53 protein-coding genes and 1 riboswitch (2 of these 54 only partly in view) are annotated in these 57671 nt (G+C 58.6%); of the genes, 20 read left to right on the top strand and 33 right to left on the bottom strand.

Annotated elements, in window-relative coordinates:
- A protein-coding gene (locus LT85_RS23945; RefSeq protein WP_038494075.1) for an NAD(P)H-dependent flavin oxidoreductase crosses the window boundary here: on the top strand, positions 1–755 show its 3' portion. Its footprint begins 205 nt before the window's first position; 755 of the gene's 960 nt are visible here — the last part of the coding sequence; its start codon lies beyond the left edge, outside the window; its stop codon occupies positions 753–755.
- A 30-nt stretch (positions 756–785) separates the two neighbouring features.
- Here the strand turns inward: LT85_RS23945 and LT85_RS23940 are convergent, their stop codons facing one another.
- The 5 genes from LT85_RS23940 to LT85_RS23920 form a co-directional block, all read right to left on the bottom strand.
- The gene (locus tag LT85_RS23940; RefSeq protein ID WP_052135432.1) at positions 786–1514 is read right to left on the bottom strand and encodes an alpha/beta fold hydrolase; all 729 of its coding nucleotides are present in this window, start codon (positions 1512–1514) and stop codon (positions 786–788) included.
- The gene (locus tag LT85_RS26830; RefSeq protein WP_052135431.1) at positions 1514–2287 is read right to left on the bottom strand and encodes an META and DUF4377 domain-containing protein; all 774 of its coding nucleotides are present in this window, start codon (positions 2285–2287) and stop codon (positions 1514–1516) included. The genes LT85_RS23940 and LT85_RS26830 overlap by 1 nt, the downstream gene beginning before the upstream one ends.
- 60 nt (positions 2288–2347) lie before the next feature.
- The gene (locus LT85_RS23930) at positions 2348–3499 is read right to left on the bottom strand and encodes an MFS transporter (protein ID WP_052135430.1); all 1152 of its coding nucleotides are present in this window, start codon (positions 3497–3499) and stop codon (positions 2348–2350) included.
- 104 nt (positions 3500–3603) lie between these two features.
- The gene (gene hisC / locus LT85_RS23925) at positions 3604–4692 is read right to left on the bottom strand and encodes a histidinol-phosphate transaminase (RefSeq protein WP_038494072.1); all 1089 of its coding nucleotides are present in this window, start codon (positions 4690–4692) and stop codon (positions 3604–3606) included.
- 117 nt (positions 4693–4809) lie between these two features.
- Entirely contained in the window at positions 4810–5814 is a 1005-nt protein-coding gene (locus tag LT85_RS23920; RefSeq protein ID WP_052135429.1) for a proline dehydrogenase family protein, read from the bottom strand.
- Between the two features lie 213 nt (positions 5815–6027).
- Here LT85_RS23920 and LT85_RS23915 point away from each other — a divergent pair, with 213 nt between their 5' ends.
- The 3 genes from LT85_RS23915 (at position 6028) to LT85_RS23905 (ending at position 8756) form a co-directional block, all read left to right on the top strand.
- Positions 6028–6879, top strand: a complete 852-nt coding sequence (locus LT85_RS23915; RefSeq protein WP_081992666.1) for a mechanosensitive ion channel family protein — start codon at positions 6028–6030, stop codon at positions 6877–6879.
- Between the two features lie 296 nt (positions 6880–7175).
- Positions 7176–8228, top strand: a complete 1053-nt coding sequence (locus tag LT85_RS23910) for a type II asparaginase (RefSeq protein ID WP_216595092.1) — start codon at positions 7176–7178, stop codon at positions 8226–8228.
- A gap of 123 nt (positions 8229–8351) precedes the next feature.
- Entirely contained in the window at positions 8352–8756 is a 405-nt protein-coding gene (locus tag LT85_RS23905) for a GtrA family protein (RefSeq protein WP_156117628.1), read from the top strand.
- 37 nt (positions 8757–8793) lie between these two features.
- Here LT85_RS23905 and LT85_RS23900 read toward each other — a convergent pair whose 3' ends face one another.
- Positions 8794–9759 (bottom strand): glycosyltransferase family 2 protein, encoded by a 966-nt coding sequence (locus LT85_RS23900; protein WP_038494061.1) that lies wholly within the window; start codon positions 9757–9759, stop codon positions 8794–8796.
- A gap of 54 nt (positions 9760–9813) precedes the next feature.
- Positions 9814–12069: a hypothetical protein gene (locus tag LT85_RS23895; protein WP_038494057.1), complete on the bottom strand. Its 2256-nt coding sequence runs from the start codon at positions 12067–12069 to the stop codon at positions 9814–9816.
- A 367-nt stretch (positions 12070–12436) separates the two neighbouring features.
- Between LT85_RS23895 and LT85_RS23890 the strand changes: the two genes are divergently transcribed.
- A complete protein-coding gene (locus LT85_RS23890; protein WP_038494054.1) occupies positions 12437–13015 on the top strand; it encodes a DUF4337 domain-containing protein in 579 nt (192 codons plus the stop codon).
- 10 nt (positions 13016–13025) lie between these two features.
- Positions 13026–13244, top strand: a complete 219-nt coding sequence (locus LT85_RS23885; protein WP_038494051.1) for a DUF6500 family protein — start codon at positions 13026–13028, stop codon at positions 13242–13244.
- 72 nt (positions 13245–13316) lie between these two features.
- Here LT85_RS23885 and ettA read toward each other — a convergent pair whose 3' ends face one another.
- The 7 genes from ettA to LT85_RS23850 all read right to left on the bottom strand — a co-directional run bounded on the left by ettA (position 13317) and on the right by LT85_RS23850 (position 22158).
- Entirely contained in the window at positions 13317–14984 is a 1668-nt protein-coding gene (ettA, locus tag LT85_RS23880) for an energy-dependent translational throttle protein EttA (RefSeq protein WP_038494048.1), read from the bottom strand.
- A gap of 116 nt (positions 14985–15100) precedes the next feature.
- Complete coding sequence (rarD, locus tag LT85_RS23875) at positions 15101–15991, bottom strand: EamA family transporter RarD (protein ID WP_038494045.1); 891 nt, start codon at positions 15989–15991, stop codon at positions 15101–15103.
- 242 nt (positions 15992–16233) lie between these two features.
- The gene (locus LT85_RS23870) at positions 16234–16917 is read right to left on the bottom strand and encodes a diphthine--ammonia ligase (protein ID WP_038494043.1); all 684 of its coding nucleotides are present in this window, start codon (positions 16915–16917) and stop codon (positions 16234–16236) included.
- A complete protein-coding gene (locus LT85_RS23865) occupies positions 16914–18152 on the bottom strand; it encodes a Bcr/CflA family multidrug efflux MFS transporter (protein WP_052135428.1) in 1239 nt (412 codons plus the stop codon). Before LT85_RS23865 ends, LT85_RS23870 begins: the two co-directional genes overlap by 4 nt.
- Positions 18153–18380: 228 nt before the next feature.
- On the bottom strand, positions 18381–19619 hold the full coding sequence (locus tag LT85_RS23860; protein ID WP_038494040.1) for an ArgE/DapE family deacylase: 1239 nt from the start codon (positions 19617–19619) through the stop codon (positions 18381–18383).
- A gap of 96 nt (positions 19620–19715) precedes the next feature.
- Positions 19716–20822 (bottom strand): alanine racemase, encoded by a 1107-nt coding sequence (gene alr, locus LT85_RS23855; protein WP_038494036.1) that lies wholly within the window; start codon positions 20820–20822, stop codon positions 19716–19718.
- A gap of 49 nt (positions 20823–20871) precedes the next feature.
- Positions 20872–22158, bottom strand: coding sequence for a D-amino acid dehydrogenase (locus LT85_RS23850; protein ID WP_038494033.1), 1287 nt, complete (start codon positions 22156–22158; stop codon positions 20872–20874).
- A 328-nt stretch (positions 22159–22486) separates the two neighbouring features.
- Between LT85_RS23850 and LT85_RS23845 the strand changes: the two genes are divergently transcribed.
- Entirely contained in the window at positions 22487–22978 is a 492-nt protein-coding gene (locus tag LT85_RS23845; RefSeq protein ID WP_038494030.1) for an Lrp/AsnC ligand binding domain-containing protein, read from the top strand.
- A gap of 16 nt (positions 22979–22994) precedes the next feature.
- Here LT85_RS23845 and LT85_RS23840 read toward each other — a convergent pair whose 3' ends face one another.
- The 3 genes from LT85_RS23840 to LT85_RS23830 all read right to left on the bottom strand — a co-directional run bounded on the left by LT85_RS23840 (position 22995) and on the right by LT85_RS23830 (position 25037).
- The gene (locus LT85_RS23840) at positions 22995–23636 is read right to left on the bottom strand and encodes an alanyl-tRNA editing protein (RefSeq protein WP_038494028.1); all 642 of its coding nucleotides are present in this window, start codon (positions 23634–23636) and stop codon (positions 22995–22997) included.
- Between the two features lie 136 nt (positions 23637–23772).
- Entirely contained in the window at positions 23773–24618 is an 846-nt protein-coding gene (locus tag LT85_RS23835) for a pirin family protein (RefSeq protein WP_253273616.1), read from the bottom strand.
- Between the two features lie 35 nt (positions 24619–24653).
- On the bottom strand, positions 24654–25037 hold the full coding sequence (locus tag LT85_RS23830) for a DoxX family protein (RefSeq protein ID WP_038494021.1): 384 nt from the start codon (positions 25035–25037) through the stop codon (positions 24654–24656).
- Between the two features lie 209 nt (positions 25038–25246).
- On the opposite strand from LT85_RS23830, the gene LT85_RS23825 reads away from it, so the two are divergent.
- Complete coding sequence (locus tag LT85_RS23825; RefSeq protein ID WP_038494018.1) at positions 25247–26152, top strand: LysR family transcriptional regulator; 906 nt, start codon at positions 25247–25249, stop codon at positions 26150–26152.
- A gap of 232 nt (positions 26153–26384) precedes the next feature.
- Here the strand turns inward: LT85_RS23825 and LT85_RS23820 are convergent, their stop codons facing one another.
- A complete protein-coding gene (locus LT85_RS23820) occupies positions 26385–28244 on the bottom strand; it encodes a M66 family metalloprotease (RefSeq protein ID WP_156117627.1) in 1860 nt (619 codons plus the stop codon).
- A 983-nt stretch (positions 28245–29227) separates the two neighbouring features.
- Positions 29228–29293: riboswitch (Fluoride riboswitch) on the top strand.
- A gap of 98 nt (positions 29294–29391) precedes the next feature.
- On the opposite strand from LT85_RS23820, the gene LT85_RS23815 reads away from it, so the two are divergent.
- Entirely contained in the window at positions 29392–30642 is a 1251-nt protein-coding gene (locus LT85_RS23815; protein ID WP_038494014.1) for a voltage-gated chloride channel family protein, read from the top strand.
- 27 nt (positions 30643–30669) lie between these two features.
- Here LT85_RS23815 and LT85_RS23810 read toward each other — a convergent pair whose 3' ends face one another.
- Together LT85_RS23810 and LT85_RS23805 are read right to left on the bottom strand one after the other, a co-directional pair.
- Positions 30670–31920 (bottom strand): Hsp70 family protein, encoded by a 1251-nt coding sequence (locus LT85_RS23810; RefSeq protein ID WP_038497342.1) that lies wholly within the window; start codon positions 31918–31920, stop codon positions 30670–30672.
- 179 nt (positions 31921–32099) lie between these two features.
- Complete coding sequence (locus LT85_RS23805) at positions 32100–33131, bottom strand: DUF2804 domain-containing protein (protein ID WP_038494011.1); 1032 nt, start codon at positions 33129–33131, stop codon at positions 32100–32102.
- Positions 33132–33584: 453 nt separating this feature from the next.
- Here LT85_RS23805 and LT85_RS23800 point away from each other — a divergent pair, with 453 nt between their 5' ends.
- The 7 genes from LT85_RS23800 to LT85_RS23770 all read left to right on the top strand — a co-directional run bounded on the left by LT85_RS23800 (position 33585) and on the right by LT85_RS23770 (position 42821).
- Positions 33585–35030, top strand: a complete 1446-nt coding sequence (locus LT85_RS23800) for a Wadjet anti-phage system protein JetA family protein (protein WP_038497339.1) — start codon at positions 33585–33587, stop codon at positions 35028–35030.
- On the top strand, positions 35017–35769 hold the full coding sequence (locus tag LT85_RS23795; RefSeq protein ID WP_081992662.1) for a DUF4194 domain-containing protein: 753 nt from the start codon (positions 35017–35019) through the stop codon (positions 35767–35769). The genes LT85_RS23800 and LT85_RS23795 overlap by 14 nt, the downstream gene beginning before the upstream one ends.
- Positions 35766–39392, top strand: coding sequence for an ATP-binding protein (locus LT85_RS23790; protein WP_038494008.1), 3627 nt, complete (start codon positions 35766–35768; stop codon positions 39390–39392). The genes LT85_RS23795 and LT85_RS23790 overlap by 4 nt, the downstream gene beginning before the upstream one ends.
- 248 nt (positions 39393–39640) lie before the next feature.
- Positions 39641–40480, top strand: a complete 840-nt coding sequence (locus LT85_RS23785) for a PhzF family phenazine biosynthesis protein (RefSeq protein WP_038494005.1) — start codon at positions 39641–39643, stop codon at positions 40478–40480.
- A 23-nt stretch (positions 40481–40503) separates the two neighbouring features.
- Positions 40504–41118 (top strand): transglutaminase-like domain-containing protein, encoded by a 615-nt coding sequence (locus LT85_RS23780; protein WP_216595036.1) that lies wholly within the window; start codon positions 40504–40506, stop codon positions 41116–41118.
- A gap of 25 nt (positions 41119–41143) precedes the next feature.
- The gene (locus tag LT85_RS23775; protein WP_052135426.1) at positions 41144–41692 is read left to right on the top strand and encodes a CcdC protein domain-containing protein; all 549 of its coding nucleotides are present in this window, start codon (positions 41144–41146) and stop codon (positions 41690–41692) included.
- 85 nt (positions 41693–41777) lie between these two features.
- Positions 41778–42821 (top strand): 5'-methylthioadenosine/S-adenosylhomocysteine nucleosidase, encoded by a 1044-nt coding sequence (locus LT85_RS23770; RefSeq protein WP_038494002.1) that lies wholly within the window; start codon positions 41778–41780, stop codon positions 42819–42821.
- A gap of 41 nt (positions 42822–42862) precedes the next feature.
- On the opposite strand, the gene LT85_RS23765 is transcribed toward LT85_RS23770, so the two are convergent.
- The 11 genes from LT85_RS23765 to LT85_RS23715 form a co-directional block, all read right to left on the bottom strand.
- Positions 42863–43582 carry a DsbC family protein gene (locus tag LT85_RS23765; RefSeq protein WP_052135425.1) on the bottom strand — a complete coding sequence of 240 codons (720 nt, stop codon included), beginning with the start codon at positions 43580–43582 and terminating at the stop codon, positions 42863–42865.
- A 51-nt stretch (positions 43583–43633) separates the two neighbouring features.
- On the bottom strand, positions 43634–44161 hold the full coding sequence (locus LT85_RS23760) for a nuclear transport factor 2 family protein (RefSeq protein ID WP_038493996.1): 528 nt from the start codon (positions 44159–44161) through the stop codon (positions 43634–43636).
- Positions 44162–44264: 103 nt separating this feature from the next.
- Entirely contained in the window at positions 44265–45194 is a 930-nt protein-coding gene (locus LT85_RS23755) for a hypothetical protein (RefSeq protein WP_038493993.1), read from the bottom strand.
- A gap of 623 nt (positions 45195–45817) precedes the next feature.
- Positions 45818–46963, bottom strand: coding sequence for a D-alanyl-D-alanine carboxypeptidase family protein (locus LT85_RS23750; RefSeq protein WP_038493991.1), 1146 nt, complete (start codon positions 46961–46963; stop codon positions 45818–45820).
- A 211-nt stretch (positions 46964–47174) separates the two neighbouring features.
- Positions 47175–47810: an alpha/beta hydrolase gene (locus tag LT85_RS23745; RefSeq protein WP_038493989.1), complete on the bottom strand. Its 636-nt coding sequence runs from the start codon at positions 47808–47810 to the stop codon at positions 47175–47177.
- A gap of 48 nt (positions 47811–47858) precedes the next feature.
- A complete protein-coding gene (locus tag LT85_RS23740; RefSeq protein ID WP_038493988.1) occupies positions 47859–48179 on the bottom strand; it encodes a (2Fe-2S) ferredoxin domain-containing protein in 321 nt (106 codons plus the stop codon).
- Positions 48180–48305: 126 nt separating this feature from the next.
- Positions 48306–49463 carry a VanZ family protein gene (locus LT85_RS23735; RefSeq protein WP_038497328.1) on the bottom strand — a complete coding sequence of 386 codons (1158 nt, stop codon included), beginning with the start codon at positions 49461–49463 and terminating at the stop codon, positions 48306–48308.
- An 11-nt stretch (positions 49464–49474) separates the two neighbouring features.
- Positions 49475–50074 carry an ABC-type transport auxiliary lipoprotein family protein gene (locus LT85_RS23730; protein WP_038493985.1) on the bottom strand — a complete coding sequence of 200 codons (600 nt, stop codon included), beginning with the start codon at positions 50072–50074 and terminating at the stop codon, positions 49475–49477.
- Between the two features lie 17 nt (positions 50075–50091).
- Positions 50092–51039, bottom strand: a complete 948-nt coding sequence (locus LT85_RS23725) for an MlaD family protein (RefSeq protein ID WP_038493982.1) — start codon at positions 51037–51039, stop codon at positions 50092–50094.
- A 30-nt stretch (positions 51040–51069) separates the two neighbouring features.
- A complete protein-coding gene (locus LT85_RS23720; protein WP_038493978.1) occupies positions 51070–51843 on the bottom strand; it encodes an ABC transporter ATP-binding protein in 774 nt (257 codons plus the stop codon).
- Positions 51843–52967: an MlaE family ABC transporter permease gene (locus LT85_RS23715; RefSeq protein WP_038493974.1), complete on the bottom strand. Its 1125-nt coding sequence runs from the start codon at positions 52965–52967 to the stop codon at positions 51843–51845. Before LT85_RS23715 ends, LT85_RS23720 begins: the two co-directional genes overlap by 1 nt.
- 196 nt (positions 52968–53163) lie before the next feature.
- Between LT85_RS23715 and LT85_RS23710 the strand changes: the two genes are divergently transcribed.
- Genes LT85_RS23710 through LT85_RS23700 form a run of 3 tightly spaced genes read left to right on the top strand, consistent with a single transcriptional unit; the run spans position 53164 to position 55491 of the window.
- A complete protein-coding gene (locus LT85_RS23710; RefSeq protein ID WP_052135591.1) occupies positions 53164–54006 on the top strand; it encodes a biotin--[acetyl-CoA-carboxylase] ligase in 843 nt (280 codons plus the stop codon).
- A 3-nt stretch (positions 54007–54009) separates the two neighbouring features.
- Positions 54010–54780 carry a type III pantothenate kinase gene (locus LT85_RS23705; protein WP_038493971.1) on the top strand — a complete coding sequence of 257 codons (771 nt, stop codon included), beginning with the start codon at positions 54010–54012 and terminating at the stop codon, positions 54778–54780.
- Between the two features lie 3 nt (positions 54781–54783).
- On the top strand, positions 54784–55491 hold the full coding sequence (locus tag LT85_RS23700; RefSeq protein WP_038493969.1) for an SPOR domain-containing protein: 708 nt from the start codon (positions 54784–54786) through the stop codon (positions 55489–55491).
- Between the two features lie 3 nt (positions 55492–55494).
- Here the strand turns inward: LT85_RS23700 and LT85_RS26275 are convergent, their stop codons facing one another.
- Positions 55495–55695: a cysteine-rich CWC family protein gene (locus LT85_RS26275; protein WP_081992656.1), complete on the bottom strand. Its 201-nt coding sequence runs from the start codon at positions 55693–55695 to the stop codon at positions 55495–55497.
- Between the two features lie 334 nt (positions 55696–56029).
- Here LT85_RS26275 and argB point away from each other — a divergent pair, with 334 nt between their 5' ends.
- Positions 56030–56932 carry an acetylglutamate kinase gene (argB, locus tag LT85_RS23690; RefSeq protein WP_038493964.1) on the top strand — a complete coding sequence of 301 codons (903 nt, stop codon included), beginning with the start codon at positions 56030–56032 and terminating at the stop codon, positions 56930–56932.
- A 52-nt stretch (positions 56933–56984) separates the two neighbouring features.
- Here argB and LT85_RS23685 read toward each other — a convergent pair whose 3' ends face one another.
- Positions 56985–57671, bottom strand: the 3' portion of a protein-coding gene (locus LT85_RS23685) for a pseudouridine synthase (protein ID WP_038493961.1). The gene runs 36 nt beyond the window's last position; 687 of the gene's 723 nt are visible here — the last part of the coding sequence; the start codon falls outside the window, past its right edge; the stop codon is at positions 56985–56987.

Raw genomic sequence — 57671 nt, 5'->3', positions numbered from 1 at the left:
ATCCGGACGCCAAGGTCGGACCGATCGCGGTCAACCAGATCGTCCATCAGTCGAACGACCGCCTGGCGCATGACGTCGCCGTCTGCGTCAAACACAAAGTCCCGATCATCATCTCCAGCCTGCGCGCGCCGCCGCCGGAAATGATGGACGCGATCCACGGGTACGGCGGCATCGTGCTGCATGATGTGATCTCGATCCGCCATGCGCAAAAGGCGCTGGAAGCCGGCGTCGACGGTTTGATCCTGGTAGCGGCTGGCGCCGGCGGCCACGCCGGACCGTTGTCGCCGTTTGCGCTGGTGGGTGAGGTGCGCAAGTTCTTCAAGGGCGTGATCGCCTTGTCGGGCGCGATCGCCACCGGCGATGCGATCCTGGCGGCGCAAGCCATGGGCGCGGACTTTGCCTACATCGGTTCACGCTGGCTGGCGACCAAGGAAGCGCATGTTGATGACGCTTATCGTCAGGCAATCGTGGAGTCGACCGCAGCTGACGTGGTGTACACCAACCTGTTCACCGGCGTACACGGCAACTACCTGAAAAAATCCATCGTCAATGCAGGTCTCGATCCGGACAATCTGCCGGAAGCGGATAAATCGAAGATGAATTTCGGTTCCGGCGGCACCGGCGCCAAAGCCTGGCGCGATATCTGGGGCGCGGGCCAGGGCGTCGGCCTGATGGATGACGTGCCCAGTGTGGCGCAGATGGTGGATCGTCTGCAGACCGAATACCAGGCGGCTCGCAAGCGCCTGGCCCTGTAGGAGTCTGACGGCGGAACGGATTACGCTATGTCAGCGCTGATCTGCGCCGGCAATCCAGTCCGCCAATATCTGCATCAGTTCCGCTGGTTTTTCCAGCGGCGTCATGTGCCCGCAGTTTTCGATGGTCACCATATGGGCGGTGGGAATCTGGTCCAGCATCTGCTGAGCTTCGGCGATACTGCTGAGCTGGTCGTTGCTGCTGGCGACGATTAGCGTCGGGCATTGGATCTTTTGCAGTTCGGCGTAACCGTCGCTGCGCAAGGCTGACAGCTGGCGGATGAAAACTTCCTTGCCGTTGCGCAGCGCCATTGCCTGCAAGCGGTCCAGCAGCCTGCGGTCATGGGCCAGGTCCGGATGCAACGAAGAGGCCAGGGCGCGGCTGGTCAAGCCTTTGAACGGCACCTGTTTCGCCAGCTCCAGCTGTACCTTGTTACCGGCGATTTCACGCGGATTCTGCTGGCGCGCCGAGGTATTCAGCAGCGCCAGCGCGATCACCCGCTCAGGCGCCTGCTGCATGATGGCCTGCGCCACATAGCCGCCCATCGAAAAGCCTATCAGGACGAATCGCGGCGGCGCTTGTTGCAGCACCCGCGTCGCCATGGCGCTGATTGAATCGTCCTGGCCAAGATCGCCGAAGTGCAACTGGCCCAGTTGCTGCAGGCCGTCGCGCATGTCGTCCCACAAGGTCTGGTCCAGCATGAAGCCAGGCAGCAGCAACAGCTGCCGCTGGTCGTTGTTGTTGATTGCGGTCGATGCCATTATTTCTTGATGATTTCCTGTTCCACGATCATGTCGAGAGTCCATTTGATCGAGCTGGCGTCGGCCGGCGGATTGACGACAGGCTCTTCCAGAATGCGCAGGCGATAGGCGATGCCGGGCTCAAATTTGAAGCCTTCGATATTGCCGTACCAAAGTTGCCAAGGGTCTTCCTTGCGTTCACGGATCTGCAGGCAGGTGGTGCGCATCACGCCGGCGCTGCAAGGCAATTTTTCGGAAGCGACATAGATGAACTTGATTTTGGCTGCGGCGCTCGGTTTTTCGCGCGCGTAGAAACTGAGCGTCTGGCCATCCAGGGTGTGCATTTCCAGCACCGGGCCGGCGATCTTGTAATTGTTGACTGCTTGCAGCTTGTCGAGGAAATCGGCCTCGAACTGCATCGCTGGCGCAGGACAGGCCATGCGGGTCGCCGCCGCCTGGACGATGCTCAACTGTCCCGGCGCACGCACCGAGTAAGGCGCTGAAAACCGGTTGCAGCCGGCGCGGCCGCTGACGCGTCCCTGGCCGTTCTGCGTATCGAAATTCAAGATCACGGGTTCACCGTTATCGCCGTGTGGCACGGTATGGCCGGTCCAGTTGGTCAGCTCCCAGCGCGATGCAGACAACACCGGGTCACTGTTTGTTACCGGCGTCGCCGGTGTCGATGGTGTCGACGGTGTACCGGCACAGGCGGCCAGAGTAACGCCGACGGCGGCGCTCATCGCCAGGCTGCGCAATACGGAACGCGACAAAGAAGAGGTTAAGGCTAGCGTCATATGGACTCCAGGAATAAGGTGGGCGTACAAACGCAAGGGCCTATTTTAACGTAATGTCATTTATTCAAGCCATTTGGCGCGACTAGCCGCCAGCGCCACCGCTGCGCACAGTACACCGACCATGGACAGCGCTGCTGTCAGCCCGAAGCCATGGGCGATAAAGCCGATGGCGGGCGGTCCGATCAGGCCGCCGGTATATCCCATGGTGGTGACGCCGGCCAACGCCGTTGGACCGTGACGGCCTGCGGCGCTGAAGAGGAAAGGAAACACAGTGGCGACGCCAACGCCGGTCAGTGCGAAACCGGTAATGGCAAGCGGAATCTCGTTGGCCACCAAGGCGATCAGCATGCCGATGCCGGCCGCGACTGCGCCACCGGCAACTATGCGGCGGGCACCGAAGGTTTCCTTCAGTCTGTCGCCGACCAGCCGAGTCAACAGCATCATGCCCGAAAAAAAGGCGAAAGCCAGCGGCGCGGCGCCATCGCTGGCGAGTAGTTGGTCTTTCAGGTAAACCCCGCTCCAGTCGGCCACCGAACCTTCCACGATAGCGCCGCCGAAAGCCACTACGCCAAGAGCAATCAAGGGGCCATGGGGCATCGCAAAATGCTTTTTGCCGGCGATGTATTGCGGCCGGTCGTTAGGCAAGCTGCGATAGCACAGGCGCAGTGGAACCAGAGCGCATACGGCGATCGCACAAAAATGCAGCAAGGGACCCACGCCCAGGCCGGCGATGGCGCTGCCGAGCAAGGCGCCGGACAGCGTGCCGACGCAATACCAGGCATGCAGCTGCGACATGATCGACCGGCCGGCGGCTTTTTCCGCCTCAGCGCCAAGCGTGTTGATCGCGACATTGAAGCAGCTGGAGCAGACGCCGAGACAGAGCATGACGAGCATCAGTACCGGCAGATTGGGCGCCAGCGCCAGGCACGGAATGGTCAGCAGCAAGACGACGCCGACATACCAGCAGGCGCGGCGCGCACCATAGTGACCTACCAGCCAGGCGGCCAGCGGGAATGAACTGACGGCGCCGATGCCGCCGCCCAGTAAGAACAGGCTGAGGCTGGCAGGATCCAGATGCAGATGATCGCGCAGCGCCGGGATGCGCGAAACCCAGCTGGCGAAAATCACACCCACCAGCAGGAACAGTAGCGGCAGCGCCGCCTGGCGCATGCGCGTATGGGCGGCTAGAGGTGGCGCGATTGAGTTGGACATGGAGTGATGAAAAAACACGGCCGATGATCGAAAATAGCAGCGGATCAGCCGTGCAGATGATGAAACCGGTGCGACCGGAGAAATCCGGCCGCACCGGCGCAGGATCAGAAATCGGCAGGCAGTGTTTTCAGATGCAATTGCAAAGCATCCAGCAAGGCCTGGCAAGCGTCATCGGTGCCGACCGTAATGCGCAAGAATTGGGCAATCCGGGCGCTGCTGAAATGGCGCACGATGATGCCGTCGCCGCGCAAGGTGGCCGCCAGCTTGGCGGCGTCGTGGCGCGGATGACGGGCGAAGACGAAGTTGGCGGCCGATGGCAGCACTTCAAAGCCGAGCGCTGCCAGTCCTGCCACCATCTGCTCACGGCTGGCCATCACTGCCAGGCGTGTCCGGTCGAAATGCGTCTGGTCCTTGATCGAAGCAGTGGCGCCGGCAATCGCCATGCGATCCAGCGGATAGGAATTGAAGCTGTTCTTGACGCGCTCAAGCGCCGTGATCAGGTCTGGATGGCCAATCGCAAAGCCGACCCGTAAGCCGGCTAGCGAACGCGACTTCGAGAAGGTCTGCACCACCAGCAGATTGGGATAGCGCGCCACCAGCGGGATCGCGCTGTCGCCGCCGAAATCGACATAAGCTTCATCGACGATCACCACGCAGTCAGGCTGTCCCGCCACCAGTCGTTCGACTTCGGACAGGGGTAACAGGCAGCCGGTAGGCGCATTCGGATTCGGGAAAATGATGCCGCCTGCAGCGGTGTTCAGGTAATCGTCGACGCGTACGGTGAAGTCGGCGGCCAGCGGCACGGTACGGTGCGCTACCTGGTACAAACCGCAATAGGTCGGGTAAAAGCTGTAGCTGATGTCCGGGAACAGGATGGCTTCTTCATGTTGCAGCAAAGCCTGGAATGCATGCGCCAGCACTTCATCGGAGCCGTTGCCGACAAACACATGGGCGGTAGTGATGCCGTGCTTAGCATTTTGTTCAGCCAGGGCGCCTTTCAGCGCAGCGGCTTCCGGGTCGGGGTACAGGCGCAGGCTGTCGTCAGCTTCGGCGGCAATCGCGGCCAGCGCCAGCGGCGACGGTCCGTACGGATTTTCATTGGTGTTGAGCTTGACCAGCTTGCTCAGCTTGGGTTGTTCGCCGGGGGTGTAAGGCGTCAGGCGGCTGACGATGGGACTCCAGAATTTGCTCATGGTGATGGCTGAATGCAGTGGCTAAAGAACGTCGGTGGAAGCTGCGCCATGCGTTCAAGGCATGGCGAATCAGCCATATGGTAGCAAACCCGGCGGCGTCAGGCTGGCTTTGCCGGTTTACAGGTGTTGCGCCTCGCCGGGGCCATTCACGACGTCGATCAGAGCCTGGAACAGCCGTGGCGGATCTTCGGCAATCCGGTGGCAGACGTACATGAACCATTCCCGGCCGTAGACGATGTACTGTCGCGTGGCGAAACCCAGGTCGCGCATCTGCGCCGCCGGCGCTGCACCGAGCCCGAGCAGGGTCTCGAATTCGATATGGTCCGTCGCCAGGCCTTGCTCCCGGATGAAGGCATGCGCCCATTCCAGTTGCTGGCGGTCCTGGGTGCCGATCGAGCAGGCGTGGCCACTTGCCAGCAGCGTTTGTGCGTGCTGGCGGTAGGCGGCGTTCAGGCCTTCGCTCACGCGCGGGTGAGCCAGGGTTTCTGGTTCATCGTAAGCGCCCTTGACCAGGCGGATCTTGCCCGGGCGCTGCAATGCGCTTTGCAGATCGGCGCCGGTGCGCAAGCGGCGCGCTTGCAAGGTGATGCCTACGTGGTCAAACTGGCGGCACAATTCGGTGTGTGTGGCGAGGATGGCGTCGGTACGTTCCGAGCCTTCCATGCTGATGATGACTTCGCGTCCGATGGCGCGCGCAGCCACGGCAATCCTGGCGGCGTTGGCGATGCCCAGTGCGGGATCGACCGCCAGCCCGATATGCGACAGATCAAGCGAAATCGTGCAGTTCAGCGTGTGCGCATGGATGGCGGCGACCAGGTCCAGGAAGTGTGTCGTCTCGATCTCTGCCTTGGCTTCGTCGCGCGTGCTTTCTCCCATATAGTCGGCGGTAGCGGCATGGCCCTGCGCATTCACTTGCTTGATCGTACGAATACATTCCGGCAAAGTGCTGCCGCCTATATAGCGTTCGGCGGCGCGTTTGAAAATGCCGGAAAGGAGCGGATCGTTTTCTATACGTTCCTTGAGATGCTCGTCGCGCGCGATTTTTCGCAAGGCATCTGCGGCCAGCAAAGGCAGGGCTTCAGACGTTGTCTGCGCGCCAAATGAACTTGTCGGTGTCACCATTGTGTATTTTCCTTCGGGAACTATAAGGGATGGTCGAGCCTCATCCTATTGGAATCAATCCGGATGACTGGTTGTCCGAGTATAGAGGAAAGGCCTTCGCGGCGAATTCTGCGCTGGCGGTCCAGGGCGTTATCCGGGAGACAACTGGTACCATAGAGGGTTAAATTTGCGAACCCGGTTCGCGCACATTCATACAAGCAACAGGAGCTGTCCTTGAACATACAAGCCGTCACCCAACTGAGTTCCATGTGGAGCTTTCTTCTTGAATCATCCTTGCATTACGGCTTGAACGCCGTACTCGCTATTTTTACGCTGGCCATCGGTTGGTGGCTATCGTCGCGTTTCGCCAATGCGCTCGACCGTGTCATGATCCGCGCCAGCCTCGACGCCACCTTGCGTCCGGTGCTGCGCAGCGTGCTGCTGTGGGTGGTGCGGCTGGTGACGCTGGTCGCCGTACTGGGACAATTCGGGGTGCAGACCGCCAGTATCGTCGCCATCCTCGGCGCTGCCGGCCTGGCCATCGGCCTGGCCTTGCAGGGCACTTTGCAAAATATCGCAGCTGGCATGATGCTGCTGTTCTTGCGGCCGTTCCAGGTTAGCGAATACATATCCAACGGCAGCATTGAAGGCACGGTCGATGAAATCGGCCTGTTTGCCACCAAGCTGACCAAGGCTGACGGCATCTGCCTGTTCGTGCCGAATAACCAATTGTGGAACAGCGCGTTGACCAACTACAGCCGCAACAATACGCGTCGCATCGACATGCCGATTAGCATCAACTTCAAGGATAATCCAGCGGTCGCGATCGCCGCCTTGGAAAAACTGTTGCTGGCGGACGAACGGATCCTGGCAACGCCGGCGCCGCTGGTGGTAGTGACCGATTACGCCGAGAGCGCTGTGATGCTGAACATGCGCGGCTGGACCACTACCTCCGAATACTGGGCGGTGCGCTGGTCGCTGGCACAAAACGTGCAAGCTGCTTTGACGGCAGTGAATTGTTCGATTCCGTTTCCTACGCGTGAGTTGGTGGTCACGCATGAGGCGCAAACCAGGATTGCCGGTTAAGCGCAGCGAAGCCGGATGCTGGCAAGATGTTCTTTTTGATCATAGAATTGCCGGTCTGCCACGTCTATAACGATTATGCATAAATCTATGCATAGTTGGCATAGGGTGCTTGCTGGCTTTCCGTTAGAGTTTCGCTGCGCGACGGCACATTGCTGTATGTAGGTATGTAGAACTGTCGCGTGACCGTTTTCCGGCCCAGGCCATGGTCAAAAATTATTCACACAATCAGGAGATTTATGTCTACCCGCACACTTTCATTGCGCACACTCAACCGCAATTTCCACTCCTATGCGCTCATGATGTTCGGCGCTTTATTGCTGTCTACCTCAGTGGCGCAAGCGCAGGACGCCCAGGCCAAACTGCCTAACGTCATGATCCTGGCGACAGGCGGCACCATCGCCGGTACCGGCGCTGACAGCACCACGACCGTGGGCTACACCTCGGCGACCGTGGGCGTGGAAAAACTGATCGCTGCGGTTCCTGAGCTGAAAAAAGTCGCAAATGTCAAAGGCGAGCAGGTATTCCAGATCGCCAGCGAAAGCATGACCAACGACCATTGGCTGAAGCTGGCCAAGCGCGTCAACGCCTTGCTGGCGCAGCCGGATGTGGACGGCATCGTCATCACCCACGGCACGGACACCATCGAAGAAACCGCTTACTTCCTCGACCTGACAGTCAAGAGCCGCAAGCCGGTAGTAGTGGTCGGCGCCATGCGTCCATCGACCGCGATCTCGGCCGACGGCCCGATCAACCTGTACAACGCGGTCCTGCTGGCCGGCAGTAAGGACGCTATCGGCAAGGGCGTGCTGGTATCGCTGAACGACCAGATCAACTCGGCGCGTGAAGTGACCAAGACCAATACTTCCACCACCGATACTTTCAAGTCGCCGGAACTGGGTATGCTGGGTTACATCCAGGGTAACAAGGCTTATTTCTATCGCCAGTCGACGCGCAAGAACACGGTCGATACTGAATTCGACGTCAGCAAGCTGGACGTCCTGCCGCAAGTCGACATCATCTACGGCTACGCCAACATGACCCGTGCCGCACTCGACGCTCAAGTTGCTTCGGGCGCCAAGGGCATCATCCAGGCTGGCGTTGGCGACGGCAGCGTTGCTGCGCAAATGAAAACCCCTTTGGTTGAAGCGCGCAAGAAGGGCGTGATCATTGTCCGCGCCAGTCGCGTTGGCCAAGGCATCGTCGCCCGTAACGGCGAAGCCAACGATGACGAACTGGACTTTGTGGTTGCCGATACGCTGAACGCACAAAAGGCCCGCATCCTGCTGATGCTGGCGTTGACCAAGACCAACAACACCAAGGAAATCCAGCGCATGTTCTATACTTACTGATTAGTTCGTCATGCGCTAAGCAGCAAAAGGCCAGCTAGATGTCATAGCTGGCTTTTTTTATTTCCAGGCAAGAGCCAGGCAAACCGCGAAGAAAAGTAGCGCAAAGGAAATCAGAATTGAGGGTTGCAATTGAAATTTCGTAGAGAAATGATTGTCTTCGGTCTCGTCGGGACAGTGGGATTTTTGGTGGATACCGGCGTGCTGTATCTGATAAAGGGAGAATTGGGTCTGTACTGGGCCCGGGTTTTCTCTTTCTTTTGTGCAGCGACGGCGACCTGGTGGCTGAACCGGCAGATTACCTTTCGCCATCGCGAATCCGGCATGTCCATGACCCAGGAGTATGTAAGATATTTTGGCCTTATGCTGGGAGGCGGCGTAGTCAATTATCTCGTGTATGCGATTGCGATAGCGCTGATTCCTGCGACGATTTATAGCCCGATGATCAGTATTGCAATGGGAAGCGTCGCAGGCATGGTCATCAATTATCTCTCCGCCCGATATATTGTTTTCCGCAAGAAGCTGCGATGAGCTTCCTGCTTCGGCGCTTATCAGCATTTATCAGAATTTATCGACGTTCCGACCGGGACAGCCAGCGCAATTCGAATTCGAGACGCTGTTGATGCGCAACAGAATCCAGAATCAGGCCGATGCCCAAGGCCATTACCGATGCAATACACAGGCCGGTCGCGAGGATCGCGAGCGGGACGTGATAAATGTAGCGATACTGAATCCAGTCATCGAAAACCGGTACCCCGGCTGCCAAGCCGCATAAAAGAAGAACGATGCTGAGCACGCTGAAGAACGCCAGTGGACGGTAATAGCGAAAAATCTGGGCGATGGCAAACAGCACACGCGTACCGTCAGACAAAGTGTTGAGTTTGGAAACGCTACCGCTGGGCCGGTCCTTGTAGGCCACCGGGATTTCGACAATGCGCAAGCGCTTGTGCAGCGCATGCAAAGTCATGTCTGTTTCGATCTGGAAGCCCTCTGCCAGCACCGGGTAGGTCTTGACAAAGTCGCGGCTGAATACCCGGTAGCCGCTCATGATATCGACCAGCCTGGCGTGGAAAAGGCGATTCACCATCCATTGCACCAGGCCGTTGCCGAAACCGTGGAATGAACGCTGATTTTCGCGCGCATAGTCGCCGCCCGACTGCCTGTCGCCCACTACCATGTCGGCCCGGCCTTCGATCACGGGCGCCATCAGTTCTCGGGCCTGATCTGCAGGGTAGGTGAGATCGGCGTCGGCGAGCACGTAAATGTCAGCGTCAATGTCGATAAACGCGCGCCTGAGGGCGCTGCCCTTGCCTTGGCGCGCTTCGTCAATCACCTGGCCGGGGCAGGCCAGTTCCTGCAATGTCCGCCCGGCGAATTCGCGCGTGCGGTCTCTGGAATTATTGTTGATAACGTAGATGACGGCTTCGGGCAGCGCCGCGCGGAACGCCCGGATCGTATCCGCAATGGTCAATTCCTCGTTGTAGGCCGGCAGGATAACCGCGACAGACTTGTTCGTTAATGCTGTGTTTGACATACATCTCCACCATCATGTTGTGCCCTCATTCGTCTCTGCGAAATCGGTGCGCGTTTATCTTGGCATCGGCCCTGGCCGACGCTGGCGTCTCTGCGCCAGGAAATACCTGCTCATCAATCCCGCCGCAACCAGCAGCGACAGCACCGACAACCACAGCCCATATTGGAAGGTCGGCGATGAAAATGCAAATTCCACCTTGTGCCTGCCTGCCGGAATCGCCACCGCCTTGCCCAATAGCTGGCTGCTGAATACTGGCGTCTCCCGGCCATCAATGGTTGCGCGCCAGCCGGGATAGTTGGCGTCCGCCAGGAACAGCCAGCCAGGCTCGCTGGCATCCACATCGATAGCATAAAAGGTCGGATGCCTGGCCTGAACCTGGAAACGGATGGCATCCGCTTTATTGCCGGCTGTCGATGCTGGCGGAAGCGCTGCGCCTTTGATCGACTCGATAATCAATTCTGGCTGACGTGGCGTTTTCAGCATCTTGAGCGCCTCGTCATCGGAGTGCACCAGGCGATAGCGGGTAAAGGTCTGGAACAACGGCTGCGCAGCGGTGTTCTCCATGATCCACATATTCAATCGTTCATCGTGGACAGCGACGCGCAAGCCCGGCGCAGTCAGTTGCCGATCTGCGGAAATGAAGCGGATGCCGAGTAGATCGATAGCGCGTTGGCCGATCGCAGTGCGATTGCGGCCGGCCATCTCGTCGTCAAACAAAGGGGCAGCGATAGCTCTGGCGCGCAACGGCAAAGCCAACGCACCGTCTACCGACGAAATATTCCACATAAGATTGCTGAGTGCTGGAATCGAAGACAACGCTCTTTCTGCGCGAGTGTCCAGTCCGTCGGTTTTTGAATCAAAGAAGGCATATGACATCGCAATACTGCCATTCAGAAATTTGGCGTCCTGCAGCGGGTATTGCTGCGACAATGCTTTCAGAGTCGCCGGTTGCCGCAGCAGGGAAACGTCACCGAAATGAAACAAGTGCAGACGCAGAGCAAAGCATTCCAGCGCCAGTAATAAAAACATCAACAATGGTATGCGTACTGCTTTATCGCTGGCTGCCAGTACAGTGCCGCCAATTACTGCCGCTGCTGCTACGGCAAAATGCAGCCAAGGTATCGGCTGCACATGGCTAATGGCGATTATGGCGGCCCAGATCGTCAGGAAGATAGCTGCAACAACCCATAAACGCCGGTTGTATCGTACATCCAATCCACCCTGTTCTACCGGCTTGCCCAAGTCATCGATGACACAAGCTGCCAACACAGCGATTCCGATAACGGCAAGTTCCAGATAGGACTGTGTGGTCCTGAAAAAATGCAAACCCGGTACCAGATGCCAGTCGTAGAGGAGGCGAAATAGAGGCGAAGAAGTACCGGAGCCGAGCTGTAAAAGCACCAGTGCTGCAATCAAATGTCCTTTTGCACGATATGACGACTTTAGCAAAGGAAATAGCGAGGCGATCATGCAGACCATCAAGCTGCCGAGGATGGGGAATTGTTCCATCTGGGCGCGCGCAAACGCGACCTGGTCGCGGGTATATAACAAGCCACGCAATAATGCCATCGGCGCAAAATAAAAAGGCAGGTCGATCCCGCCGCTGCGATGCGATAGAGATGCCAGTTCGAGCAGAGGCAGCAACTGTACGGCGGAGAACCCCAGAAACAATAATATCGAAAGCGCAGCGGTCGCCATCAACTGACGTCGTTGCATTTTCCACAGCATTTTCCCGTCTTCGGAAAACGGCAGGGTACATAAAGAAATCAGCATGTAGAGGACAGCTGCATGAACAAGCTGGGGATAACCTGCGAGAACCATCAAGGTTGTTGCGGCCGCCAGTAAAATGGCTTGCTTGACGGCCGGTTTTTTGAGCCAGACCTCCATCGCACATAACGTCCAAGGCCCCCAAGCCAGGGTGCCAGAAATGGTCAGGTTTTGTTGTTCGTGAATCCATAGCGTCGAAAAAACCACTGCAAGCGCAGCAAAGCCGGCCGACCAGACACCGTTGCCTAACATACGGCAAAGCGCAAAAACGCCGCATCCGCCAATCAGCATGCAAACCAGGTGAAAAATGTTGACGCCGATTATCGGTGGCAGTAGCCAAGCTGACAGAATATTGAGGGGATTGGCAAAACCGCCTTGACCTTCCGCAAACAGAGGGTGACCGCCAAAGACTTTGTTGGTCCATAACGGCGTATCGCCGCCATGCAAAAATTTGGAGTGGAAATCGAACAGCGGCAAACCATGAATGATCGAGTCGCCGTGAATCAGGGTTTTACCGTCAAACAGCGTTGGCCACCAAAACATGAGGACGAGCGATACGAATACGCCAAAGACTAGCAATGTCCTTTTATTGCTTGTCATGTTGCCAGAAGCGCATGATTATCCTTGGGGAAATTCATTTTTTGAGGAATTTCGCAGTATGTGCCAAGTCTCCGTATCTCTCGGCTAAAAATAAATCGACCGCCAATTCTATCCTAAGAGTAATTTAATGAAACGGCAATAATTCGACGGATCTTTCGATTTTCTGCGCCATCGCAGATGATGTTGAACAAGGATTAACGGTGTTGAAGATACACGGCATGTCGATAGTTATCGGATGATGTAGTGCATCTGGCGACAACTGGAAGTTACAATCATCACTTAACCTATTCATTTCCTGCGATTAAAGCCCATGTCCGAAGAATTCGAAGTCCCCAGCCCGCATGAACACCATCTGGAACACGTCACCGAACATGCCCACGGCAGCGGCGACAATTTCGCCGGCAAGATCGCGGTAATGACGGCGATCATGGCTACCGTAGGCGCCATGTTCAGCTACCAGGCCGGTTCCACTGAAAGCGAAGCGGCGATGAACAAGAACAACGCCGCCATCAAGAAGACCGAAGCATCCAATCAGTGGAATTATTACCAGGCCAAATCCAGCCGCCAAAACCTGGCCGAACTGGCGACGCATATTCCGGGTGTCGACGCTGCGCATTACAGCGCGGAGGCGCAGCGCTATAAGGGTGAAAAGGAAATAGTGCAGAAAAAAGCCCAGGAACTCGAAGCCGAGGCTAGCGCCTGGGATGAAAAATCAGAGCAGGTGCTGCATCAGCATCACCGCTGGGCGCAGGCGATGACGGCGATCCAGATCGCCATTTCACTGGCGGCGATTACGCTGCTGACGCGCAAGGAGTGGCTGAAAAAAATGGCCTATGGTGCTGGGGCGATCAGCGTGATGCTGGGAACGCTGGCCTGGCTGCATATTTAGAAGCGCCGTAATGAGAGCAAGTTTAAAAGAAAAGATAATCGAAGTTTGCGACAAGAAAATTAGCGCGAAAGGTCCAGATGTCGGGCTGTCGTTTTATGCATTTTTTGCAAATAAAAATGACAATCCCGCGCTATTGATGGAAGCGGCCGAGTGGTGGATGATGACGCATCGGCTGGACCATTTTGAGAAGGCAGCCAAGATTAAAAAAATGGTCCAGCAAATGGCTTGATGCTTGAGATAATCGGGCACAAAAAAAGACGGGAAGCGTATTACGCTTCCCGTCTTTTTCATTTCAATTCAATCAGCGAGTCACAGGCTTGTAGCGGATCCGCTTGGGCTTGGCGCCTTCTTCACCCAGGCGCTTGCGCTTGTCGGCTTCATACTCCTGGTAGTTACCGTCGAAGAACGACACTTGCGATTCGCCTTCGAACGCCAGGATGTGGGTGGCGATACGGTCCAGGAACCAGCGGTCATGGCTGATCACCATCACGCTGCCGGCGAATTCCAGCAGGGCGTCTTCCAGCGCGCGCAGGGTTTCCACGTCCAGATCGTTGGACGGTTCATCCAGCAGCAGCACGTTGCCGCCCTGTAGCAGGGTCTTGGCCAGATGCAGCCGGCCGCGTTCGCCGCCTGACAGGTTGCCGACGATCTTTTGCTGGTCGCCGCCTTTGAAGTTGAAGCGGCCCAGATAGGCGCGCGACGGCATTTCGAAGCGGCCGACGGTGAGGATGTCGGCGCCGCCGGAAACATCTTCAAACACGGTTTTCTGGTCCGACAAGGAGTCGCGCGACTGGTCGACGATCGAGACGCGGGCGGTGGTGCCGAGCACCACTTCGCCGCTGTCCGGCTGTTCCTTGCCGGTGATCATTTTGAACAAGGTCGATTTACCGGCGCCGTTGGGGCCGATGATGCCGACGATGGCGCCTGCGGGAATGCGGAAGCTCAGGTTGTCGATCAGCATGCGGTCGCCGAATGATTTCGAGACATTCTTGAATTCGATCACTTCGTTACCCAGGCGCTCGGCCACCGGAATGAAAATTTCCTGGGTCTCGTTACGCTTCTGGTATTCGTGTTCGCTCAACTCATTGAATCGCGCCAGACGGGCCTTGCTCTTGGCCTGGCGTCCCTTCGGATTCTGCCGTACCCATTCGAGTTCCTTGGCGATGGTTTTCTGGCGCGACGATTCGGTGGCCTCTTCTTGCTTCAGGCGGTCACCCTTTTGTTCCAGCCATGAGCTGTAGTTGCCCTTCCACGGAATACCGTGGCCGCGGTCCAGTTCCAGGATCCATTCGGCGGCGTTGTCGAGGAAGTAGCGGTCATGGGTGATGCCGACCACAGTGCCGGGGAAGCGCTGCAGGAATTGCTCCAGCCAGTCGACCGATTCGGCGTCCAGATGGTTGGTCGGTTCGTCGAGCAGCAGCATGTCTGGCTTCGACAGCAGCAGGCGGCAGAGCGCTACGCGACGCTTTTCACCGCCGGAGAGGACGCCGATCTTGGCATCCCATGGCGGCAGGCGCAAAGCGTCGGCGGCCATTTCCAGTTGCAGGTCGAGATTGCCGTCGCCGGCGGTGGCCAGGATGTCTTCGAGCCGCGCCTGTTCCGCCGCCAGCGCGTCGAAATCGGCGCCTTCTTCGGCATAGGCGGCGTACACCGCATCCAGTTTGGCTTGCGCTTCAAACGCTTCACCCAGGCCGCCTTCCACTGCCTGGCGTACGGTTTGTTCCGGATCCAGCTGCGGTTCCTGCGGCAGGTAGCCGATGTTCAGGCCCGGCATTGGCACTGCCTCGCCCTGGATATCCTTGTCGATGCCGGCCATGATTTTCAGCAGGGTCGATTTGCCGGAGCCGTTCAGGCCCAGCACGCCAATCTTGGCGCCGGGAAAGAACGACAGCGAGATATCTTTCAGGATTTGACGTTTCGGCGGCACGATCTTGCCGACCTTGTTCATTGTGTAGACGTATTGGGCCATGAGGAGCAGTGATAATAAAAATAATGCGGTGAATAGAGAAGCCCGGGGGAGTTACGGGCTTGAACTGCCAAGAATAACCGATGTGCGCCGGGATGACGAGTTGTTAAGACCCGCCGTCAGGCCGACGCCTCAGGGCGTATTTTAAACGTACGCCACAGTCCCTCGGCGGAATATAGCGCCAGGGCGCACCATATCACGATGAAACCGTTGAGGCGGTCGCCATCGAGCTGTTCGCCATACAGCCAGACGCCCAGCAGCAATTGCAGCGAGGGCGTGATGTATTGCAGCACGCCGACCAGCGACAGAGGGATGCGCCGGGCGCCGGCGGCGAACATCAACAAAGGAATCGAAGTGATCGGCCCGGCTGCCGCCAGCAACCATTTGGTAGAGGTCGAAGCGCTGCTGAAGGTGTTGTGGTCCTGCACCGTGGTGTAGACCAGGAACGCCAGCGCCAGCGGCAGCACCAGTGCGGTTTCCAGCGCCAGGCCCGGCAGGGCGCCGAGGCTGGCGGTCTTGCGCAACAGGCCGTAGCCGCCGAAAGTCAGCGCCAGCGTCAGTGCAATCCATGGCGGATGGCCTGCTTGCCAGGTCAGCCACAGCACGGCGGCGGCGGCGATGGCGATCGCTAGCCATTGCAGGAAACGCGGCCGCTCGTGCAGGAACATGCAGCCTAGCGCCACGCTGACCATCGGATTGATGAAGTAACCGAGGCTGGCCTCGACGATGTGGTTATTGTTGACCGCCCAGATATACATGGTCCAGTTGGCGGTCAGCAGCAAGGCGCTGGCGACGAACCCGCCGATCACACGTGGCTGCTTCAGCATGGGTTTTACCCAGCCCCATTGCTTGCGCACGGTCAGCACGATCATCAGGAACAGGAAGGACCAGAGTATCCGGTGCATGACGATATCGACCGGCGGTATTTCCGCTTCCAAGGCCTTGAAGTAAATCGGGAACAGGCCCCATAGGATGTAGGCGGCGATTGCGTACAGCATTCCTGCTTGCATATTGTTATCTGTTTTAAAGTGAGGGAGCGGCGTCAGCGCCGTATTGTATTTTTAGAGGCTGTTGCAAAATTAAGATGGCTAGGCGCTCCGACGAAGACAGTACGAACAGTACGGCTAGGAGGAGCAACAACGCCAGGTTAATTTTGCAACAGCCTCTTAGTATGTACTGGCGCTGGCAGCGGATGACAAATGGCATTTTACGCAATAACCGGCAGGCACATGCTTGCGGCAAACAAACAGCTTCAGATGGTTGCCAGTTCCTGAAAATAAAACATCGTCGCGCCCAGTTCCGCCGGCGCTTGGTAAGGGCTGACGCGCGTACGCTGAAATGCCACCGGCTTTGCAAATGCGGGGCCGTCATAGACGAAGGTATGGAATTCGCCGTTTTCGCCGCAGGCATCGACGCCAGGCGGCAAATCGACCAGGAACGCTGCATCGAATTCACGTCCGCAGAAATCCTGCGACAGGTAATTGCCGTTCACGCAGACCACCACCGCCTTGAAGCCGAGCGCGAGGAATTCATCGACCAGACGCCGCCGTGGTTCGAGCCACAATGGCAGGCAGGCATCCAATCCGGCTTGCGCGCAGACCTTTTCTTCCCAGTCGCGATGGGCTTGCAAATCGATATCGCCGAACACGGCGTGGCGGATACCGTCGCCGTGAGCGTCTTGCAAGGCTGCGATAAATTTCTCTTCATATTGCTGCCAGCTGGCACTGTAGAACGCCAGCGGCACGCCGAGCGCATCCGCCTGGGCTTGCAACAAGGCGGGCGGCACGCCATGCGAACGGGCGCGCTGGCCGCTTTCATCCAATGCGGTAATCAGGCGGCCGATATGCATTCCGCTTTGTTGTGCGCGCCACAGCGCCAGACAGGAATCCTTGCCGCCGCTCCACGAAACCAGTGCGCTGCCGGCGTGCGTGGTCATGCTTGTGTCGCCACTTGCGCCAGGCGCTGATGTTCCGGTCTTGCCACGAAACGATGCAACAGCAAGCCGCCGATGCCGCAGATCGCCATGACCACCATCAACGGCAGCGCCGTGCCGTCATGCCACAAGCTCATGCTGATGCCGGAGGTGATCCCGAGTGTAAATTGCAAGGTGCCCATCAGCGCTGAAGCGACGCCGGCCTGCTTGCCTTGCTGGGATAAGGCGATGGCCGATGCGTTCGGGCTGATGAAGCCATAGCTGGCCAGGAAACCGAAAAAAGCAATTAGCAGGATCGGCAGGTTGTTGACGCCGAACGCTACCAGTAGCGCCGCTGCCAGGCTCAAGATCGCTGGCATCCAGAGGGCGCGGCCGAGGATGGTGTCGAGCGGATATTTGCTGACCACCCGCGCATTGATTTGCGAGGCCGCAATCAGGCCGAAGGCATTAGCGCCGAAGACGAAGCCGAAATGTTCCGGCTTGATGCCATGCAGCTCGATCAATACAAAAGAAGAGCCGGTGATATACGCAAACATGCCGGCCTGGAGCAAGCCGCCAACCAGGCTGTAGGCAACGAACTGCCGGTCCAGCAATAGCCGGCCGTACTGTTTCAGCGTGCGGCCCAGGTGCAGCGGCTCCGCCTTGTGACGGTCCAGCGTTTCCTGCATGGTGTAATGGATCGCCAGCAGGCAAAACAGGCCGAAGGCGGCCAGGCCGCCGAAAATCACGCGCCAGCCCCATAGCTTGAGCACGGCGCCGCCGATCAGCGGCGCCAGGATAGGCGCCAGGCCCATCACCAGCATCATCAGCGAAAACGCCTTGGCGGCGCCGGTGGTGCCGAGCCGGTCGCGGATCACCGCGCGGGCGATCACCATGCCCGCGCAGCCGCCCAGGCCTTGCAGGAAGCGGAACACGATCAGCGCCGTGACGTCTTGCGACACCATGCAAGCCAGCGAGCCGATCAGATACAGCGTCATGCCGACATACAGCGGCGGCTTGCGGCCGAAGCGGTCGCTCAGCGGTCCGTAGAACATCTGACCGACGGCGAGGCCGACCAGGAAACTGGCCAGGGTCAGTTGCACCAGGTTGCTGCCGACCCCGAACTGCTGCGCGATGGTGGGGAAGCTAGGCAGGTACATGTCGATCGACAGCGAGCCGATGGCGGTCAGCGCGCCAAGTAAAAGAAGCCAGCCGGGGAGCAGTTTCTCCGGGGCTGAAGTTGCAGGTGTGTTTGTCATGAAATGCTTAGGTTGCGCCAGTAGCCGGCGCCGGGTTAATGATCGATGCGGTGTGAAGCAGGTGGAATGCGCCGGCAGGAACTACCGGGATACCGTATGAGACCAGCATGAAATGCAGGGTTCAAGCGAGTGCCAATGTTACACGAACATCGGGATTTCTGCCGGCGGCGTTCTGGTTCGCAGCGCCGCCCGTACTGGTAGCTTATTCTGGCAATTTACTCCGGCAAGCTACTCTGCCAGGAAGTCCAGCAAGGTCATGGCGATCACCTTAGTCGCCTTGCGCAAATCGTCCAGCGCCAGGTTTTCATCGGCTTGCTTGGCGTTGGATTCCATCAAGGTGCGAGGGCCGGCGCCATACAGCACCACCGGAATCCCGTGCTCGCCGTACAGCCGGGCGTCGGTATACAGCGCCGAGCCGTTGGCCGGAATCGCTTCACCCAGCACGGTCAGCGCATTTTGCTGCACGCTGGCCAGCAGTTTTTCATGGCCAGGCAAAGGCCTCAACGCACGCGCCAGCAACAGGCGCTTGATCTCGACACGGATACCGGGCAGGCCTTCGACTGCGGCTTCGATCATGGCGCGTACCTCTGCCTCGACTGTCGTCGGATCTTCTTCCGGGATCATTCGGCGGTCCATCTTCAGCACGACTTTACCGGGCACTACATTGGTGTTGGTGCCGCCGTCGATGCGGCCGACGATCATGGTGGGATGCGTGATGCCGGGAATCGCCGAGCTGATTTTTTTCAAATCCGGCAGTTTGGCGTAGATCGCCTGCAATACCTTGGTTGCAGCCTGCAAGGCGTCATGGCCGGATTCCGGCATCGAGCCGTGCGTGGCCTTGCCGTGTACCGTGACTTCAAATTGCAGGCAAGCGTTATGGGCGGTGACGACGTTGTAGCTAAAGCCCGGGCCGATCACAAGATCTGGTTTGGTCAGGCCGTTTTCCAGCAGCCAGGCCGGGCCCAGCAAGCCACCGAACTCTTCATCGTAGGTGAAGTGCAATTCCAGCGCACCCTTGAGCGGCACGCCGAGCGCTTCCAACGCACGCACTGCAAACATATAGGTGGCGAAATCGCCTTTTGAAACGGTAGTTGCACGGCCGTAGATGCGACCGTTTTCGATTTCGCCGCCATACGGCTGTTTGCTCCAGCCTTCGCCCGGCGGCACTACGTCGCCATGAGCGTTCAGCGCCAGCGTCGGACCGTTGCCGGCATATTTGCGGCGGATGATCAGGTTGGTGATGCTTTCCATGCCGTAGTCGCGGACGGCAGCCGCCGGCACCGGATGTTTCTCGGTGTGCCAGCCCCAGGCCGTGACCAGTTCAGCCACTGCGTCGGCATGCGGCGCGTTGTTGCCGGGCGGCGTGTCGGTGGGAATGCGGACGATCTTTTGCAGGAACCCGACTTCTTCGTCAAAGTGGCTGTCGATCCAGCTGGCGAGCTGTGCTGATAACGCTGTTTTATTCATGGCGGCAGAAAGGAAAGTAGCAGAAGTAATTGATTCTACGACTTTGACGCCGCGCCGGGGAAAGTCCCCCGGCTGTTCATGTAATAACCCGGTGGTTTAAGCGCCGAGATATTCCCGGTGATACCGCCGACCAAGGTCGGTAAGGATTTCATAGCCAATACTGCCTGCCAGTTTGGCCACTTCGTCAACCGGGCGATGCGGGCCGATCAGTTCGACCAGTGCGCCGGCCTGTACGCGTTCTGCAGCGATACCGGTGACGTCGATGGTGATGGAATCCATCGAGACCGTGCCGACCATAGGCGCCGGCCGGCCATCGATGAAGGCGATGCCGCGGTTGCTCATGCTGCGCAGCCAGCCATCGGCGTAGCCGACGCCGACCGTGGCGATTTGCCGTTCTTCGGTGGCGCTATAGCTGATGCCGTAGCCGACATGGTCGCCACGTTGAATCGTTCTGCTCTGGATGATACGGCCATGCAGCGCCACCACCGCTTGCAGCGGATTCTCAGCGCCGGCCACCGGTGCGATGCCGTACAGGGCCGCTCCTGGACGCACCAGGTCGAACTGGAAATCAGAACCAAGGAAGATGCCGGAAGAATTGGCCAGGCTGGCGGCGACCTGCGGAAGGCGCTGGCGCCAGGTCTTGAAACGCGCCAGCTGGCTGGCGTTCATTGGATGGCTCTGGTGTTCGGCGCAGGCCAGGTGGCTCATCAGGAACAGCGGCGGGATGCTTTCCATGAACGCCGGATTGGCCAGCCAGGCTTCGGCTTCGGCAGCCGGCAAGCCCATGCGGGACATGCCGGTATCGACCTGGAAGATAGCCGGCAGCGGTCGTTGCAGGCTTTGCGCCAACGCGTGCCAGGCTTCGATCTGCTGCAGGCTGTTGAGCACCGGCGTCAAGCCGTGCGCGATGAGTTCGCGTTCGGCGCCGGGCGGCGGGCCGTGCAAGACAAAGATGTCGGCGGTGGCCGGCAGATGCGGCCGCAGTGCGATGCCTTCATCCAAATGAGCGACAAAAAAGTGGCGGCAGCCTTCTGCCGCCAGCGCCGGCCCGACTTTGTCAGCGCCGAGCCCGTAGGCATTTGCCTTGACGGCGGCGGCGCAGAGGGCGTTGCCAGCCCGTTGCCGCAAGAAGCGGTAGTTGCTGCGTACGGCGTTGAGGTCGACGCGCAGGATAGCGCCGGCGTGTAATGCTTGTGGATTCATCGTGTGCGGCTCAAAAAGCAGTGCGGTTCACAGGTATTGCACAACCGTATCAGGCATACGCAGGCTGTTCAGCTTGCTCGAAGTTCTTGCTGTAGCGCGCCACCGACAAGTCATCCGAGGCAATCGCCGGCCGTTTCCCGGAAATCAGGTCCGACAGCAATTGCGCCGATCCGCAGGACATGGTCCAGCCGAGCGTGCCGTGACCGGTGTTCAGGAACAGGTTACGGATATGGGTAGCACCGACGATCGGCGTGCCGTCCGGCGTCATCGGCCGCAGTCCGGTCCAGAAACTGGCGGCAGCGGTATTGCCCGCGCCCGGGAACAGGTCGTTGACCACCATCTCCAACGTGGCGCGGCGTTTCGGCCGGAGCGTCTTGTTGAACCCGACGATCTCGGCCATGCCGCCGACCCGGATGCGGTCGTCGAAGCGGGTGATGGCGATCTTGTAGGTTTCGTCGAGGATGGTGGAAACCGGCGCCGCTTCGGCGTCGATAATCGGCACCGTGATCGAATAGCCTTTCAGCGGATAAACCGGAATATCCACCAGCGAACCGAGGAAACCGGTCGAATAGGTCCCCAGCGCCACCACATACCTATCGGCTTGCAGGTGTTCGGGGCCGCACTGGACGCCGGCGATTTCGCCGTTGGCCAGGGTCAGGGCATCGATCTGCAGGTTGTAGCGGAAGCGCACGCCGAGCTCTTCAGCCATCTTGGCCAGCTTGGTGGTGAACATCTGGCAATCGCCGGTTTCATCGTTGGGCAGGCGCAAGGCGCCGCTCAGCTTGTGTTTGACGGCTTCCAGCGCCGGTTCCGCCAGCGCCAGCTGATCCGGCGTCAGCAGTTCGAACGGCACGCCGGTTTCCTGTAGCACCTGGATATCCTTGGCGGCATCGTCCAGCTGCTGCTGGCTGCGAAATACCTGCATGGTGCCGAGCTGGCGGCCTTCGTAGGCAATACCGGTGTCGGCGCGCAGCGTCTTGAAGCAGTCGCGACTGTATTCCGCCAGGCGCACCATGCGTTCCTTGTTGACTGCATAGCGCGCCGAGCTGCAGTTGCGCAGCATCTGCCACATCCAACGCAGCTGGAACAGGGTGCCGTCCGGGGTAATGGAGAGCGGCGCATGTTCTTGCAGCATCCACTTCAAGGCCTTCAGCGGGATGCCGGGCGCGGCCCATGGCGACGCATAACCGGGAGAAATCTGGCCGGCATTGGCGAAACTGGTTTCCTGCGCCGGACCCGGCAAGCGGTCGATCACAGTCACCTCATGGCCGGCGCGCGCCAGGTAATACGCACTGGTGACGCCGACAACGCCGCTGCCAAGGATAAGTACTCGCATCTTGAATCTCCGTAACGCTTGTTGCTACGCCTGTTCATACGCCTGTTTCTATTAGGACTTACGCAAAATTCCGCCAGCGGCGTTATACCTCCTAGCTGTACCTTCGTACTATCTTCGTCGGCATGCCTTGCTGGCGAAATTTTGCGTAAGTCCTGTCTATATTACTGCGCCATGGAAATACGGCGAGTCGGCGATACGGAATGCGTAGTAATGAATTGTTTTTGATTTGCAGTAATAAGCGCTATGCTAGTAGCAATATTCCAGTATTTGTTACTGTATAAATCGATATATTTAGTCATTAACACTAAAAATCTGTCCCTGATCCATCATGAGAATCTACAAGGAATCCAACCGCGCCCTGGACAAGCTGGATCGCCACATTTTGCGTCTGTTGCAACAGGATGGCCGCATGTCCATGAAGGACCTGGGCGAGCAGGTCGGTTTGTCGATCACGCCCTGTATCGAACGGGTCAAGCGGATGGAGCGCGACGGCGTTATCGACGGTTACTACGCACGCGTCAATCCGGCTGCGGTGGGCGCCAAGCTGCTGGTGTTTGTCGAGATTACGCTAAATCAGAAATCGGCGAATGCCTTTGAACAGTTCCGCCGCGAAGTGCTGCGGATTCCGGAAGTGCTGGAATGCCATCTGGTGTCGGGCGATTTCGATTACCTGATCAAGGCCCGCATCCGGGAAATGGCCGAGTACCGCAAGCTGCTGGGCGACATGCTGCTGCAACTGCCGGGCGCGGCCCAGTCCAAGAGCTATGTCGTGATGGAGGAAATCAAGGAGACGCTGGCGTTGTCGATGGAGAGCAAGTAGCGCACTCTGACCCGCCTTATCCGGCCAGGGAGATTTCGATGCGTTCCTTGCCCTTGCCGGTATTTTTACGCTTCAGCTTGAGTACGCCGATTTCCGCGGTCGTGCGGGGATGCGTGCCGCCGCAAGCCATCCTGGCGAATCCCGCTACTTCCCAGTAGCGCCGTTGCGCCGCTTCGTCGGTGAAGGCGGTGACGATCGGCCGGCTGGCGTTTGATAGCGCGGCGGCTTCCCGTTCGATCTCGGGAAATAGCGTCGCAATGCTGCCTTCATGGGCAAAGTCGACGCGCGCCTTGTCCGCCGAAATATGCGCGCCGATGCGCTCGATCCCCGGACGCAGCTTGTACACCAGTTGCAGCACCATTTCGGCGGCGAAATGCAGCCGCATCAGGCGATAGCGGCGTTCCCAGTCAATCACGATTTCCACGTCGGAGCCGGCTTGCAAGCCGTGTCCGGCAGGGAGCGTGTAGACGATGTCCAGGCCTTCTTTTTCCGCCGACAGGACGCTGTGACCCGCTATTGTGCCAGCGTCGCTTTCCTGGCCGCCGGAGAAGGCAAAGAAAATGGTTTCTTCAAGGCGGACGCGTTCATCGTCGACCGCGGCGACCTTGGTCTTGAGCGCGGTGAGATAAGGATCTTGCCAAAAAAGCTTGTCTACCATGGCTGTTCAGCGTGTGGGGAAAGACGATCAGGATAAATCCGTTCGCCAAGTCTGGCTTGGAAATTTTTATCAAATGAATCCTGGAAATAAAAAAGGGCAAGCGCGGTGCTTGCCCTTCCTTTTCCCTTACTCCGGTTTAGATCCGGCCATCCCGGAAATCCTGGATCGCCTGTTCCACTTGCTCGCGGGTGTTCATCACGAACGGTCCCCACTGCGCGATCGGCTCATTCAGCGGCCGTCCTGCAATCAACAGGAAGCGGCTGTTGCCTTGCGCTTTTACGCTGACGCCGTCGGCCTGCTCGCTATTGCTCAGGATCGCCATGCGGCCGGCCGGCGCGTTGCGGCCGTCGGTGCCGATATCCAGCGCACCCTCGAAGACATACAGGAAAGCGTTATGCGTCGCCGGAATCGGTAAGTCCAGCTGCTGTCCCGCTTCCAGCTGGATATCGAGATACAGCGGCTCGGTATGCGGCCTTTGCATGGCGCCTACGGTTCCGAACGCGGTACCGGCGATGACCTTTACCTTGACCCCGGGTTGTGGAGAAACTTGCGGAATCTCCGCGGCTTGCAGGTCGCGGTAGCTTGGCGCAACCATCTTGTCGCCAGAGGCCAGGTTGAGCCACAGCTGGAAGCCGCTCATCAGGCCGTCTTCCTGTTCCGGCAATTCGGAATGCACCAGGCCGCTGCCCGCTGTCATCCACTGTACGCCGCCGGCTTGTAGCAATCCTTCATTGCCGGCGTTGTCGCGATGGCGCATGCGTCCGGCCAGCATGTAGGTGACGGTTTCGAAGCCGCGATGCGGATGGTCGGGGAAGCCGGCCATATAGTCTTCCGGCTTGTCCGAATGGAAGTTGTCCAGCATCAGGAACGGATCCAGCCGGCGTTGCAGGTCGTTGGTCAGGACCCGCACCAGACTGACGCCCGCACCATCCTGGGTAGCGACGCCGGTGACCAGGCGTTCGAGTTGGCGATTGAAATTCATGGCTTGCTCCATTCCTTGATGGGTTTGTCTGATGCTTACTTTTTCGCGCTGTTATCGGTGGCTGCCAGCATCAGCAGGGCGCCAATAATCGAAATGTTTTTCAGGAAGTTATTCAGCTGGTTTTGGAAATTGGCTGGATCGGCTTCCCAGAAACGATGTGCGGTGAGCGTCGCGGCTACCGTGAACAGCGCCACGACGATGGCGATCGGACGCACGTTCCAGCCGGTCATGATGGCCAGTCCGCCGCCGACTTCAACCACGATGGTCGCGGCCACTGCGAACGTTGCGAATGGCACGCCGAGGCTGGCCATGTAGCCGGCCACGCCGGAAAAGGCGGTGATTTTCAAGATGCCGGAGATGAGAAACAGCGAAGCCAGCAGGACGCGGCCGATGCGATACAAGGTTGGCGAAGTTTGCATGATGAGTCCGATCTATAAATGAGTAGAAATATGGTGTCGAGATAAAAACAGGATTAAACAGGGCTATAAGGTCAGGCAATGTTTGCTGTCCCACCGAATATCGGCTACTGATTGCAGCGAACAAGTTCATGGTATTCCTCTTGGGTTTAGCGGGATATTGATAATCTTGCGATAATCAATATCTAATTATTAGATATTGTTGAATCGCCATGAATATCGAAAGACTGTCACTCGATCAATTGCGGGTATTCGCCCAGATCGCTACAAGCGGCAGCTTCCTGGCGGCGGCGCGTGCGCTGAGCCGGGCTCAATCCGCAGTCAGCTACGCCATCAGCACCCTCGAAAGCCAGCTGGGCGTGCCCTTGTTCGATCGCAGCAGCTACCGGCCGCAACTGACTGCCGCTGGCATCGAGCTATTGCGCGATGCGCGCCAGGTGCTGGCGCAGGTCGACGCCATGCAAGCGCGGGCGGCGGCTTATTCGCTCGGGCAGGAACTGGAGATCACGCTGGCGTTCGACGTCTTTTTCCCGACCACCGCTTTGGTCGCCTTGCTGAGCGACTTTCGCGCGGCGTTCCCGGGCGTTACCGTGCGGTTGGAGATCGAAGCGCTGGGTGCGGTCGCTGAACGCGTGATTGACGGCGAGGCGATGCTGGGCGTGCTCGGCACCTTGCCGATCATCCCGCCCAACCTGTTGCATGTCAGTTTGCCGAGCGTGTTGTTGGTTGGAGTGGTGTCTCCATCTCATGCGCTGGCGCAGATCAAGGGCCGCATTCCCAGTCATGTGCTGGAGCGGCAGGTGCAATTGGTGCTGAGCGACCGCAGCGCACTGACCGCCAACCAGGATTTCTCGGTGCACTCGTCGCTGGCCTGGCGCATGAGCGATCTCGGCACCAAGCATGCCTTGCTGCGGGCCGGCATGGGTTGGGGCTATATGCCGCAGCACGTGGTGGCGGACGATCTGGCGAGCGGCAAGCTGGTCACCATCGCCACCGAGGCCCATCCGCCCGAAGGGGCGGCGCTACCGATGCAATGCGTCTACCGGCCGGATCGCCAGGTCGGCCCGGCGCTGACCTGGTGGCTGGATGCCTTGGCAAAACTGACCATATTTAATTAAGGGATGACGGCATCGTTCGGAAATTCGCACGTCATCCCTTAGTTGTGCAAGCGGTAAATTGAGTGTCAGCAATGTGTCACTCAAAATACAAGGATCAACACGGTATCTGGACAGTTTGCAAGGGCCGCTCCAGGTCGTTGAAAGTCAGCGCGTTCTCCTGCTCAACCCTACTCAGGCCAGAGATGTGCGTGCGGATGTCAGCGCTCGTCAGCGCAAGGCAATCAAGGCACAATCAAGGCACAGTCAAGGTACAAATCGGATTGACCAGGCTGGCCCCATTTATTGCACTAAAAGCAGGTTTTCCGCCGAATTCTGTTACATACAAATCCAGTTGCGTCAACTTCTTGCCAGTGCTGAAGTTGACGGCGAACCGGATAAAACTCGCTCGGTTATTCGGATCGTTCGCGTTCGGATTCACCGTATTGCTGGTGCTTTGATGATAGCCCTTCGGTAGCAGTACATTTTGCCTGGTTCCATCGGCAAACGTCGCTCGCAAAGTGTAGTCGCATCCGGCGCTGTTACAGTAGTTTGCATATGTCGATTTCATCTGGTCCCAGTCGGATTGGCTGGTCGGATCAAAAGTGTGCGGCAAATTTCCCTGGCCGGCGCTGCTTACTGACAGGCGGTTCAAAGTGCCATCGGTTTTGGATATGTTGCCCACCACGGTGACGACCTGCTGGCTGCCTTGCATATCGCGTTGCAACTGGCTCACGGTGGAGCTGGCATCGACATAAGCATTCTGGGCAGCGGACCAGCTGGTGAAGCGGGAAGCATTGCTTGCTGCAGCCGGGTCATAAACAATGCGGCTGTTCATCCACCCCTGCATAAGCGCAATGCTGTAGTCAGCAAACATGCTCCAGCGGTAGCCGGCTGCATGGTCGCCGCTCCCGCCTTGCATCGGGTCTTGCCGATAGCAACGTCCTGAAGCGTCAAGCTGGCGACCGCTGGTTTTGCATGGCAGGGCCGGCAATACCGGGGAGAGCAATTGATTGCGGATTGCGTCATAACCCCAGCTTGATCCCGATAAGCTGCCGCCCGGATAGGGAAAGGTGCCGGCGTTGTACATGTCTCCTGCGTGCGACATGCCATAACCATGACCCATTTCATGGACGAAAATGCCACCGTAATTATCGGAATCGCCGTCTGCATTTCCTGCGCCGACGCTGGTTAGTCCGCCACCCATGCCGATAAGCTTTCCGGTAAGAGGATCTTCCAGCACCATTGGAGCCCAATATGCCACGTTCAGATTGCTGTCGTTGTTTGCGGTCACGCTGCGCAATTCAGGAAGGACGCCAAGCATCTGCCCCATCAATACATAGCCGTCTGCACCTGGCGATATTCTAGCTGTATCGTAAGAAGAATAGGCTTGCGCAGGTGCGCTGCCGGTAGGGGGGAGTACGAAATCATTAAATGAGATATCCCCCAGGTTGACACCCTCCACGGATGCCGCCGGGATTTCCTGGGCATAGTCGAGCGCTACACTGGTTCCATCCATCTCTAGTTTGTCACCGTTTGTGACGGCCATTGCGCGCGTGGCGCCAAAGAAAAAAATCGGGACGGTTCTTACTTTTAGGTTGACACCGGCAGTGACGGTTAAGGGCACGGCGGCGACGTCGTTACCGCGGGTGATCTTCAGCACAGTCCCTGGCTGTATCCATTCTTTAGGCAACAGCACACTGTATTTGCTGGACGAATAACTGGGCATGCCGTTATCGGTTGCTGGCAATTTGTCAGGTGTATTCAGGATGAGGGGGGCGAGGCTGCTGCCTGCCACTTCGACTTGGATATTGCCGCCTGCCGTAGCCGGCGCCACCATCAGCAACGCAGCACGGTTCGCGAGAAGATTTAAAATCCGGCTTTTCCCATTGGCGGTATTCATCGTGCGGCCGGCTGGCGGGATAACGTGCGTTTGGGCTAGTTCAATGCTATTGAGCGTTAGCGTACCGCTTGCAACAGGTGGATTCGGTACCGCCGGCGTGTTAGGGGGAACGACGGGTGGTGTGGGAGTCGTCGGTGCAACTGGCGTCGTCGGTGCAACAGGAGGAGCAACTGGTGGCGTCGGCGTCGTTGATGCTCCAGGGTTGGGAGTCACGGTTGTGCCAGGCGAGTCAGAGTTATTGCCGGCATCGCCACCACCGCATGCTGACAATAAAAATGAGAGTGTTGTTGCAACAGCAAGTGAATTGCGGGCAGATAAACTCAGGGGAAGACGCATGCCTTAGCTCCAACTATATAAAAGTATGGATAAATAGCAGTAATCGTGCCATTGACACAAGGCGTGTTTTGGTTCTCAGCAAAGGCAGATGTTGAAAATATTGGCTCATCTTGGTTAAAAAATTGTCAGCCCAACAAAGTACAAGGTGACAATTTGCGGATATGGCTGGCTGCAGATAGTTACCGGGAGGGCGCGATGAGATTGACGCTATGAGGAGGCTTTGTTGCACAAATCAACTGAGGCCGTAAAGCCCTTGCCGAAGCGGATTTACGGCGCGACCGCCGTTGTAGGGGCCGAGTTGCGTGAAGCGATTGGGGATGGCGACGGACGCTTGCAATTTTTGACCTGATGGTCGAAGTCCCTCGCCATCACTCAGAGATAAACGCCGATAGCGATGTAAAATCCATCTTCCTCGACGACAAACTCGAATGCAGTGGCCGCGTCACCAGCGTCTCACCGACCATGATTTCCGTAGGCGCTGCGTAGTTAGCATGCGGGCTACGGCGAATTGCTGAAACGGCTCAATTTCCAACGCATGGCACACGTCTCTTGTGTGCCATCCAAAGCGTCTTGAGACTGGCCGCTGGTGACGACCCAAGGATGCAACTCGCCAGCAGGTATTGGTAGTTATCAAGTCGAGTCGAGCGTTTCGATGACATGTCCGGCAATGTACAGAATCTCAAAGCCGTTGGGGCTTACGTATTTTCTGCAAGCATCCAATGTTTTTGCGTAAGTCCTATGAGGATTAAATCAACAATAGTCTGTTGTAGTATCGCTTATTGAATACTATTAATACTATTTTAATCGGACGACAACGATCTAGCATTGCGGCAAGTCCTGCTGTCCGGCACAATGTCATCTGAGAAGCGGGAGATGGCATGCCTCCCCGAACCGCCGCGCAAGCAGCTGATGATGCCTACAAGTTCCTGGATGGGATCTGTAGGCGTGCGTATCGTGTTCTAGATACGGGCTGTAGATGCCTTGCCATCCAGGTTTGAGTCCTTCAAATCTTTTGTCCCTGACGATGAAAAAAACAAACTATCCCGAACAGCTGTTGATGCTGGTCTATCTCGCACGCTGGCTGATCCTGGCCTCGCTGGTGGGCGCTTTGGCCGGCCTGGCCTCAGCATTGTTGCTGCTCTCGCTGGAATGGGCTACCGACACCCGCAATGCCCACCGCTGGCTGCTCTGGCTATTGCCATTGGCGGGCTTGGCGGTCGGCCTGATCTATCACTTTCTGGGCAAGTCGGTCGAGGGCGGCAACAATCTCTTGATCGATGAGATCCACGATCCCCAGCGCATCGTGCCGAAGCGCATGGCGCCGCTGATTTTCCTGGGCACCGTGATCACGCACCTGTTCGGCGGCTCGGCTGGCCGCGAGGGAACTGCAGTGCAGATGGGTGGTGCGCTGGCTGACGTCCTGACCCGCATCACCCGCCTTGGGCCGGACGAGCGCCGCATCTTGCTGATGGCGGGGATCAGCGCCGGTTTCGCTTCTGTGTTCGGGACGCCCCTGGCAGGCGCAGTGTTCGGCCTGGAAGTGCTGGCCATCGGGCGTTTGCGCTACGACGCCATCCTGCCTTGCTTTATCGCCGCCATCATCAGCGACCAGATCCCGGCTTTATTGGGCGTACAACACACGCATTATGCGATTCCCTTCGTGCCGCATTTCGGCCTGGGGATCTTTGCCGCGACGCTGCTGGCCGGCATCGTCTTCGGCCTGGTCGGCATGCTGTTCGCACAGGCGACGCACGGTTTGTCGCACCTGATCAAACGCTTGATCAAGTTTCCGCCGCTGCGGCCGTTCGCGGGCGGTGTCGCCGTGCTGTTGCTGGCGATGCTGCCGGCGACGGATAAATACCTGGGATTGGGGATTCCTACCATCGTCGACGCGTTCGAGAAGCCGTTGCCGGTGTATGACTTCGCCGGCAAGATCGTTTTCACTGTGGTGACGCTGGCGTCCGGCTTCAAGGGGGGCGAGGTGACACCGCTGTTCTATATCGGCGCCACCCTGGGCAATGCCCTGGCGCAGATTTTGTCCATGCCGATTCCGGTGCTTGCCGGATTGGGATTTGTGGCGGTATTCGCGGGAGCGGCCAATACGCCGATTGCATCGACCATCATGGCGATCGAATTATTCGGGCCGGAAATCGGCGTGCTGGCAGGGATTGCCTGCGTGGTCAGCTACCTGTTTTCCGGCCACACCGGGATTTATCATGCACAGCGCGTTGGTCAATCCAAGCGCTTGAAGATTCCCGAGGACGAGATCAAATAGCGATCAAGTAGTGATCAAGCAGGGCAATCAACCGAACTTGCGCACCGCATCCAGCGCCAGGCCGGCGCCGATGCTGCCGAACAGGTCGCCTTCCACCGCTTTTGCCGACGGCACCAAGGCGGCGATCTTGTGGCGCAACAGTTGCACGCCGCTGGAACCGCCGGTGAAAAACACCGTATCGACCTGGTCAGCTGTCACGCCGGCATCGCGCAGCAAATTGGTGACAGTATCTTCGACGCTGGTGACCAGATGGTTGATGCTGGCGTTGAATTGTTCACGCGTCAGATGCAAGGCTTCGCCGGGTGCGATACGGTCCAGGCTGAGCGCCACCGTTTCTGCATCGGACAGGCCGATCTTGCCTTGCTCCACTTGCAAGGCGAGCCAATGGCCGGCGCGTTGCTCGACCAGATCCAGCAAGCGGCCGAATTTTTCGCGCTCGACGGTTTCACGCTGCACGTCCTTCAATTGCAGCCAGGCCTTGCGGGTATAAATCTGGTTGATGGTGTGCCAGGTCGCCAGGTTGAAGTAATAGCTGGATGGTACCTCGCTATTGTTCAGCAAGCGCGTACCCAGTCCCAGCATCGGCATTACGCTCGACAGGCTCAGGTATTTATCGAAATCGGTACCGCCGATATGTACGCCGCCGGTGGCCAGGATATCGTCGCGGCGCTCGCTGCTGGCAGCCCGTTGCGGCGACAAACGCACCAGCGAAAAGTCTGAAGTACCGCCGCCGATGTCGGCGATCAGCACCAGTTCTTCGCGGTCTATGGTCGATTCATAATCGAAGGCTGCAGCGATCGGTTCGTACTGAAAATCGATGTGTTCAAAGCCGACCGAGCGGGCGATTTCTTCCAGGGTATCTTCAGCGCGCTGGTCTGCCGCGGGATTGTCGTCGACAAAAAACACCGGACGGCCCAGCACCACGCTCTTGAATTCCTTGCCGGCGGCGCTTTCGGCGCGCTGCTTGAGTTCGGCGATGAAATGGGTCAGCAAGGCGCGGAACGGCAGCGCCCGGCCGCCGACTTCGGTCTGGGCGTCGATCAGGCTGGAGCCGAGCAGGCTCTTGAGCGAACGCATCAGGCGTCCCTCGTAACCGGTCAGGTAGGCGCCGAGTGCGGCGCGGCCGAAACTGAAGGCGTCCTCTTCAGCATTGAAGAACACGACCGACGGCAAAGTGACCTTGCCGTCTTCCAGCGGCAGCAAGGCGTTGTGTCCGGGCCTGCTCCAGCCAACCGTGGAATTAGACGTGCCGAAATCCACGCCACAAGCATTTGACATCGCCATACCTCGCATACAAAATTGGCCGGCAATGGTATACCAAACGGTTTGGCCGCGCAGTGGAAATGCAAAGGGTGTTGGAAATTTGCAAATCGGGGTGCGGTTAAATTGGTTTTAGGCAATGTTGCAAACGCTATTGTCTGTTGCAAGCGCTATTGTCGGCGCTATTACCGGCGTTATTACCAGCGCGAGAAATGCTCCTCGGTCACTCCCACCAGATGTTCCACCGGCCGAGGCGTCGCATCGCGCGCTGGTTTGACCCAGCCGCTGAAGCTACCGACCGGCTGGATGTAGCGGGTAGCGGCGATCAGCAGGTTCTTGTTTTCACGGCGCGCGCCCTCCGGCATGAATTGCAGGTCGAGCAAGCCGTCGTCGGTATAGATGTGCCAGGGCGCCAGCGGCGCCGCCAAGTCATATTCAAAGCGCACATGGCCAAGCGCATGCAGCTGGCCGTCCAGCCACAGCACGTTCTCTTGCTTGCCGAAATAGCCGGCCTGTAAATTGAAGCCGATGTCCAATCCGTGGGCTGAAGCCCAACGCCACTCGGTATTGCGCGCCAGCAAGCCGTTCGAATAGTCGAAGCTGGCGACGCCATCCTGCAAATCGAAGCGCTGACCGTCCACCAGCACCTCGCCGCTGAGCGGCATGCCTGGCGATTTCTGGGTGGCGTGGACTGAACCGTTGACGATCGGGCCGACCGCCAGCAGTTGCGGAGCGGCGTCGTTGTCGTCGAACTCAGCTTCAATGCTGAATTGCCGGCTGTGCAGGCTGAGTTGATATTTACCCTTGTTGCCAGGCGCACCCGCCGGCGGCTGATAGACGATGCGGTTGCCGCCGCAGCTGAAGCGGCTGGCGCCGCCGGGCTGGTTACTGACCTGCGCGCTCAGGCCAGGGATGCCGTCCTGCGAAAAGCCGGCGATCTGCTTGCCCTGGATACGGTCGAATACATAGGCAAAGGCGGTATTGGTCCAGCCGACGTCGACAATCGCAATGCCGCACAGCAGTTGCGGCGTCGACAGTGCGACGTACTGCCAGCGCTTGTGATGGAAGCGTCGCCACAGACCGCTGCGGGCATAGGGTGCGGCCAAAGCAGTCCAGTCGATGGCGCCGGTCTGGCCGGCGTAGCGGCCCATGCGCGGCTGGCCCGCCTCATCGACGACATTGGCGGGGGCGGCAGGCAGGTTTTGCGGGATTGCCGGGGAGGATGTCATGGCAGTTGGCGCCGCATGGCAATGCAGGGGTGATAAGTCGGACAAAACGATAACATGACGTCTCCTGGTGGTTATTCTGGCAATTTATGATTGCATTATGGAAAGGGATGTTACGGATAGCCTTGGCTCCTGTCTACTGTCAAAGAGGCTGTTGCAAACACAGCTGGCTAGGCGCACCGGCGAAGACAGTACGAGCAGTACGGCTAGGAGGGTGTAGCAGGGGTTTCAGGCGACATTGTCGTCTGCCTGCGGAACGACCTGGGCTTGCAAGCCCGGGTGCACCCTGCAAGGGCAACAACGCCAGATGTGTTTGCAACAGCCTCTAAGCTACCTGTCGACGGCCTGAGCCTTTACAATGGCAGGTTAGGCCAAATCGTCGGGAAGGCCGCTTGCGGCCAGCCGCAGCCATATCGCGATATATTCTATTTTTTGCAACTTTTGCAGGCAAGCCGATTGTTTTTTGAACCAGACCGATTAAATTTCTTCAGGCCCCTGGCCGGTAAACACCGTAGCGTGGTGGTGGCTTGCGTGCGTGCCTTGTACGAGCGCCTACATGGCCCCAGTGCTGACTACGGCCAGAACCTGACGCGCGACGGCTTGCGCGACCTGCTGTTGCCGGTGGTGCAGGAATCGCGCCAGAACATGCTGCAGCAAGAAGAAGCGGCGGCCGAACTGGCCTTGGCCGATGACGATTTCATCCCCCCCGGCGCCGACGACCAGCAGAGCAGCAGCGCGCTGCTGCGCACCTTGCTGCGCGACGGCTGGCTGGAAACCTTCGGCGACCGCGCCGGCCTGGTGACCGCTTACCGCTTCACCCGTGCCGGCAAATTGTTTGCAGAAGCGTTCTGGGCAATCGACCGGCGCAGCGCCCGTACTCGCCAGCGCAATGTGCGCAGCTGCCGCAATGCGCTCAATGCAGCCTTGCGCAATGTCGATGCCTACGACCTGATCGACGCCTACGACTATGCCGAGAAAGTCATCAGCGATTTGTCGGAAGGGGTCGACTATTTCCAGGAGCTGGTGCGGCGCCTGATGCTGGAAGCGTCGCAAACGCCATGGGACGGTTTCATGGAGTTTCTCGACCGCTTCGAAAAGGAATTCAAGAAACAACTTACCGCCGACAGCATCGAACGGCATCGCCAGGCGATCCGCGATGTAATCGCCCGCCTGCACAGCCTGGAAGAAGACAAGGCGCGGGCGCTGGAAGATCAGCTGAACGATATCGCGCGCTGGGCCAGCCAGGAACGGCAAGGGCCGTCGACCCTGGACTGGATGCTGGACCGCATCGAAGAGATGGTTGAAGCTGCCTGCACCACCAAGCATCCGGAATTGATCAAGGCCATGAGCGTCTACATGCAGCGCGCTGCCAGCATTGTGCAGCAGGCGTTGATGCTGCGCGGCGGCCAGACCCGCCAGGCCTACAGCGTGGCCATCAGCAAGACCGCCAAACTAAGCGGGGCGGCGCAGGATGCCTTGCTGGAGCGGATAGGCGCGGCGATTGCCCCGGCTGAAATCCGTTTGCTGGATCCTGCCAGCTTCAAATTGCGCAGCGCCTCGCAACGGCGCAAGGCGCTGACTGTCACCGCGCAACCGAAGGTGACGCGCGACTCCCGCTTGGCAGCCGCCATGTATCGCGCTGAGGCCGATGCCTTTGCGCTGTCCAACGATGACATCGTGCACCGTATCCGCGCTGAATTGCGCCTGCGCGACCGGCCGATCCGTCTGTCGACCCTGCCGGTGGCGACTACCACCGACGTGCTCAACAACATGCAGATCGTCGAAGCGGTGCGCGGTGCGCGCGACGAACGGCTGACCGTGCAGAAACTGCCGAGCAAGCTCTGGAACGAGTTCTATGCCGGCGATGACTATCAGATCGAGATGAAAAATGACACCGAGTAGCACATTAACCGAGACCTTGAACGAGCAACTGGCGTTGCATGCCTTGCCGCTGGAACGCTTTCGCGAGATTGCCAATCGCTTGTTCGCCGCCGGTATCGTGATTCGTGAAGAAGACGGCGTCGAGCAGCGCTTGTATGACGATGCACGGCGTATCGAAGCCACCTTGCAGGATTATTTCCAGCTCGCCGGTTTCCGTCTTGAACACAATCTGAAAGGCGAATTTTTCCGCCTGTATGCGCCGGGCGCCGAAGTGCCCGGCATGCCGGAAGACGGCCTGGATCCGGTGCCGGGTTTGCGCGCGCGGCTGTCGCCGGATTTTGTCGCTGCGGCGTTGGCGTTGCGCTTCCAGTATCAGCAAGGCTTGTCGGAAGGCGGCAATCGGCTCACCGACTCGGGTGAAGTGCTGACCCGTTTTGAAGAATTGTCTGCCACGTTGCAGACGCAGTTGAAACGTGCGCTGCCGCCGACCAGCGTTGAACGCCAGCGTTTGCTGAACGATCTCAAGCGGCATCGCCTGATCAGGCTGGCGGCCAATTTCTCGATGGACGACGAAGACGCCTTGCTGGCGATCCGGCCGACCATCCTCGGCATCATCAGCGACGACATGCTGGAAGCTGCGCTGGAATCCGAACCGCTATCGGTCGCTGAGCGGGTCGAGGGTGAGCAAGCCGGCTTGCAAGTGATGTTGGATGCGGCGGATGCGGCGGAAGACGAAAGCATTGAAGGAAACCTCGAATGAAGCTGGACAAACTGATCCTGGTGAACTGGGGCGCGCTGCGCTCGCAGGAATACCCGATGGGCAATATGACTTTGCTGACCGGTCCCACCGGTTCCGGCAAATCGACCATGCTGGATGCCTTGCAAACCGTGATGACGGCGGTCTACCAGAATATTTTCAGCTACAACCCCGGACAGGATGAAACTACCCAGGGCGCGCGCAACGGCAAGACCAAACGCACCTTGTGGTCCTACGTGGTTGGCGCCGAAGATAATTTGTTCGCCCGCCCGAACGGCGCGCATGGCTATATCGCCGCGGTATTCAAACCGAGCGAGGGTGAAGAAGGGCGCGAGTTCACCGCGCTGGTCGCCGCCTCGGCCCGCGTCGACGGCGCCGGCGAACGGCGTCAGGCGGTATCGGAAAAACTGGCGTTGCTGATCATCGATGGCGTCGCATTACAATTGGGCGATCTGACCTCGATCGAGATCGACGGTGGCATGGCGGTGGTGGCGGTGGAAAAGATCGAGCATCATTTATCTGGAAAATACCGCGGCGTCACCAATTTCCGCGACAGCAAGCGCGAATACCTGTGCCAGTTATACGGCCGCTTCCGTGGCCAGAAAACCGTGTCCTTCGCCGAAGCGGAAAGCGCCGCCCGCGCCTGGAGCCAGTCGATCGCGCACAAGCCCATCGGCAGCGTTGATGATCTGGTCAAGCACCAGATCCTGGAACTCGACACCACGCAACTATCGCAACGCATCGGCCAGATCAGCAAGCTGATGCGCCAGGTGAACGAGTTGCGCAAGGAGGGCGAGCGCCTGAGCGATAACGTCAAGCGCCTGGATAAGCTCGGCAAGGCTGTCGGTGACACCGCCCGCGCGCATCAATCGGCTAGCCAGTCACAGCTGCTGGTATCGTCGTTAGCCCTGCGCGAAGACCAGCGCCAGCTGGAAGCGGCAACGTCGGCGATCGAGGGTTTGCAAGCGCTGATTGACGAAGAAACCGACAGCGCCGACAAACTGGAGCAGGATCGCAACGCCAAGAACCGCAGCCTGACGCAGATCCACGCGCAAATGATGGGAATTCCGGCCGCCGAACAAAAGACCCGCATTCAACACCAGATCGAACAATGCGACGGCAAGATCAAAGCGGTGTTCAACGCCTTGCAACATAACGCATCAACCGCCCAGCAACTGGATACGGCGGCGCGCAGCGTAGCGGGCATGCAGATTCCGCCGGAGCAAAAGGAAATTGCCGATGCCGCGCGCCAGGTAGTGCTGGCGCTGGCCGCCGCCGGTACGCTGGATATCGCCACGCATCTGCGCAGCATCAATGAATTGGCCAGGGCCGAAGAGGTTGACGTCTTGAAATCGCTGATGCTGGTCAACGACTTTGAAGGTGTCGATGCGGCCTTGGTGAAATTGCATGGTGCGCTGGCTGGCACTGAAAAGAGTTTCGTGTCGGCCTTGCACACCCAGATCGCGCAATTGCGCGCCGGCGAGCATGAAGCCTTGCGGCGCGAGAAAGACACCGCTTCACGCAAGGCCAATCTGGCCGAAGGCGGCGCTGATTATCCGCCGCATATCCGTCATGCGTTGAAAGAATTCCGTTCCGAGCTCGGCGCGGCGCGGGCGCAGGTGCTGTGCGACCTGGTGGAGCCGGTATCAGCCGATTGGCAGGCAGCGATCGAAGGCTACCTCGGCGGCGCGCGTTTCAACCTGGTGGTGGATCAGGCATGGGAAGGAAAAGCAATCGATTTCGTCCGCCAGAAAAGATTGCGTGCCAATGTGATCCAGGGCAGCTTCTGCCTGAAAAACCTGAAAGTCGAAAGAACCGCCAGCGACTCGATTATTCACGAACTCAGCACCGAGCATCCGATCGCCCATGCCTATCTGCACGACCAGTTCGGCCAGGTAGTCAAGGTTGCCGATACCGAAGCGCTGCGCCATACATCGCGCGGTTTGACCAAGGACGGCAAAGGCAGCGGATCGCGCACCATGTTCACCGCCGATACCGATATGCTGGTATTCGGCCAGGAAGCCAAGCGCCTCGCCAAGCAGCGCGCCGAACAAGAACATGCGCAAGCCGAGCAGGAACTGACGCAGATACGCGTGCAATTGCGCGAGTTGCAAGGCGCGCTGGCGCTGATGGGACAGCTGCAATGTCCGTCGTTTGCCGCTATCGCCGATCTGGAAAGCCTGGCGCGGCAGCTCGACGCGGCGCGCCAGGATCTGAGCCGGCTCGACCTGACACAGGTCAGCAAGCTGGAAGACGAAGCGCAGGCGCTGAGCATAGAAATCACGGCGCTGGAAGCGCGCAAGACCGCTTGCAGCAAGAATATCGGCGGCCATGAAAAAGCGATCCAAGGTCATCAGGCGGCAATCACTCGCCTGCATTTCGGCATGGGCGGCAAGCAAAGCCGCGTCGACGCCGATACCGAGCGCCTGCGTGACCTGTGCATCGTCAACGGCAGTTTGTCTTTCACTGCCGTCACCGACGAAGTGGCGGCTTGGGTCAACGACAGTACGTATTCGCAATCGCAAGCGTCGAACAATGTCGGTAAGCAGACTGCTCTCAGCTGGCAGTTGTACGGCGACGCACGCAACGCGCTGGGCGAATATCACGCCCATGCCCGGATCGACGAGCGCTTTGAAACAGCGCAAGGCGATGATCTGCGCGATGGCGACTTCACACCGCTGTACGCGATGATGGTGACGCTGCAAGAACGCACCCGCGCGCAATTGACGCGGCAGAAAGACATCGGCCTGATCAAGAACCTGGAACAGTTGCGCACCGCCGAATCATCGTTCAACGATGTCTTCACCAAGCAGTTCTGCTACGAAATCCGCAATGCCGTCGATACCGGTGTGCGCACCTTGAAGACGCTCAATACTGAGCTCGATAAACTCAAATTCGGCACCGACAAATTCCGCATCGACTGGTCGGAGTGGATACCGGAGTTCAAAGCCTATTACGACTTCTTCTGCGCCACCTCGGAAATGGCGGATACCCAGGAAGCCAGCAGCAGCTTGTTTGCCGATCCCGTTCTCAGCGCCGACAATTGCGTGGTGCGTGACCGGCTGGTGCAATTGCTGTTGTCGGACGATGAAGACAAGGCGGTCAAGGAATTGCAGCGTGTGGCCGACTACCGCAATTACCGCCGCTACGAAATCTACAAGGAATCCGATACCGGTTCGCACGTGCGTCTGTCCGAGTGGGGCACCGGTTCCGGCGGCCAGCTGGAAACGCCTGCCTACATCATCCATGCCGCGGTGGTGACCAACCGCCTCAAACGCTTTGAGAAAGGAAACAGCCTGCATCTGCTGGTCAACGACGAATCGTTCGCCAAGATGGATGAAGGGCGCGCACGCGATGTCTTGAAATTCTTGCGCGACAATCTCGGCATGCAACTGATCTGCGCCATGCCGACCAAACACGCCGGTGCGATCAAACCGGAGTTCTCGCGCGAATGGAGTTTCAGCCGAACCGTCGCCGATGGCAATGGCGAAGTCGGTTTTGTTTCAGAGTCGGATGAACGCGAACTGCGTTCGGACAAATTGCGTGAGTTGTGGGAATTGCGGCGCGCGCAGGTGCGTGAACAGGCTCAGATTAATTTTGAGGCGGCGGAACAGGCCGTGGCATGACCAGGTAACTTGTGGACTGTAACAGTGAAATCGAGAGTGCTTGCCACACAGGAGCAGCGCATGGCGGCGTTGCAAATGCTCGCGATAGCCAGCTATCGCTGCGCTGTGCCCGGGGCGGCCATCCGCTTGCCCTGCACGCCGCCTGTGCGTCCTTCACTCCCTATTTCACTGTTACAGTCCACTAGGTAGAGTTTCGTGGCTTCATGTACGATGAGTTTTTCTCTGAATTTCTCTGAATCCGGACAAACATGACAACCGAAATCCTGAAGCTTGCAGCATTCTCAGATGGCGATCAAGGCGGTAATCCCGCCGGCGTCTGGATAGGCGATGCACTGCCGGACGCGACGACGATGCAAGAAATTGCTGCGGAAGTCGGGTTCTCGGAAACGGTGTTTGCCATGCCAACCGGCGATGGCTGGCGTGCGCGCTATTTTTCTCCCGAATCGGAAGTGCCGTTTTGCGGCCATGCGACCATTGCACTGGGCGCCGCGCTGGCGTCGGCGCATGGCGATGGTCTGTTTCATCTTGTCTTGAACGAAGCGCACATTACCGTTGAAGGCCAGCGCCAAGGCGGATTAATCGCTGCGGCGTTGCAATCTCCGCCGACATACAGTGAGCCGGTCGATCCATCGTTGCTACAGGATGCGCTGGCTTTGTTCGGTTATACCCGGGATGACTTGAACCTGGAAATTTCTCCTGCCATCGCACATGGCGGCGCAACACACCTGGTGCTGGCGTTGAATCACAGGGACAAGCTGCGCGCCATGCGTTATGAGCTTGAACAAGGTAAACGCTTGATGAACGATGCCGGCTTGGTGACTATCGTTCTTGCGTTTGCAGAAACTCCACGGTTATTTCATACCCGCAATCCGTTTGCATCGGGCGGGGTGTACGAAGACCCGGCCACGGGTGCGTCGACAGCGGCGCTGGCGGGCTATTTGCGCGATATTGATTGGCCCCATGGCGGAGCGATTGATTTTATCCAGGGTGAAGACATGGGTTGTCGTTCGCGCTTGCGCGCAGAAATATCGCCAGTTATCGGCAGCTCGATTCGCGTTTCAGGTACGGCCAGGTTCATGGCGCCTTAATCGCACATATGGAAGGAAATCCTGTGTCAGCCCGTACCTTGGATGACAATCCCTACCTGGCGTTCAGCACCTATATCGATGGCGATCACCCGGCCGTGGCAAGCAAAGCGGTTGCTCTGGCGAGCGGCTGCGCAACGGAAGAAGAAATAGTAAAAGCCTGTTTTGAATTTGTCCGCGACGCCATCAAGCACAGCGGGGATTTCAAACTCAATCCGGTGACCTGTAGCGCCTCTGATACATTAATCCACGGCACCGGCTATTGCTACGCCAAGAGCCATCTGCTGGCGGCGCTGTTGCGCTGCAATGGCATTCCGACCGGCTTGTGTTACCAGCGTCTGTCGGTGGGGATGGAAGGGCCGTCGTTCTGCCTGCATGGCTTGAATGCCGTGTACCTGAAAAACCATGGCTGGTACCGGATTGATGCGCGCGGTAACAAGTCCGGGGTTGATGCGCAGTGCACGCCGCCGCTGGAGCGGCTGGCGTTTCCGGTCCTGGCGGAACAGGAAAGGGATTTGCCGGAGATCTGGCCGGAGCCTTTGCCGCAGGTGGTGCATGCATTATTAGCGTATTCTTCGGTGCTGGAAGTGGCTGAGCACCTTCCTGATATTGAATTGATCTCGGCTCATCCGATTAACTGATTCTTCGGCATTTGGAGTTAGGCGCATGGCGATTCCTGCTCATCCTTCCCTGGTGGTCACCCTTGGCATCGGCGCGCTGATCGTCTGGCGTATGTATTCGCGCGTGCGGCGCATGGTCACTCGCCAGAGAATGTCGAATAGACGGACCTGGATTCGCATCGCATTCTTCAGCATCCTGATCGCAGCGCTGCTGTTTGCTTCCGCGATCCATCCTATGCATGCGGCCGCGCTGGTGGGCGGCGTAGCGGTCGGTGCGGTGCTGGGCTGGTACGGCATCAGGCTGACCAGGTTTGAGCAGACGCCGGAGGGCTTGTTTTACACGCCGAGCCTTCATCTTGGCATCGCACTGTCGACGCTGTTCATCGTTCGCCTGGTCTATCGTGGCGTGCTTCTTTATTCGATGTCGAACTCAGCCTCGACTGCAGCGCCGGGTGCTTTCCCATCGGCGGAGTTTTCAGGCAGCCCGCTGACCTTGCTGATCTTCGGTATCCTTGCCGGCTATTACGTCGCCTATGCGATCGGCTTGCTGCGGTGGAGTCGTCGCGCCGGGGCGCCTGGTCCGGACGTGCATTAATTGCCTTTTCAGAAAAGAGCCCGATAGGCTTGCCCTGTCTGCCGCAGCTGTCCATTAAGTGAAAGTGAAAGTGAAAGGAATTCCCTTGCCTGTCTCGAAGCCTTTATTCAATACGCTGCGCCGCAGCGCGTCTGCCTTGCTACTTGGCGCGGCGCTGACGAGCGCCGTCGGTTCAGCGGCGGCAGCGGATAAACATTGCCTGACCGACTGCAAGCCGCGTATCGGTATCGTCTCTGCATTCGGCGCAGAGGCCGATATCCTGTTGGAGCAGACGCAAAAGAAGCGCGACTGGAAAATCAACGGCAACCGGTTCACGACCGGTGAACTACGCGGTAACCCGGTAGTGATCGTGCTGAGCGGTGTCAGTGTGGTCAACGCCACCATGGTGACGCAGCTGATGATGGATCATTTCCACGTCGAGCGGCTGCTGATGAGCGGCATCGCCGGCGGCGTCAATCCGGGCAACCATGTGGGTGATGTGATCGTACCGGAAAGCTGGGCGATGCCGATGGAAGTTTACTGGAATGGCGACGGCAGTCTGCCGGCGCCATGCGGAACGGCTGGCGATGTCGGCTGCCTGGGCGTCAGGCTGGCGACGGAAAACGGCAAGCCGCGTCCGGATTTCAAGATCGATACGCCGCATGGCCAGGTCAGCAGCGGGCTTTTCATGCGCGAGAATTTTGTGATGAACGCCGGTAATGCGCCGCAAGGCGAATTTCGCTTCGAGTTCCAGGCCGATGCCGAGATGCTGGCGCTGGCGCGTACCTTGAAACCTGCGCTGGCCAAATGCGGACCGAAGAATCCGGCGCTGTGCGTCAGCGTCCAGCCGGAACTGCGGGTCGGCGGCCGTGGGGTTTCCGGCACGGCCTTCCTGGCTAATCCGGGTTATCGCGCTTATCTCTACGACAATCTGCAAGCACAGGTGGTGGATATGGAAACGGCAGCCTTTGCCCAGGTAGCGTATGCCAATCGCGTACCCTTTATCGCCTTCCGCAGCTTGTCGGACCTGGCTGGCGGCAACGATTTCAAGGATGTCGGCGCCTTCTTTGGCAGCGGTCTGGCGGAGACCAACGAGGCGAATGTAACGCTGGCTTTCCTGGAAGCCTGGAGCCGCCGCAGCCAGCGCTAATCTGAGACCTGATTGTCGCGCTTCCAGGAAATCCGGCAAGACTACTTGAGAGATGCCAGTTTCTGTTCCAGAGCCTTGGCGTCGAGTGCGCTGCCAGTCCTGGTACCGTCGGAGAAATACACAGTGGGAGTGCCGACGATACGCAATTTTTTGCCCAAGGCCAGCACCTTGTCGTTTGGCGTAGGGCAGGCCGTTGCGACCGTTGCGGCCGGTTTGCCGTCGACCATCCATTCGTTCCAGGCTTTGCTGCGATCCGCCGCGCACCAGATATTGCGCGATTTCACCGCGGAATCGTCGGACAGGATATTCAGCAGGAAGGTGTAAACCGTCACGTTGTCGATGTCCTGCAGGGTTTTGTGCAGGTTCTTGCAATAGGGACAGTTCGGGTCCTCGAATATCGCCATGACGCGTTTGCCGTTGCCTTTGACAGTCTTGATCGCTTCGTCGAGCGGCAGATCGGCGAAATTGATTACCGCCAGCTGGTCCACTCTTTCCTTCGTCAGGTCCTTGTAGGTGTGGGTGTCGATGACCTTGCCGACCACGATGTAGTCGGCGTTTTCGTCGGTATAGAAAATATCGCCATTGGTGCGGATTTCATACAATCCGGCATATGGCGTCTTTGTGACGGAATCGACTTTGATATTGGCGCCCATGCGCGGTTCTATCAGTTTCTTGACACGCGCTTCCTGCACGGTTTCAGCGCAGACCGCGGTGGCCGCCAGGCTGCATAGCAAGACCAGCGTGCTTTTGATCCGGTTCATTACGACTCCATTTGAAAAGTGATAAATGTCAGCCTGGTCCTGCGCCGCGCATCAGATTTTCTTCTTGATTTTCGGCTCGGACAGGTCGGCTCCCGGGACCGTTTGTTGTTTGTCGGCCGGCGCGGCATAGCGGACGGCCAGCTTCCAGTCGCCTTCGACCTGCTTCCAGGTGTCGACCACAAATATCTGCTTGGCGATGGTGCCGGTTGCCGGGACATCGAGAGACCACAGGAAGCTGACCACCATCAGATTGCCATATTCATGAACCGCCATTTGCTGCACCTCGGATGCGAACGGCGCTGCTTTCTGCAAGGCGGCGATAGATTCGGCGCGTGGGGTCGGGCGGCCGGGAGCGCCGGCTGTGCGCAGTTCGTAGTCATTGGCCAAACGTTTTTCCACGACGCCGCTGTTGCGCTGCTGTACGGCGTCATTCAATTCGTTTTCCAGCGTGCTGAAAATCTGTACGGTACGGGTGACGGTGGGTATGGTTCTGGTGGCTGCCGGAGCCGGAGCTTGCTGCGCCAGGCTGAACACAGGGATTGCCAGCAGTAGCGCAAGCAGAAGAGGACTTTTTTTCATAGCGTTGGATCCTGACGATGAATGCATGAAGAAGATCGCAGTGACATTCCGTCGCTGAGCGCTCAGCGGCAGAATGTCATGTTACATCACGCGGTTCTTTTCATTAAGGATAGTGTTGGGCGCAAGCCTGTGTCGGCAGCAGGGTCCAGTTTTGCTGGATCAGGTACTTCATGGTGCCGATGGTCTGGTTGTATGTCGCGCCGTTTGAAGCTGTTGAAGTCGCGCCGAAATTCCATGCGCATTTATCGCCATTTTCCATACCGTTGGATAACGCATACCAGGCATTGCCATCCGGATCGGTGGTGGTTTCTTCCATTTCATGCGACAGGATGCTGGCCATGGCATCGGCGCCCGGCGTATTGTTCGGGCTCGGTGTGCTGGCTCCGCAGGAAGATGCACACTGTGTTTCAGGATTGCCGATGAAGGCGTACTTGATGTCCTGGCCGTTGATCGTGGCATTGGTATGCCAGCCGCAATACTGGGTGCAGAAGCCCGAAGTTGCAGTGGTGTTCTTGTCGGTCAGCACGAAGTAGATGCCGTTCGGATCCAGTGGCAGGGCACCTGCGGTGATCTGGTTGGAAACGATGGTCTGGATATTGGCGTCCGACAGTTGGGTGCCAAGCGAGCCGCTGTCGGTGGCGCTGGAGGCGTAGTTGACGACGTTCTGCACATGCGTGCCGGCCTTGTTGGTATAGGTGGTATTGATGTTGAAATAAGGCGAGCCGCCGATATGCGTGCCGAGATTGGTCAATACGTTTTTCGAGGCGGCGTCCCAGCTGCCGTACCAGATGTAGTAGACGTTTTTCGGCCCTGTCATGACCGGACCACCCTGGTTGGTCAGGTTGCCGCTGCGTTGCGCGCGCAGGGTAGCAGCTTTTTGCGCGTGGCTTTGTGCGTCCAGGTCCAGCTCGCCCCAGCCCTTGCCGGTCGGCTTGTAGACCGAGTCGCTGCTTTCTTTGACTGCCCCTGCCAGCGCGACGCTTGCGTATGCACAGGACAACGCCAGCACAACTAATTTGCGATTCAATTTCATTGCATCTCTCCGTGGTTGATGTGAATTGACATAGCCGGAGTTCCGATCGGGAACGTCCGGTCACCGCATCTGCAGCGGAACTACTGGCCGCTACAGAGTCAACGCATTGCAGATCGCCATGTGTGACGGCGAAACGGCAGATGCGTCTAAGACAACCCGGACGTTTGTGCACAACGCCAGGGCTGAAATTCGATAAAACGGGAAATTGGATGAATTGCCGGACAGGGTTCAGGCGGCGCTAGCGCACCTTACCGCTTTGTCCTCGATTGATTAGCGGCGAAGCGGTGGAGCGAGCAGTCCTGATGCGGCTTGGAAGGCAAACGGCTGGAAACGAATGAAGCTGAGCATCATATTATTCCTCCTGTTGTACTGCCATGTGCAGGCATTGCGTTGATAACGCATGCCACATCATTTACGTGATGGCGGGGTTGTCAATGGGAAACGAGTGTACTCTTCAGTTTTTACAAGCTGCAACATATTTCAATTGTTACCGTACGACAATTTGTAACCAGATGTTACATCCTGAAATATTCCGCCAGCGTGTCACGGAGGGCGGCATCTTGCAAAAAAAATGACAGCCGCAGCTGTCATTTTTGGGATAAGCCCGGTCAGGGCTACCGCATTTACTTGAACATCAAACGGATCGAATCCCAGGCGCGGCCGAAGATGGTGGCCTGGCCGACGTTTTCCAGCGCCACTACCGGGAATTCGGCAATCGTCTTGCCGTCGGCGTTGACCTTGACGGTGCCAACCTTGGCGTTTTGCTGGATCGGCGCGATCAGCGGGTCTGTGCGTTCCAGCACCGGCTTGATCTTGTCGGTGATGCCCTTCGGTACGGTCACATAGACGTCGTGGGTGAAGCCGATCTTGACCTGGCTCTTGGCGCCCTTCCAGACTTGCGGCGTATCGACTGCCTGGTCCTTGGCGTACAGCTTGACGGTGTCGAAGTTCTGGAAGCCCCAGTTCAACAGCTTTTGCGCTTCCTGGGTACGAGTGCCGTCGGAATTGGTGCCGATCACGACTGCCATCAAGCGGCGGTCGCCGCCTGCATTAGGGCGCTTGGCGCTGGCGATGATGGAGTAGCCGGCGCTGCTGGTGTGGCCGGTCTTCATGCCGTCGACGGTCGGATCGCTCCACAGCAGGCGGTTGCGGTTAGGCTGGGTGATCTTGTTGTAAGTGTATTTCTTGGTCGAGTCGATCTTGTAGAACTCAGGGAAATCGATGGTCACGCGCGCCGCCAGGTTAGCCAGGTCGCGTGCAGTGGAGTAGGTGTCCGCGCTAGGCAAGCCGTGCGGATTGCCGAAATGCGTGTTTTTCATGCCCATGCGCTCTGCTTCGTGGTTCATCAGCGCGACGAAGGAGTCTTCGGTACCAGCCACGGCTTCGGCCAATGCAACAGCGGCGTCGTTACCCGATACCACCATCAGACCGTACAGCAGGTCGTTGATCGATACCGGCGTGGCTGGATCGATAAACATTTTCGAGCTGCTCGGGTCGACTTTCCAGGCACGCACCGAGACGTTGACCATCTGGTCGAGGCTGACCTTCTTGTCCCTGAGGGCTTCGAAGACGACGTAAGCGGTCATGATCTTGGCCAGCGAAGCCGGTTCGATACGCATGTCCGGGTCTTGCGACGCGATCACCTGGTTGCTGGTGGTGTCCAGCAACAGCCATGATTTGGCGGCCACTGTCGGCGAGGGCAGGGTCTGGGCAAAGGCAACGGATATGGAGAGGACAGTTGCAGCGAGCGCCGCGAATATTTTTTTCATGGAATATCTAGTAATGAAATCAAGGCCGACAAAACTACATCTATAGTGATAAAGAGCAATTTTATTGGCGTGAATGGGTTGAAAAAATGCGTAAGCGGAGGCGGTGAGCAAACAGCCGCATACAAGCGTGCCGACAGAATTATAGCGCTACCGCCCGGCTGGTCGACTTAACAATAATCCAAGTTGCGCGAATCGCGTTGAAATCGCCGTCCTAGCGGTGCCACATTTCGACCATGAGATTCTTGATATGTTGCAGCCGTCGGTGAAAAAAATGATCGGCGCCTGGAATCACGATGACCGGGATGTCTTGCGGGCGCGCCCATTCAAACACCCAGTTCAGCGGAATGGTCTCGTCCAGCTCGCCATGGATCAGGATGCTGTTGGCCGGCACTGTCGGCAACGGCCACTTGCCGGCGGCGGTGCCTACCAGCACCAGCCGTTCGGCAGGCGTGCCGGACGCGATCAGGCGTTGCTGCAATTGCGACTGCACGAAGGTGCCGAAGGAAAAGCCGCCGAGCGCCAGCGGCAGCTCCGGATACTGCTGGCGCATATGCGCCAGCAGCAGCGCCATGTCGTCGGTCTCGCCACGGCCTTCGTCATGCACGCCTTCGGACTTGCCGACGCCGCGGAAATTCATGCGTACCGTGACGTAGCCTAGCGTCAGGAAACCGCGCGCCAGCGTGTGCACCACCTTGTTGTCCATGGTGCCGCCGAACAGAGGGTGGGGATGGGCCACGAGCGCCAGTCCGCGCGGTACCGGAAAGACGTCGGGATCAGGCAGGTCTAGTGCGCATTCAAGCTGGCCGACGGCGCCGGCGATAAAGAAAGATAAGGTTTGGGCGTTCATTGGATCAATTCAAGGGAATAACGACAGCGTGCGCATTGCGCGTAAAGTTTAAATTTTCAGGCGTTCAACGATCTTGCCGCCAACGATATGGACGTCGATGATTTCGTCGATATCTTCATTGTCGACATAGGTATACCAGGTGCCTTGCGGATAAATCACCAGCGCCGGCCCCTCTTCGCAGCGTTCGAGACAACCGGCCTTGTTGATGCGGACTTTACCGTCGCCGGCCAGGCCGAGTTGCTTGATACGCTTTTTTGCATGCTCCTGCGCTGCCTGGGCGCCGCTGTTGGCGCAGCAAACCCGCTCGCCCGGGGCGCGCTGGTTGAGGCAGAAGAAGACGTGGTGTTCGTAGAAGGGTTTATCGCTCATGACGGAATGCTGGAATGGTTGGCTGCCTGATGCAAGCAGGATAGGCAGGAATCATACACCTGCACCGGTTTTGTTTCAGTGCGGCCGGCCAGGTATGGCCCGCGAGGTGGGGCGGGCGAGTTATCTCTATCTGGAGTCCCGCTGGGGCTCGCTGGCGCGCCGCTTGTGCATCGGATGCAACAAGAACCACAGCGTGCAAAACGGCCATAGCATCGCCAGGAACTGAGCAACGCCGTTAAAGTTCAGGAATTTGCCTTGGGTCCAGGTCTGCACGGTTTCCACATAGTAGGGATTGTCCGGCATGACATTCACCAGCACCAGCCCAATGATCAAGGTCAACGCCGCCAGCCGCCGTTGCGCCAGTTGCGGCGCATAAGCCAGCCCGCCCAGCATCAGGCCGCCTATCAGCAAGCCGCCGAACGAGCCGGGGGTGAACCAGACCAGGGCGTTATCCGGTGCAAACAGTAGCGCCGTCGCCAGTGTCTTGGTCATCAGCGTGACGAATACCAGCAACAGGCTCAGTGGCAATTTCGGCGCCTGCTGGCGCAGTACGATCAGGAAGGTAAGGGCGGCGCCGGTCAGGCCGCAGGCGGTGATGATGGTTTCGGTCAGCCAGTACTGGTCGGCGCTGAACTGGAAATCGTTGGTGATCCAGCCTTGCAAGTCGACCGGTTGCTCCAGCAGGTCCGACAGCCAGTTGGACAGCATCGATGTCACCTGGCCGAAGCCGAAAAGATGGCTGAGCGGATAAATCTGCGCCAGCGGCCACAGGGCCACCACTACCATGCCCTGGCTGGCTTCGCGATTGAACCAGCGCTCGCGCAGTTGCAGCAGGCGGCTGTCCGGTCCGAAGCGCGGCCGCAGGATGGCGCCCAGCACCGCCCCGAGCAGGGCGCCGGCGCTATTCGTCATCAGGTCCAGGTTGGAGGCGACCCGGGTCGGCAGGAAGGTTTGCACTGCTTCCATGCTGCCGGAAATCAGGACGCCGGCCAGCGTTGCCAGCAGCACGGCCCAGTAAGGCGACCAGTGACGCCAGCGCGGCAATGAAAGCACCATCAGCATGCCTAGCGGCAGATAGCCGGCGACATTGGTCCAGACATCGAACACGGTCCAGTAGTGCGGCAAGGGCGCCGTCAGGTAGGCAAAGGCAGTCAGTCCGAGGTCGCGCCAGCCAGCAAACGGATACCAGCTCGCATAAATAATCAGCAGCAAATAAATCAGGAGACTGACACGTGCAAACGACGATGCCGCAGAGGGGCTTGGGGCTGTGGGTTCCTGTCCCATTTTTTCCTGCATTATTTTTTCGGCGCGACTGTCGCCAGCCAGCTCATCATGTCGTCGATTACAGCGTCGTTAGCGCCGGCAAAAGCGCGGGCGGCGCCGGCAGCATCAGCGCTGGGAGTTGCCGCCTGGCTGCTGAAATTCTTTTGCGCCAGCAACGCGCGGCCATTGAACAGCGAAGCGCGGACTTGCAATGTCGCCACGCTGTGCGAGGCCGTGTCGAAGGTTTGCGTGTAGTCGTCCATGTCGATGCGCAGTACAGGAATGTTGAGCGCTGCGTCCGACATCGCCAGCACGGTGCCGCCCGCCTGCGCCAGCCGTGATTTCAGGCGCTGCTGGAACAGCTGCGCCGGCGGCATGGTCCATCGGCTGCCGGCGTAGGGCCGCGGTTGCTGGTCGTTGGCGTAGGCCAGGCGGTAGAACATCATGTTGTTATCCAGCCAGGCGGGTGAATTGACGTCGGCCAGGCTGATAGGCGGCAGGGCCGCAGCAGCAGTCGCCGCGACGGTTGGCAGCGGGCCGAGATCGTACTGGATCGGCGCGTCAACCTTGCTGGCGCAACCGGCAATCAGCGCAATCGCTGCGAAGGCTGACAGTATTCTTGGAATGGTCATGGCTTACCTTTAGATTGTTATTTGGCCGGGGCGACAAAGCCAGCTTCCCCGGGGCCGGGGGGCAGCGGCTTGCTGCCAAACAGGATGCTTTGCGGCTGCTGGTTGAAATGGTCCAGGGTCTGGTTCAGCGTTCGCATCGAGCTGCGCATTTCGTTGGTGAGCGTGTTGAAGCGGGGCAGCGTATCGTACTCGACGCCATTGGCGACCGAGCCGATGTTTTGCACGGCACCGGTCAGGTTGGTCACGGCGCCGTCCGGTCCTTGCAAGCTGGCGGTCAGGCTGTTCAGGTTCTTGCTGAGCACGCTCATGTTGTTGGACAGCGCAGTAACCGACGTTAGCGCCTGGTTCAGTTCGCCGGTCAATGTCGGCAACTGGCGCAAGGTCGGTTCCAGTTGCTGCGGAATGCCCCGGTAGGCATTGGCTGTATCGCTGACGTCGCTAAAGGCTTTCACCATGGTTTTCTGGTTTTCCGGATCCAGCAAGGCATTCAGTTTGTTGATCATGTCTTCGGCGCGCGCCAGGATCACGGAGCCCCTGCTTTGCAGGTTGTCGAACAGGCTGGGACGTAGTTCGATGCGGGCCAGTTGCTGCTTGCTGCTGACCAGCTTGACCGGCTTGCTGCCGTCGTCATCCAGCTGGATGTAGGCAATCCCGGTGACACCCTGGTAGCCGAGGGTAGCGAAGGTCGATTGTGTGACCGGCGTATCGGGATTGAGCTTGATCTTGATCAGGATCTGTCCGGGGAATTTGGGATCGAAGGTGATCGCATCGACTTTGCCTGCATCGAGGCCGCGGTAGCGCACATCGGCTTGCGGGTTAAGGCCCGGTACCGATAGCTTGGTGGCGATTTCATACGGCACCCGTTCCACCCGGTCGCTGTTGAACCACATGACGCCGACGATCGCCGCGATCAGCAAGACCACGGTGAACAGGCCGGCGATCAGGGCATGTGCTTTGTTTTCCATAAAATTCCTATTTACGCTGCCAGCAGCTGCTTAGCCGCAAGTGTCATGCTCGTAGCGATTGGCAGTGAGAAAAAATGTTTCGATAAACGGATGGCGCACTTTCATTACGCGCTCCGGGGTGTCGTAGGCGATCACGCGCTTGTCCGCCAACACAGCAATCTTGGTCGACAACGCCAGCAGCGGTTCCAGGTCATGGGTGATCATCACTACCGTCAAGTGCATGTCCTTGTGCAGCGAACGGATCAGTTCGATAAATGTGGCCGAGGACGCAGGATCGAGGCCGGCAGTCGGCTCGTCCAGGAACAGCAGTTCCGGTTCCAGCGACAAGGCCCGCGCCAGCGCCACCCGCTTGATCATGCCGCCCGACAGGTCGGACGGCATCTTCAGCGCATGCTCGGGGCCGATACCGGCCATTTGCAACTTGAGCAAGGCGGCGTCACGGATCAGCCGGTCCGGCAAGGCGCGCAGCTCCCGCATCGGCAGCGCCACGTTATCCAGCACCGTCAGCGCGGAGAACAGTGCGCCTTGCTGGAACAGCATGCCCCAGCGGTTTTGCAAGACGTACATCTGATCGACATCGGCCTGGCTGACATCGGTACCGAATACCACGACCTTGCCTTTGGTAGGGCGGTTCAGGCCAAGAATCTGCCGTACCAGCGTGGTCTTGCCGGAGCCGGAGCCCCCCACCAGGCCGACGATTTCGCCGGCCTTGATGCTGAGGTCCAGATCCTGATGGATCACTACCGGGCCGAACTGGGTCCAGAGCTTGTCGATCTCGATGATCGGTTGTGGATCGCTAGCCATCAGAACCCCACGCCGCTGAAAATGATGGCAAATATCGCATCGGCGACGATCACGATGGTGATGGCGGTGACCACCGAGGTGGTGGTGCCGTGGCCGAGGCTTTCGGTGTTGGGTTCGATGCGCAGGCCGAAATAACAAGCGACCATCGCGATCAGGCCGCCGAATACCGCGCCTTTGCCAAGGCCGATCAGGTAATTCGGCAGCGGCACCGCATTTGGCAATTGCTGCAGGAAATAGGTCGGCGACAAACCTAGTTGCAATTGCGCCGCCACCATCCCGCCTAGCAAGGCAATTGCATCGGTCCAGATCACCAGCAAGGGCATCGCCACCAGCAAGGCCAGCACGCGCGGCAGGATCAGCCGGAAACCGTGCGGCAGGCCCATCACCAGCATCGCATCCAGTTCTTCGGTGACGCGCATCACGCCCAGTTGGGCGGTAATCGCCGAACCGGAACGGCCAGCCACCAGGATTGCCGCCAGCAGCGGTCCCAGCTCGCGGATGATGCTCATGCCGAGAATATTGACCAGATAGATATCGCCGCCGAAAGTGTGCAATTGTTGCGCCGACAAGAACGACAGCACGACGCCGATCAGGAAACCGACCAGCGCGGTGATGCCCAAGGCTTGATAGCCGACATGATAGATATTCGCGGAAATTTCTTTCCAGGGCGCGCGATGCGGCTGTTGCAGCATGCGCAAGAAATCCAGCATCAGCTGTCCCAGCAACGTGATGAAACCGGACACGTGGCCGAAAGCTTCGCTGCCCTTGTCGTAGATGGCATTGAACAGGCGCCGGCGGGGTGGCTTGGGCGGCAACTCAAGGGGGCCGGCATCCGCCAGACGCCGGAAAAAATCGCGGTGCTGCGGCGCGACGGTCAATTGCTGCGGTCGCTGCTTGCCCCAAGCGTTCCACAAGAACTGTGCGCCGATATGGTCCAGCGTACCGATCGCCGACAAATCCCAGCGCAGCTTGTCCGACTGGCTGGCGAAGTTTCTCAGCTTGGCCTGGATCGTCTGGATGACGCCAGGTTGCGTGAGGGCGTGCACCTGCCAGTTGCCGCGCGCGGCGACCAGGCTGCCATCGGAGAGCTCAAGGACGGGCGTAGTGGAATCGGGATTCGGCATCGCATCAGTTTAAGGGAGAATTGCTGTCAGCACTATTGCAGTAGTGATAAAACTTGTAGGTAAAGTGTAATAGGACGCGTGACTTGTCGATTATGAAATGAAAATCCTGGTCAATGGCAGTTGGTCTGAGGGTTTTCATAGTTGCGTCGCGCATTGCCCGCCGCATTTCGTCATAACTCCCGCTACAATGCGCGGCATGACTGTACAAACTATTGCACCAACCCATACGCCGGGCCAGTTGTCGGCCGCGCGTATCGCTGCCTTCGCCGGCCATTACGCCGAGCATTGCCTGATTGAAGTGGTGGCCGAAACCGGTTCTACCAATGCTGACCTGCTGGCGCGCGCTGTGATGGCCCCTGGTCGCGGCGGCTTGCAGGCGCCGACCTTGCTGGCGGCGGAAACCCAGACGGCCGGGCGTGGCCGGGCCGGCCGGGTCTGGCTGACTGCACCTTCGGCGGCGTTGACCTTTTCGCTGGCCTGGCCGTTTGCCGCACCTTTGCATGCTCTGGTCGGCTTACCGCTGGCGGTGGGCGTGACAATCGCCGAGACGTTGGCCGATTTCGGCGTGGATGTGCAGTTGAAATGGCCGAACGATGTTTTGCAAAGCGGCCGCAAGCTGGCCGGCATCCTGATTGAAACCGCGACTGCCGCCGACCGCCAGGTGTGGGCGGTGATCGGCATCGGCATCAACCTGAGCGTGCCGGAAGAGCTGCAACAGCAAATCGGCCAGCGCGCCGCCAGTTTGCCGACAGCCGCCGCGCAAGACCGCAACCTGTTGCTGGCTTCGCTATTGGGCGCGCTGGCGCAAAACATGCGCCAGTTCGAAAGCCAGGGGCTGCCTGTTTTCGTCGAACGCTGGAACCGGCTGCATGCCTTTGCCGGCCAGCAGGTATCGATCCTGGACCAGGGCAAGGTGCTGTACGAAGGCCGGGCGCTCGGCATAGACCAGATCGGCCGTTTGATGTTGCAAGCGGATGGCGACGCTAACCCGATCGCCATCATGGCCGGCGATATTTCTTTGCGTGTGAAGGAGGGTTGAACCATGGCCATGCTTTTGGTCGATGTCGGCAATACCCGTATTAAATGGGCCCTGGCGCCATTGCCTGAAACCCGCCAGCCGGCGGGTAACTGGCTTGAGAGCGGTTCGGCGGGGCTGTCGGAGTTGTCGGCGTTGAGCGAGCGCTGGCGCAAGCTGGCGGTGTCGCGTATCTTGCTCTCCAATGTAGCTGGCGAACATACGCAAGAGCGCTTGCAGACCATGCTGGAGATTGTGTTCGGTGCCGGTTTGCGGCCGCAGTGGTTTGCCTCACCGTCGCAACTGGCGGGATTGCGCAACGGCTACCGGAATCCGGCGCAACTTGGCTGCGACCGTTTTGCCGCAGCGCTGGGAGCGCAACGGCTATTTCCGCTGCAAACCTTGCTGGTCGCCACCTGCGGCACGGCAACCACGATTGATGCGGTAAGCGCCGACGGCTTGTTCAGCGGCGGCATGATCTTGCCGGGACTAGGCCTGATGGCGACCTCGCTGGCGCGCAGCACCGCCAAATTACCGCATATCACTGATCACGTGCAGGTGGGCGCGCTGTTTGCAGACAACACGGATGACGCTATCATCAGCGGTTGCATTAACGCTCAGGTGGGCGCGATTGAAAGGGCGTTTGCAATGCTGGGCCGGCAAGCAGGCGATACACGCCTGCGCTGCATTGTGGCAGGCGGATCGGCGTCGTTGATTGCGCCCTACCTGTCGATCCAGCATGAAACAATTGATAATCTGGTATTAATCGGTCTACAAACTGCTGCGGCGACTATCTAAAACATGTTGAAACTCATTTTCTGGCTGTTGTTGCTGGCCAATGCCGCTTTGTTCGCGATGCAAAAAGGCTATCTTGGCGCGCTCTACAGCGACGGCAGGGAGCCGACCCGCATCAGCAAGCAGTTGCAGGCGGATAAAATCAAGCTGGTCGTGGTCGATGCAGCTTCTGTTTCGGCCGCGGGTACAGCTCCTGCTCCAGCGGCGGCTTCCACGGCAGCCGCTGCCAGCGTGTCATCGGCGGCCGATCTGGCGCCGGTCGCCTGCACCGAAATCGGCAATTTCAGCGCATCCGAAGCACGCCGTTTCTCCAGCCAGCTGGCGGAACGTACGCCGACCCTGAAATTCGTCCGCAGGGAAATCCAGGAAGTGGCCAGCCACATGGTGTATCTGCCGTCGCTCGGCAGCAAGGAAGCGGCCGACAAAAAAGCGGATGAAGTACGCCGTCTCGGTATCAACGATTTTTTCGTGATCCAGGATTCCAGCGCGTTGCGCTATGGCATTTCGCTCGGTATTTTCAAAACCGACGAAGCTGCGCAAAAGCAGGTCGCCAGTCTGGCCAAGCGCGGCCTGAGCGGCGCCAAGGTCGGCACCCGCAGTGTCAGCTCCAGCAAAGTTGCGTTTCAGTTGCGCGATATGGGAGGCGACGCCAAGTTGGCGTTCGACAAGATCAAGATAGATTTTCCTTCCCAGGAAGTGCGTAGCTGTCCCTGATAATCAAGATAGTGGTTTTTGATTGCCCGCCGTGGCGGCCTGTTCTTGCAACAGGCGCGTCAGGCAGGTTGGGCAATAGCATTGCGCGGACGCTGCCAAGCTGGCCCCAGCCAACGGCGGCATCCGGCTGCACCAGCAGGGCTGATCCGGATGCTGGCCGGCGCCGCAATGGAAGTGCTGTTGACATACGGGGCATTGCGCCATTCTGGCTATCCTGTGACTGGTTGGCTAACGGCTATAAAACAGCCGATTTGAGCTGTCATGATAACCATATTGCCGGGTGTGATATATCCGCGCAACAACCGCAACACATCACGCGCTTGTCATACCTAAGCAAGCGCATTTCCATGTAAAATCTCGCTGATCCATCGCGCAGCGATTTTTAACTCTCCCGAGTTGCAGTCTTTGCACCCTTTTACTTTCTTCTGACAAGCTGTCTCAGGTCCAAGCCTCCGCCACGGGTCGTTAGCCGCCGGTATCCGACCGGGCTGCGATTCTCCCTCAGGCAGCCGCTCAGAAATCTCTTGTAGGACTGTTCATGGCCGATTTGACCAACGATCTTGCCAACGTTGCACCAGGAATCAAAGCTGAAATTCTGGCCGAGGCGTTACCGTATATCCGTCAATTCCACGGGAAAACCATTGTCGTCAAATACGGCGGCAATGCGATGACCGAAGAACGCCTGAAGCACGGCTTCGCGCGCGACGTGATCTTGTTGAAACTGGTCGGCATGAACCCGGTAGTGGTGCATGGCGGCGGCCCGCAAATCGACAATGCGCTGAAGAAAATCGGTAAGCAGGGTACGTTCGTGCAAGGCATGCGGATCACCGACGAAGAAACCATGGAAGTGGTGGAGTGGGTGCTGGGCGGCGAAGTGCAGCAGGACATCGTGATGCTGATCAACCACTACGGCGGCCAGGCAGTCGGCCTGACCGGCAAGGACGGTGGCCTGATCCGTGCCCGCAAATACCGCATGCCGGACCGTGAACATCCAGGCGAATTCCTCGATATCGGTTTTGTCGGCGAAATCGAAGCGATCAATCCCGCCGTGGTCAAGGCCCTGCAGGACGACGCCTTCATCCCGATCATTTCGCCGATCGGTTTCGGCGCCGATGGTCAGGCTTACAACATCAATGCTGACGTTGTCGCCGGCAAGATCGCCGAAATCCTGCACGCGGAAAAGCTGATCATGATGACCAATATTGCTGGCGTGCAAGATAAGCAAGGCAATCTGGTGACCGATTTGTCGGCACGTGAAATCGACGAAATGTTCAAGGACGGCACCATCTCCGGCGGCATGCTGCCGAAGATTTCATCGGCGCTGGACGCCGCCAAGTCGGGCGTCAACACCGTGCACATCATCGATGGCCGGATCGAACATTCGCTGTTGCTGGAAGTGTTGACCGAGCAGGCGTTCGGCACCATGATCCGTTCGCACTGATCTGCGGCAAACCGGAAGCAAAAAAGCGCAAGGCTCAGGCCCTGCGCTTTTTTTATGCCTGGGCTGGCACCAGTAGCGCCAGGTGTTCCGGCTCCAGGTAGCACCATTCACCCAGTTCCAGTTCCAGCGCATCCAGCGTCAGGCCGCCGATTGCGGTGCGGCGCAAGGCCGTGCAATGATTGCCGGCGGCGACAAGCATGCGCTTGACCTGATGGTATTTACCCTGCTCCAGCACGATTTCGATTTCATGCGTGCCCAGGATACGGCAGCTGATGGCCGCCAGGGTTTGCGGCTCATCGTGCAACTTCACCCCGGCCAGCAGGCTTTGCACCAGCTCATCAGTTACCGGCTCATGCGTAGTGGCCACATATAACTTGGGGACGTGCCGTTTTGGCGACGATTGCGCGTGGATGAAGGTGCCGTCGTCCGACATCAGCAGCAAGCCGGTCGTATCGTGATCAAGCCGTCCCACCGGCTGCACGTCGCGCCAGCTGAACTGTTCCGGCAAGATGCTCAGTACTCCGGGGTGATGGCTGGGTTTGCGCGAGCATTCGATATCAGCGGGTTTGTTGAGCACAATGTAGACGTGTTCGCGGTAAGTCCATTCCTCTTCGAACAGGGTAAACACCAGGACGTCGGTATCCGGCACGGATTTATAGTCGGTCACGGCTTCACCGTTGATGACGACTTCGCCGTCTTCAATTAATTCACGGCAATATTTTCGGCTGCCGAAACCCTG

The sequence above is a fragment of the Collimonas arenae genome, from assembly GCF_000786695.1.
GTDB lineage: Bacteria > Pseudomonadota > Gammaproteobacteria > Burkholderiales > Burkholderiaceae_D > Collimonas > Collimonas arenae_A.
The sequence above is the reverse complement of the archived record's forward strand: the minus strand, read 5'-3'. Positions and strand labels throughout refer to the sequence as shown.

Excerpts from the sequence above, each read along its gene's own strand:
- LT85_RS23940 (WP_052135432.1), bottom strand. The coding sequence starts at position 1,514 with ATGGCATCGACCGCAATCAACAACAACGACCAGCGGCAGCTGTTGCTG.
- LT85_RS26830 (WP_052135431.1), bottom strand. The coding sequence starts at position 2,287 with ATGACGCTAGCCTTAACCTCTTCTTTGTCGCGTTCCGTATTGCGCAGC.
- LT85_RS23930 (WP_052135430.1), bottom strand. The coding sequence starts at position 3,499 with ATGTCCAACTCAATCGCGCCACCTCTAGCCGCCCATACGCGCATGCGC.
- hisC (WP_038494072.1), bottom strand. The coding sequence starts at position 4,692 with ATGAGCAAATTCTGGAGTCCCATCGTCAGCCGCCTGACGCCTTACACC.
- LT85_RS23920 (WP_052135429.1), bottom strand. The coding sequence starts at position 5,814 with ATGGTGACACCGACAAGTTCATTTGGCGCGCAGACAACGTCTGAAGCC.
- LT85_RS23910 (WP_216595092.1), top strand. The coding sequence starts at position 7,176 with ATGATGTTCGGCGCTTTATTGCTGTCTACCTCAGTGGCGCAAGCGCAG.
- LT85_RS23900 (WP_038494061.1), bottom strand. The coding sequence starts at position 9,759 with ATGTCAAACACAGCATTAACGAACAAGTCTGTCGCGGTTATCCTGCCG.
- LT85_RS23895 (WP_038494057.1), bottom strand. The coding sequence starts at position 12,069 with ATGTTTTGGTGGCCAACGCTGTTTGACGGTAAAACCCTGATTCACGGC.
- LT85_RS23890 (WP_038494054.1), top strand. The coding sequence starts at position 12,437 with ATGTCCGAAGAATTCGAAGTCCCCAGCCCGCATGAACACCATCTGGAA.
- LT85_RS23885 (WP_038494051.1), top strand. The coding sequence starts at position 13,026 with ATGAGAGCAAGTTTAAAAGAAAAGATAATCGAAGTTTGCGACAAGAAA.
- ettA (WP_038494048.1), bottom strand. The coding sequence starts at position 14,984 with ATGGCCCAATACGTCTACACAATGAACAAGGTCGGCAAGATCGTGCCG.
- rarD (WP_038494045.1), bottom strand. The coding sequence starts at position 15,991 with ATGCAAGCAGGAATGCTGTACGCAATCGCCGCCTACATCCTATGGGGC.
- LT85_RS23870 (WP_038494043.1), bottom strand. The coding sequence starts at position 16,917 with ATGACCACGCACGCCGGCAGCGCACTGGTTTCGTGGAGCGGCGGCAAG.
- LT85_RS23865 (WP_052135428.1), bottom strand. The coding sequence starts at position 18,152 with ATGACAAACACACCTGCAACTTCAGCCCCGGAGAAACTGCTCCCCGGC.
- LT85_RS23860 (WP_038494040.1), bottom strand. The coding sequence starts at position 19,619 with ATGAATAAAACAGCGTTATCAGCACAGCTCGCCAGCTGGATCGACAGC.
- alr (WP_038494036.1), bottom strand. The coding sequence starts at position 20,822 with ATGAATCCACAAGCATTACACGCCGGCGCTATCCTGCGCGTCGACCTC.
- LT85_RS23850 (WP_038494033.1), bottom strand. The coding sequence starts at position 22,158 with ATGCGAGTACTTATCCTTGGCAGCGGCGTTGTCGGCGTCACCAGTGCG.
- LT85_RS23845 (WP_038494030.1), top strand. The coding sequence starts at position 22,487 with ATGAGAATCTACAAGGAATCCAACCGCGCCCTGGACAAGCTGGATCGC.
- LT85_RS23840 (WP_038494028.1), bottom strand. The coding sequence starts at position 23,636 with ATGGTAGACAAGCTTTTTTGGCAAGATCCTTATCTCACCGCGCTCAAG.
- LT85_RS23835 (WP_253273616.1), bottom strand. The coding sequence starts at position 24,618 with ATGAATTTCAATCGCCAACTCGAACGCCTGGTCACCGGCGTCGCTACC.
- LT85_RS23830 (WP_038494021.1), bottom strand. The coding sequence starts at position 25,037 with ATGCAAACTTCGCCAACCTTGTATCGCATCGGCCGCGTCCTGCTGGCT.
- LT85_RS23825 (WP_038494018.1), top strand. The coding sequence starts at position 25,247 with ATGAATATCGAAAGACTGTCACTCGATCAATTGCGGGTATTCGCCCAG.
- LT85_RS23815 (WP_038494014.1), top strand. The coding sequence starts at position 29,392 with ATGAAAAAAACAAACTATCCCGAACAGCTGTTGATGCTGGTCTATCTC.
- LT85_RS23810 (WP_038497342.1), bottom strand. The coding sequence starts at position 31,920 with ATGTCAAATGCTTGTGGCGTGGATTTCGGCACGTCTAATTCCACGGTT.
- LT85_RS23805 (WP_038494011.1), bottom strand. The coding sequence starts at position 33,131 with ATGACATCCTCCCCGGCAATCCCGCAAAACCTGCCTGCCGCCCCCGCC.
- LT85_RS23795 (WP_081992662.1), top strand. The coding sequence starts at position 35,017 with ATGACACCGAGTAGCACATTAACCGAGACCTTGAACGAGCAACTGGCG.
- LT85_RS23790 (WP_038494008.1), top strand. The coding sequence starts at position 35,766 with ATGAAGCTGGACAAACTGATCCTGGTGAACTGGGGCGCGCTGCGCTCG.
- LT85_RS23785 (WP_038494005.1), top strand. The coding sequence starts at position 39,641 with ATGACAACCGAAATCCTGAAGCTTGCAGCATTCTCAGATGGCGATCAA.
- LT85_RS23775 (WP_052135426.1), top strand. The coding sequence starts at position 41,144 with ATGGCGATTCCTGCTCATCCTTCCCTGGTGGTCACCCTTGGCATCGGC.
- LT85_RS23765 (WP_052135425.1), bottom strand. The coding sequence starts at position 43,582 with ATGAACCGGATCAAAAGCACGCTGGTCTTGCTATGCAGCCTGGCGGCC.
- LT85_RS23760 (WP_038493996.1), bottom strand. The coding sequence starts at position 44,161 with ATGAAAAAAAGTCCTCTTCTGCTTGCGCTACTGCTGGCAATCCCTGTG.
- LT85_RS23755 (WP_038493993.1), bottom strand. The coding sequence starts at position 45,194 with ATGAAATTGAATCGCAAATTAGTTGTGCTGGCGTTGTCCTGTGCATAC.
- LT85_RS23750 (WP_038493991.1), bottom strand. The coding sequence starts at position 46,963 with ATGAAAAAAATATTCGCGGCGCTCGCTGCAACTGTCCTCTCCATATCC.
- LT85_RS23745 (WP_038493989.1), bottom strand. The coding sequence starts at position 47,810 with ATGAACGCCCAAACCTTATCTTTCTTTATCGCCGGCGCCGTCGGCCAG.
- LT85_RS23740 (WP_038493988.1), bottom strand. The coding sequence starts at position 48,179 with ATGAGCGATAAACCCTTCTACGAACACCACGTCTTCTTCTGCCTCAAC.
- LT85_RS23735 (WP_038497328.1), bottom strand. The coding sequence starts at position 49,463 with ATGGGACAGGAACCCACAGCCCCAAGCCCCTCTGCGGCATCGTCGTTT.
- LT85_RS23730 (WP_038493985.1), bottom strand. The coding sequence starts at position 50,074 with ATGACCATTCCAAGAATACTGTCAGCCTTCGCAGCGATTGCGCTGATT.
- LT85_RS23725 (WP_038493982.1), bottom strand. The coding sequence starts at position 51,039 with ATGGAAAACAAAGCACATGCCCTGATCGCCGGCCTGTTCACCGTGGTC.
- LT85_RS23720 (WP_038493978.1), bottom strand. The coding sequence starts at position 51,843 with ATGGCTAGCGATCCACAACCGATCATCGAGATCGACAAGCTCTGGACC.
- LT85_RS23715 (WP_038493974.1), bottom strand. The coding sequence starts at position 52,967 with ATGCCGAATCCCGATTCCACTACGCCCGTCCTTGAGCTCTCCGATGGC.
- LT85_RS23710 (WP_052135591.1), top strand. The coding sequence starts at position 53,164 with ATGACTGTACAAACTATTGCACCAACCCATACGCCGGGCCAGTTGTCG.
- LT85_RS23705 (WP_038493971.1), top strand. The coding sequence starts at position 54,010 with ATGGCCATGCTTTTGGTCGATGTCGGCAATACCCGTATTAAATGGGCC.
- LT85_RS23700 (WP_038493969.1), top strand. The coding sequence starts at position 54,784 with ATGTTGAAACTCATTTTCTGGCTGTTGTTGCTGGCCAATGCCGCTTTG.
- LT85_RS26275 (WP_081992656.1), bottom strand. The coding sequence starts at position 55,695 with ATGGCGCAATGCCCCGTATGTCAACAGCACTTCCATTGCGGCGCCGGC.
- argB (WP_038493964.1), top strand. The coding sequence starts at position 56,030 with ATGGCCGATTTGACCAACGATCTTGCCAACGTTGCACCAGGAATCAAA.